We start from the raw sequence: 42471 nt of genomic DNA on the forward strand, positions 1-42471 counted from the left end.
GCGCCTCGGGGCATCCGGTGTTCGAGGACGGTGAGGTGGTCCGCCTGATCGGGGCCTTCCAGGACATCGACGATTTCAAGCGGCGCGAGATCGAGCTGCAGGAGAAGCTCGCGATCATCGAGGAGCAGCGCACGGCCATTCACGCGATGTCCGCGCCGATCATCCAGGTATGGGACGGCGTGCTCGCGCTGCCCGTGGTGGGGACGCTCGACGAGGCGCGCGCGTCGGAGATCACCGGGCGGATGCTCTCGGCCGTGGTGGCGCACGCGGCCAAGTACGCGATCCTCGACCTCACCGGCGTGGAGAGCGTCGACGAGGCGACGGCCGATCACGTGGTGCGGATCATTCGCTCGATCCAGCTCCTCGGCGCGCAGAGCATCGTGACGGGCATCCGGCCGGCCGTGGCGCAGACGTTGATCGCGCTCGGAGCCGGATTCGCCGGCGCGCGGACGGTCAGTAACCTCCGCGAGGCCATCAAGATCTGCATGCGCGGGACGTGAATCAAACCTCGGTGCGAAGGAGCCACGCCTCGTAGGCCGGTACGCCGAGGGACGCGAGCGACGGGAGGATCAGCGTATCGATCCGGCGGTGGAAGGCCTCGCTGCGGGCGCGCGCGGGCGCGAGGCCGAGGTCGCCGGAGAGCGCGGCGTCCTCCGTCTCGGAATCGGACGCGCCGTGCGCGCGATCGTAATGGGCGAACGTCTGCGCGAGGTCGGCCGCCAGCCATTCCTGCTCGTCGTGCGTGAGCCGCGGCAACACGAGGCGCGCGAGCGCCCAGCCGAAGCGGTCGTGCAGGATCTCGTCGCGCAAGAGGATCCGGAGCACCGCCTCGATACAGGGGTTTTTCGCGTGGGCCAAGAGGACCCGCAGAATGGCGACCGAGGCCGACTCGCCCACGCAGAACATCGACGTCGTCCAGCGCGCCACGAAGAGGTGAGCGGGCAGGTTGTTCTGCTGGAGGCGCAGATCGTTTGGCTTCAAAGTGATGCCCGCGTGCCCGCCGAGCGCATCGGCGACGCGCGCGCAGAGCTCGGTGTGGCGGGCCTCGTCGGAGAGCAGGCGCGACGCGGCGGTCGTCACTTCGAGGGGCAGGCCCACCTCGCAAAAGCGCGCGATGAGCTCGCCGAACACGATCATCGACCGGTACTCGGCGACCGTCCGCGCCGCCCACGCGCTCCGGGCGATCTCCACGTCCGCGGCGTCGAGATCATCGGCCCTCAAACGATCCCACGGCGGCACCTCGTAGCCGCGATCCAGCATGCGACGGTGGAGCGTACCGAAGAGCCGCTCCGTCGTCCCGAGGGGAACCGGGGTTCGCATGGGGGCGCGTTTGTCTGGGCTAGTGCGGAGTGGGCGCCGTGTTGATCGTCTGGCCGGGGGGCGGCGGGGTGAGCTTGTTGCCGCCGTCCGAGGGCTTCGGCGTGTTGACGTGGTGGGTCGTCGGTTTGCTCGTGTCGGGCGCCGTCGTGTCGGGCGCCGCCTGCGTGGGCTCCGGCGCCGGGGTCGCGGGCGGCTCGTTCATGCGATCGTTGATCGGGTGTTGCTCCTCGCGGGGCGGCTCGTTGATCGTCTCCTCGGGCGGGGTGTGCCGATCGTTGATGATCGGCTTGGCGCACCCGGCGGCCGTCGTGGTGAGGGCCGCTGCGGCGAGGAGACGCGCGCGGATACGCGCGAGGCGGGCCGGATCGATGGGCATGATTCCCCGAGGCTACCCGCACGGAGCCCGGAGGAGCAAGCCCGTTCCGGGTCATTTCTTTTTCGACTCCGCGACGAGGCGCATCAACCCGAGGCCCCCGCTCGCCTTCTCGATACGCCGCTCGTACACGGTATCGGCCAGCCATTTTCTCGGATCCTCGGCGTTCGCGAGCCGCTCGAAGTCCGTGGCGACGTCCGGGCCCTCCACGGTGATTTCGAGCGTGTCGCCTTCGATCCGGACGTGCACGCGGAGCGGGCCTTTTCGATTGGCGTCGTGCTCCATCACCTCGGTGACCCTCTCGATGAGGGCTACGTTGGTCTTCGAGGCTACCTGCCGCGCGAAAAACATCCCGACGAGCTCGAAGACGAAATTCCCGACGAGCCCTGCCACGTCGCCCGCGATGTGTTCGAGCGGATCGATGGTCAGGGAGAAGGCGATGGCCGTCATCCGGGGGTTCACCACGGCCAAGGAGATCGTCCGCTCGTACATCGTCGTCCCCTCCCTGCGCGAGCCTCGCCCCGAACGTATCATGGCGAGAACCGCCCCGAGAAAAATCGACCGCGCCCTGTCACGCCCGCCGGGGGCTCGTGTTCTCTGCTCATGAAAGGACGGCGAAGACGCTGTCCGGAATGAAACGATAGGAGCGAGCCATGAGTGGTTTCAGCTTGGTTCAGTTCATGTGCGAGGGTGGATTCGGAATGTGGATGGTCCTCGCGGCCGGCTCAGCGTCCCTCGGCGCGGCCGTGCGATATGCGGCGGTGCCCGACCGCGACAAACTCGCGTTCACGGCGGCGCTCTCGGTGACGACGGTGATCGCCACGATCGTCGGGGTCTGGACGAACGTCGGCGCGGTGATGTCTTTCCTCGAAGATCCGGCGCGTGTGGCCGACGCGGACGTCACGCGGATTCTGTTCACGGGCCTCAAGGAGGCCGGGCGACCGGGGACGCTGGGCGGGCTGCTCTTGACCCTGGTCGCGATCGTGGTGTCGGTGGGCGTGCTCCGGAGCGCGCGGCTCGGCGCGAAGGGCCGCGAGGGCACGAAGAGCGCGGAGGGCCGCGCGGCGATCGCGTGACCGTCAGGCCGCCTTCTTGCGGAGCGGGCCTTCTTTCTTCCCCTTTTCGAGATCCCGTTTGGCTTGCCGCCGCGTCCGCTCTTTGGCTTTGCCCGGAGCGGGCGGCGGCACGTCCACGCCGGCGCGACGCGCCTTGGACAGGGCGATCGCAATGGCTTGCCTGGGGTTTTTCACCCCGTGCTTGCCCTCCTTGACGTGCTCGATTTCCTCGCGGACGAACTCGCCGGCCTGCGTGGTCGGCGCCTTGCCCTCGCGCTGGTCTTGCCGGGCTCGCTCGATGGTCTTTTTCTCGGGCATGCAAATCGACTGGGGCCCGGCGCTCGCCCTGGCAAGCCTGCTAGCTGGTTGCGCTCGGAAACTGCGTGAAGACCCGTGTCACGATCGGGTGCGCCTCGGCCCGCTCCGCAGCGGCGATGCAGCGTGGCGCGACTTCGCGGATCTTCTCGCGCCCGGGGCGCCAGCGGGAGATCATCGCCGCGTAGACATCGAGGATCGTCATGGATTCGCCCAGCAAATAGGTGCCCGGCGAGATCCCCTGCTCGATCACGCGCCAGCAATCGAGCGTCCGCTGCACGGTCGCTGCCTTGAGCTCCTTTTGCGCGCCCTCGTCCTTCACCCACCGCGCGGGGAAATCGCCGACGGTGTACATCGGATAGATGCTGGACACGAAATACACGAGCCAGCGCAAGAACACCGGCCGTTTCGGGTCGCCGGGCGGCGGGGCGAGGTGCGTTTGCGGGTGCCGTTCGAGCAGCCAGAGGAGGATGGCCGCGCTTTCGGTGAGGACCGTACCGTCGGGCAACACGACCGTGGGCACCTGCGCGAGGGGATTCAGCGCGCGCAGCGCATCGACCGCAGGACCCGGCGTCCAGGGCTCGACCTCGCGGCGCTCGTAGGTTTCTCCGAGGAGCTCACACGCGGCCTCGATCACGACCGAGCCGCATCCCTTGCAACCGTAGATCGTCAACATGGGCACGTTTGCGCGTGGATCCCGCTCGGCGTCAAGGGCTACACTTCCAGATCTCGTTCAGGTCCTTGGCGAGCGAATAGAGCGCGACGTTCGCGTGCTCGTAAAACCCGTTCGCGTACGGGTTCGGGCAGCCTGCCATTCGTTTCGCTTTGCTCACCTGCTCCGGCACCTCGCTGTGCCAGAAGTAGAGGTTGTAGATCGGAATGAAGATCTTCCACGGCTTGAAGTTGTCGTCCTGCGTGTAGGCCTGCAGCTCGCTCAGCATGGCCCACGCGACGTACACGCCGTAGAAGCAAAAGAAGCTGAAGATGAGGACCATCGTCGGGTCCCGCGTCGTGCCTTTTGGCCCGGCCATCCCGCTGTGCGCCGCCGGTACCATGCCGAACTGGGCGGGAGCCGCGTAGTTGCCGAACCCCCCCGGCGGCCCCCATGCCTGCTGCGGGGGCGCGCCCCAGCCGGGTTGCGGCGCGCCGGGATATCCTTGCGGCGGCGCGCCCCATCCTTGGGGAGCTGCTCCCTGCAGGCGATTGCCGCACTTCGTGCACGTGGGCGCGCCATCGACGTTCGGCGTACCACAGGTCGGACAGAACACGCACCAACCTCCTCGGGGGATTCGCGGAAAAGCGCGCAGGCACCGGCCTGCGTCGCCCTCCCCGCGCCACCCATGCGACGCGGAGCGCCGAAGAGCGTACCGAGGAAGCTCTCGCTTCACAAGCGGGAGATGGCCCCCACCGCCGAGGTCTGCTCCTCTGCTCGGAGGAGGTCGATCGTTCATGAGACGTACAAGCGAAACGCCGCGTTTCCTCGCGTTCGCCGCGCTCGTTGCGAGCCTCGCCGCGGGCGCGGGCTGCGCGGACGAGCCCACCCCGCGCTCCACGAGCGCCCCGGCGGCGGCCTACGAGGTCGTGCCCCAATGGTTGAAGCCGCCGGCCGGACAGACCCTCGGGGAGGCGGTCGGGGTCGGCGTCGACTCGCACAACCACGTCTTCGTGTTCCACCGCGCGGATCGGGGCTGGGGCAACGAAGAGATCATCGACAAACCCACGATCTGGATGGTCGAGGGGGATTCCGGCGAGGTGCTCGCCTCGTGGGGGGAAAACGTCTTCCTCGTCCCGCACGGGCTCGGGGTCGACAAGAACGACCACGTCTGGGTGACCGACGTCGGGCTCGATCAGATCTTCGAGTTCAGCCACGACGGCGCGCTCCTCCAGACCATCGGCAGGGGGCACGAATGAGGCCTTGGTTTTTCCTGGTCCTTCCGGCGCTCGTCGCGTGCGGCAGCCCGCCCGACGAGTTCGCGAAACCCACCGACGTGTTTCTCGCGCCGAACGGCGAGCTTTACGTCGCGGATGGGTACGAGAACACCCGCGTGGCGCGGTTCGATACGCGCGGCATGTTCCTCGACGCATGGGGTGATCCGGGGAGCGAGCCGGGTCATTTCGACATTCCGCACGGCATCGCGTCCGACGGAAAGGATCGGATCTACGTCGCGGATCGTGGCAATGCGCGGCTGCAGATCTTCGACCTCGAAGGCACGCTCCTCGACGTCTGGAGCGGTCCCGAGATCGGGCGGCCCTGGGGGGTCGAGGTGGCCCCGAATGGGCACGTCTTCGTGATCGACGGCGGCGACCAGCTCGAAGACGCGCCGTCGGGGCGCGCGCTCGAGCTCGATCACGACGGCAAGGTGATCACGAGCTGGGGCAGCTTCGGCCGCGAGGAAGGGCAGTTCGACACGGGGCACGACATCACCGTCGGGCCGGACGGCCGCGTGTACGTGGTCGAGCAGGTGGGGCGACGCGTGCAGAAGTTTCGCCCCAAAATGATGCCCTGACGCTGGCGGGCGCCTCTTTCCCCGCGCGCGGAGGGTTGGTAGATTCGCCTTGTGACCCTGCGCATCCTGACCTTGCTCTCCGCATCTGCCTTGCTTGCCGGCTGTGGAGCGGCGCCGTCCGCGCCGTCCGCGCCTCCGCCCCCCGCGCCTCCGCCTCCCGCGCCCGATGTGACGCCGGAAAAGGGCCGCATGGTCTTCATCCACGGCGCGGGCAATGGCAAGAGCTCCGACGACATCACCAGGCACGAGGAAGGGTGCAATAAAAACGATCTCGCGAGCTGCCATGCGCTCGGGCTCGCGCTGATGACGCCGAAGGACAAGCAGGGGGACAACAACAAGCGCGCGTTCGCGGCCTTCGAGAAGGGATGCCAGGGCGGATATGCGCCGAGCTGCAATGGCCTCGGGGTGATGTACATCCACGGAATGGGCGTGGCCCGTGACGTCGCGCGGGCGATGGAGCTCTACAAAAAGGCCTGCGAAGGCGAGGCGAGCACGGCGTGCCTGCACGTGGCCATGGCCTACGAGAGCGGGCACGATGTCGCGGCCGATTGGCCGATGGCCGTTCGTTATTACGAGAGCGCCTGCGCCCTCGGCGACTTCCAGGGCTGCCAGACGGCGGCGAAGGCGTTCGCCGAGGGCGACCGCGTCCCGCGGGATCCGGAGAAGGCGCGCAAGCTGTACGACCGCGGCTGCCAGGAAGGTGACGAGGAGGCCTGCAAGGCGCGCGACGCGCTCAAGTGAAGGCGAACGATGCGAGGATCTCCCGCGCCAGCCGCTCGTAATTGGCGAGCGTCCCCCTGGCGCGTGGATTCTGCTTGAGCACGCATAAAAATACGATCACGTTCGCGAAGCGGCGTCCATCCTCGGAGACATACACCCCATCGAAGGACAAACCATCGATGTTGCGGTTCTCCAGGACGCCGAGAAACCCCTTCGCATCGCCCGGGAGCTTCATGGTTTCCCGCGGCGACACGCGGCCCATCGAGCCGTCGATCGGAGCGCTCACCCTCGCCACGACCGCATCGCGCTCCCGGGCGATTTCGTCGACGGAACCCTCCTGCACCTTCACCGACAGCGTGAGCGAGCACGAAATCCCGCCGGTCATGGCGAAGTAGGACTTCACCTGCTTGCTCTCGGTCTCCCGCTCCCGCAGAAACCACGTCGCCGGATAGGTCAACTCGAATCCATCGTGATCGACGCGCTTCGGGTACGAGAGGTCGACGAAATCGTCGTACGAGGTGGCACCATCGGCCTCGGGGTCGTTCAGTCCGAACGAGGTCACGGTCATCGGATTGCGATGTCCATCGATCGACAAGCAGGCGACGCCGGTGAGCATCACGCGGGGGTGAATGTCGTGATGTTTCTTGTAGCCTGGCCCGTCGGTGACGAGGAGGTGCGCTTGCTCGATTTCACACGGATAGCTCACGGACCGCGGTTCGGTCCGCAGGCTCTCCAAGGCGGCGGGCCAGCGTCGAACCAGGAGGAGGTTCATCGCCAGGGTGACCATCACCAAGGGATCGTCGGCCATGCGGTCCTTGATGTCGGCTTTGACCTGGGAAGAGCGGACCAACGTTTGCTTTACGGGTATGGGATCCGGCTCGTTCTCGGGGGCGGACGGCTCCGAGCGGAACCAGACGGTGCTCTCCCCCGCGCGCGTCTTGAAATCCCCCTGGATGATCCAGGCTCCGTCCTTGGTTTGTCCGAGGAGCCGGAGCACGAACGCGGCCCAGACGCCGTCCCCGCGCTCCATGTAATACGTCACGTATTGCCCTGCTCTCCAGGGCGGGTGAATGAGTTCGGGCGTCGAACCACCACGCTTGCGGAACAAGTCGAACATGGATCACCTTCCGTCGGGCTCCGGATGACGGGTGCACCAGCAGCGCGCACATCGTCGAGGCTCGGGCCGTAGGCATCGGCACGAAGATAGTCGACCTCACAGCAAAAGGCTACCCATGATCTTTGCGGGTCTTGTCTTCCAAACCCTGCCTTCGGTAAAGTGGACGCGCTGCGCGCGGGAGTGGGACGATTCGCATGAAAAAGACCGGAACGACGAAGACGGCGACCAAAACGACGGCGGCAAAGAAGACGGCGGCAAAGACGACCCCCGCGGGGGACGCGCCCATTGTGGCCTTCGACGGCCCGCGCGCGTGGTCGACGTGGCTCGCCGCGAACCACGCCTCGTCGCGCGGCGTTTGGCTCAAGCTCGCGAAAAAGGCCTCGGGCGTCGCATCCGTGACCTATCCGGAGGCGGTCGACGTGGCGCTCGTATGGGGCTGGATCGACGGGCAGAAGCGGAGCTTCGACGAGACGGCGTGGCTCCAGAAATTCACGCCGCGCAGCGCGAAGAGCATCTGGTCGAAGATCAATCGGGAGAAGGCGCTGGCCCTCATCGCGTCCGGAGAGATGCAGCCTCCGGGCCTCGCGGAGGTCGAGCGCGCGAAGCGGGACGGCCGCTGGGACCAGGCCTACGACTCTCCGAGCCGCGCCACCGTGCCCCCCGATCTATCGGACGCCCTCGCGAAAAATACCCGCGCCGCCGCTTTCTTCGCGACGCTCGACGCGACGAACCGTTACGCCATGTTGTTCCGTATCCAGACCGCGAAGAAACCCGAGACGCGTCAGAAGCGCATCACGCAATTCGTCGAGATGCTGGCGAAACACGAAAAGCTTCATCCTTGAGCCTTCCTCACCGAGCCCGCTTCCGGCGGGATCGCATCGCCAGGAGCGCAGGCGCTGCGAGGAGGAGCCAGGCACCCTGCGTGGCGCCATTTCCCATCGAGAACGAGCATCCCGAGTCGTTCGTCGGGTGAATGTTCACCGGATCGCCGCCGCTGCCGCCATTGCCGCCGCTGCCGCTCCCGCCTGCGCCCGTGGACGAGCCCGCGCCCGCGTCCTCGGGGACGCCCGCGTCCATCTCCGCCGGCGCGGGCGGCACGTACGTGCTCCCCTCGGAGACGATCGTCACGACGAACCGGATCTTCGTGGGCATGTACAGCGCAGCCGTCTCGGCGCCGACGTTGTCCGCCGAGGGTTTTCCGTTCTGCGTGTCCTTCAGAATGAGCGCAATTTTACCCGATCCGAGGCTCCAGTCGACGGCGGTGCCGGGCGGCGACCAGAAATCCGAGAATTTTGTCGCCCAATCATAAACGCCCACGGTCGTATAAGCCGGCGCCTGGCCGACGCACGCATACGTCGGCTGCGCCTCGAAGCAGGCCTGGAAACGCGTGGGCGTGTCGGTCGGCTTCGTGTAGACTTCGAGGTGCATGTACGCCGTGCCCGTCGTGTAATCGATCGGGCTCTTCCAGTTCGAGGGCGTCCCGGCGCGCGGCTCGACGCGGTAATGCGAGTCCGGCATGTCGGGCGTGTGCTCGTACGTCTCGTCGACCACGACGAACTGCTCGGCCGCCGCGAAGGAGCTCCAGCACGACACGAGCGCCGCGGCCGCGAGGAAAACGCCTGCGCGTCGAGGCGCGCGCGAAATCGAACCAACGGTTCTGTCTTGCATCATTCGAGGCTATCGGATTTCCCGGCGGGCGTCGAGCAGGGCGAGGGCGCATTTCACCGCGCGGCGAGGACACGGCCGAGCGTGATCCTGGTGGAACTCACGGCTCCGGCGCGAGCGCGCGCGTCAAGGTGGCGGCATCGACCTCGGCGATCGCGCTCGTATTCTCGCCGGCCCAGAGCGGCGAGAAATCTCCGCTGCCATTGCGCTCGGCGCGGGCCCGCAAGGGCGCGACGGCGGCGACTGCCCACGGGAATGGGGGCGCGGCGGGGTTCATGGGACCGAGCTCGCGCATGAGCCGATTCACGATGCCACGTGCGGGTCGCCCCGAAAACAGGTTCGTGAGGGCGGTGTGATGGCGCGCGGGGCTCTTCAGCGCGGCGCGATGCACGGCGCTCGTGTCGGCCTCGGGGCAGAGGAGATAGGCGGTCCCGACCTGCACGCCCGCCGCGCCGAGCGCCATCGCCGCGCGGACGCTGCGGGCATCGGCGATGCCGCCGGCCGCGATCACCGGGACCCTCACCGCGTCGACGATCTGTGGCAGGAGCGCGAACGTGCCCATCTGCTCGGTGAGATCGTCGCTCAGGAAATGGCCGCGGTGCCCGCCCGCTTCGAGGCCCTGGGCGATGATCACGTCCGCGCCGTGGGCTTCGAGCCAGCGCGCTTCGGAGGTGGTCGTGGCCGAGGAGAGAACCTTGGAGCCCCAACCTTTGACCCGCGCGAGGAGCTCGGCGGAGGGCAATCCGAAATGGAAGCTCACGACGGGCGGCGCGAATTCGGCGATGATGTCGGCCACGTCGTGCGTGAAGGGCGCGCGTCCGGCGCCCGCGGGGGCGAGGTTCGGGTCGATGCCGAGCTCTTTGTAGTAAGGCTCCAGCATGCCCCGAAAGCGAGCTTCCACCGCGGGGTCCGGCGTGATCGGCGTGTGGCAGAAGAAGTTGACGTTGAAAGGCCGGCTCGTCCCCGCGCGGAGCGCCTGGAGCTCGCGGCGCAGCGCATCCGGGCCGAGCATGGCGCAGGGCAGGGAACCGAGCCCGCCTGCATTCGAAACAGCGATGGCGAGCCGGCTCCCCTGGACACCGGCCATGGGCGCCTGGATGATGTCGAGCTCGATTCCCAAGAGTTCGCGGATCCGCATCGTCCCCTCCGTTTTTTCTCTCAGCCTTTGGGCTCGTCGGGTGAGCAAACCTTTTGCGCTTCGAGCGGCTTCGGCTCGGGTTTTTTTCTGGGCACGTCCCCGCGCTCGCAATCGTCGGGCGTATAGCCGAACGCGCCCAGACAAACCACGTACCGGGCGTCGCACTGCGGCTCCCCGGAGAGAAAACAGCCGAGGTGCATCCGCGCGCAGTAGCTGCAAGAATATCGCAGCGCGAGGGCGCGGCGCTCGGCCTCGTAGCGCTCCCGTTGCGCTTCGAGCGCCTCCTCGGTGATCGGCGCGCTGAAGAGCTGGGCGCGCCACGTCCCGCGTGTCGTGTTCCGGGGGGTCACGCGGAGGACGATGCGCCCGTCTTCCTGGGGGCAAAATGGCGTGATCGCCGAGGTTTCGCGATAAACGGGGACCCAGAGTCCGCCATCATCGAAAAACTTCGCCTCCACAGCGGCCTCGGCGTCGATCGAGCCGTCGACGTCGTAGCTGCCTCGAAAGACGAGCCCATAACAGCGTCCGCGATGCACGGGGATTCGCAGGACCGCGGGGCTCTCGGCCTTGCGGTCGAGCGGCATGCCCTCGGGCGAGAGCGTGCCGACGAGCTTTCCGAGGCGCTCGCGGATGTTCGTCTCCTCCGCGGTAAGATAAAGCGACATCGGGCAATCCGACGGCGAAAAGCCGGACGCGCAGGTGCCCGGGTAGGGTCCGTTGCGGTCTTTAGGGACGCATTGGTTCGTCGACAGGCAGAACCCGCAGTATCCCCAGTTGTTGCAGACGCCGCAGTCCTTGATCGCCCTGCATGCGGCCGTGGCCCGCGCCGTGCTTTCCGGCGTCGGATCCGTGCCCGGCGGGCGCGGGGGCGTCGGCGTGAGCGCGGGCGGAGGCCCCGAGGGCGGCGCCTCGAACGGGCTCGCGCCCCGGAACGCGCCTTTCGGAGTATCGCTCGCAAGCGGCGCGCTCGGCGGGTTTGCGGCGACGCCGGGGCCCGTGGAGGATTCGGGCGCGCTGCGTTGCGCCATACGCGATGGCGAGGCCTTCGCGCTCGCGGCCTCTGGCCCTTCGGGATGCGGCGCGCTCGCACAGGCGGCGACGAAGGCCGACAGGAGGAGGGAGCCGAAGAGGGGCGTGGTGGTATTGGCGTGCATGGCGCGATGGCGTGCGCGCCGATGTTAGGCCGAGGTTGGCTGGTCGGGAAGCCTTCCCGGCGTGGCGGAATCGTTCGAGGCGGCGGCCCTACATCGATCCCTCTAGGCGCCCGCGCGCCGAGCAGGTACCGTATCCGCGACCTCGATCTCCGAGGTCGATCCACTCGCTCGATCTCGCTCCCGACATGACCTCCAAGCAACCCCAAGGCGGCACATCGCAGGCGGACCGGGCAGCGCAAGACCGCGCACGCGGCATGATCGACCGGGTGATCTCGGATCGGTACCGCATCCGCGAGCTCATCGCGATGGGCGGGATGGGCGCGGTCTACCGCGGCGAACACCTGCTGCTGAAGAAGCGCATCGCGATCAAGATCCTTCACCCGGAGACGGAAAACCTCCCGGAGCTCGTCAAGCGTTTCGAGCGGGAGGCGATCGCCGGCGCGCACATCCAGCACCCGAACGTCGCGAGCGCGACCGATTTCGGCAAGCTGCCCGATGGGAGCTACTTCCTCGTCATCGAGTACGTCAAGGGCAAGACGCTCCATCAGCTCTTGCAAGACGGCCCGCTCCCGCCGCGCCGCGCCGCGCGCTTGACGCGGCAGCTCGCCTCGGCCCTCGACGCGATCCACCGCCTCGACATCGTCCATCGCGACCTCAAGCCCCGCAACATCATGGTCGTCGACGGCCCGGCCGAGACCGTGAAGATCATCGACCTCGGCCTCGCGAAGGTGAAGGTCAACGAGCTCTCCGCGGGCGAGCGAGAGCGGCAGGACTCGCGCGCCTCGATCGGCGACGACGACGACTACGGCAACCTCACCGTCGCCGGCACGATCTTCGGCACGATCGCGTATCTCTCGCCCGAGGCGGCCGACGGCATGGACGCGGTGGACGCGCGCAGCGATCTGTATGCGGTCGGCCTGATGTTCTACGAGATGCTCTCGGGCAAACACCCGTTCACCGCGGTGAACCCCGTCGAGCTCTTCATGCAGCACCGGTTCCAGCCGCCGCCGCCGATCTCCGAGCGCTGCCCAGGCGTGACGGCGCCCGCGCCGCTCGAGGCGATCGCGCGGAAGCTACTCGAAAAGGTCCCGGCGAATCGATATCAGACCGGGCAGGAGCTCGCCGCGGCGATCGACGAAGCATTGTGGGAGATGGGCCCTCCGGCCGAGGGCGAAGACGATGCGCCCCCGATGAGCGAGGGATACGACGGCGAGGCGAGCATGCGCACGTCGGTCCCCTCGATGCGGCCGCCCTCGCTGTCGCAAAGGCCGCCCCCGGTGACGCCGTCGCAAAAACCGCCGGTGCCGTCGCAAAGGCCGGCCGCGCCGACGTTGCCCTCGGAAGGCACGGAGGCGCCCGTCTCGAAGCCGGTGGCGTCCGCGGCGAAGCCCATTTTGCCATTGGCAATGCCGCTGTCCGCCGAACCGGCGGAGAAAGCGGCCGAGGCGCCGGTGGCCGACGAAATCGAGCTGACGGAGGCGCCGACGCCGTCCGTTCCAAAAAAGAAGAAATCGTCGACGTCCGCCGTGCTCACCGTGATCGTCGGCGTGGCGCTCGGTTGCGGCGCTGCGTATGCGGCCCTCGTGATGCAGAAGCGGAATGCGACGACGACGTCGGTCGCGCCGCAAACGACGGTGACGGCGACAGCGACGGCGACGGCCGCGCCGAAGCCCCCCGCGCCCGCGGCCACGCCGACCGAGGTCGCGCCCGCGGCGTCGGCCGCGCCCGAGCCGGCGGTGTCCGCTGCCGCTGCTCCTGCGTCCACGATGTCGGCGGAGGCCATCGACGCGGCGAAGAAAAAATTCAAGGACGCATTCCGGTTCCAGGACTGGAGAGGCGCGAGCCGTGTCGTGGTCGACCTCGGCAAAGGCGCGCCGGAGGCGTTCAAGGATCGCGAATTCTCGCAGCTCGTGCAGGGCCTCGCCATTCAGCTCTCGCGGGAAAACGCGGACGCGGAGCTGCTCCAGCTCTTCGCCGACGACCTCGGCAGCGACGGGCTCGACATGCTCTATGCGTTCGTCGAGGGGCAAGGAAAGGCGCCGATCGCGGTGGCCGCGTCGAAGCTCCTGCAGGATGAAAAGAGGCTCGCCAAGGCGTCGCCGGCGATGCGCATCGCGCTCGACCTCCGCAATGCCCAGTGCGTGGACAAACTCGGCCTGCTCGACCGCGCGCAGAAGGACGGCGACTTCCGCGCGCGCCTCGTGCTGGAGACGCTCGGGCGCGCGTGTTTTCCTCAGAACCCGAACGTCGAGAAGGTCATCTACGACCTCCGCACGCGTTTTCCCAAGCGGTGACGGTCACTTCTCGCTGACCAGAAGCTCGGGGTCGATCCGGACCTCGAAAAAGTTCATGCGCCAATCGAGGTGCGCCCCATTCGTGCGGCCCGTCATCCCGACGCGCGCGACGGTTTGACCCTGCTTGACCTCGTCCCCCACCTTGGCAGCGAAGCCGTTCAGGTGGATGAAGGTCGACGTCAAACCCTGCCCGTGATCGATGATGAGCGTATCCCCGCTCAGAGGCAGGTTTTTCTCGGCGAACACCACCGTGCCGCAGGCCGGCGCGCGCACGGGCGTCCCCGTGGGCACCGCGATATCGACGCCCCAGTGGATCCCGCCGTCCGTGCCATTGAGCAAGCGCGGCTGCCCGTACCGCGAGGTCACCTTGCCCTTCGAGGGCCAGATGAAGCTCTCCTTGAAGCAGGTCTTTTTCGTGTACTTCTTCCGGATCGCGTCGAGCTTTTGCTCGGCCTGCGTGAGCTTGACCCGCGTGGGCATGTCGAGCTCGACCATGTCCTTCGGCAGGTTGTCGATCTTGTCGGTCTCGAACGTGCGTTGCTCCACGTCGAAGACACGTTCGAGCACCTGGCCGTCCTCGAACGTGATCGTCATCTTCTCCTGCTTCGGCGCGTTGCGCCCGAAGGCGATCAAGAAATCACCCTCGTCGCTCACGATGGCGCGATGCCCGGGGAAGGCCATTTTGCGCAATTTCCCGTCGAGCTTCGCGCGGAGGAGCCCGCCCTGGGTGGCGCGTCCGTCGAGCGTGAGGCGGCTCGGATCCGCGAGCGGGGCAGCATCCTGCGCGCCCGCATCCGGCGGTTCGGCGCTCGCCGCGGCGGGGGCTGCGGCGGAAGGGGCCGCGCTCGCGCTCGGCGTGGGAGCCGCGGCGGCGGGCTCGGTCGAGGCGGAGGGGGCCGTCCACACGACCGGCGGGGCCGAGCTGGGGGGCGGCGCGGCCGTGGAACCTGCGGGCGATCCCGAAGGACCACCGCGCTCGCATGCCGTGAGGAGAAGGGCGCAGGCGAGGAGAGCGGTGATTCGCATGAGGGCATCGTGCCAGAGCACGTGCGCCGGCACGAGACGAGAGCACGACGCCTGCGCCCTCATGTCCGGGGCGTAATGCCGAAACAGGAAAAATACTCAATCGCGTTGGAATCGCTGCCGCGAGCGCTCCTTCGCTTTCTCTGCCTCGATGTCGCGATCCCGTGGCTCCGCCGTCGTCGTGAGGGATTGCATGAGCACGCGCGCCACGGCCGCGACGTCTTCCACGGCTTTGTCGAACGCGGCTTCGTTGGCCCGTGACGGCTTGTTGAAGCCGCTCAGCTTGCGGACGAACTGCAGCGACGCGGCGCGGATCTCCTCCTCGGTGGCGGGGGGCTCGAAGTTGAACAGGGTCTTGATGTTCCGGCACATGGGCGTCTCCTGGGTCAATCCGTGCGAGCCGAGGCGCGCGCGCAGGCGGCGGCGCGTTCGAGCAGAAGGGCGCGCTCGCGGGTGTTTCGCGCGAGGGACGCGGCGCGCTCGAACTCCACGCGTGCCTCGGCATCGCGGCCGAGCTTCGCGAGCAGGTCGCCGCGTACGCTCGGCAAGAGGTGGTAACTCGCGAGCGAGGGCTCCGAGACCAACGTGTCGACGAGCATGAGCCCCGCGGCCGGGCCGAACGCCATCGAGAACGCGACGGCGCGGTTCAGCTCGACCACGGGCGAGCCCGTGATCTCCGCGAGCGCCGTGTACAGCGCCGCGATGCGGATCCAGTCCGTCTCCTCCGCAGCGCGCGCGCGCGCGTGGCAAGCGGCGATCGCGGCTTGCAGCGCGTACGGCCCCTGCGCGCCCCCGAGCGCCTCCGCGCGCGAGAGCGCCGTGAGGCCGCGGCGGATGAGCAATTGGTCCCAGCGCGCGCGGTTCTGATCGAGCAAGAGGATCGGCTCGCCCGAAGGCCCGACCCTCGCCCGCGCGCGTGACGCCTGGATCTCCATGAGCGCGACGAGCCCGTGGACCTCCGGCTCCTTCGGGAGCAGCTCGGCCAGGATGCGGCCGAGGCGCAGCGCGTCCTCGCAGAGCGCGGGCCGCATCACGTCGTCGCCGGCCGTCGCCGAATACCCCTCGTTGAAGACCAGGTAAATCACCTGGAGCACCGACGACAAACGGGCCGCGAGCTCCTCGCCGCGCGGGACTTCGAACGGGACCTTCGCTTCGGCGAGCGTGCGTTTGGCGCGGACGATGCGCTGGGCCACGGTCGGCTCCGGGACCAGGTACGCGCGCGCGATCTCCTCGGTCGTGAGGCCGCCGAGGAGGCGCAGCGTGAGCGCGACGCGCGCCTCGGTCGACAGCACGGGATGACAGGCGGTGAACACGAGGCGGAGGAGATCGTCGCCCACGTCCTCGTCGATCGCGGCTTCGAGGTCGGGCGCGGCGGCTTGTTGATCGGCCTCGATCGCGTGGCCGATCTCCTCGTGCTTGCGCTCGATCCGCTTGCTCCGGCGCATGACGTCGATCGCGCGGTGCTTCGCGGTGGCCATGAGCCAGGCGCCCGGGTTTTCCGGGATGCCCGACGCGGGCCACCGCTCGAGCGCGGCGACGAGCGCGTCCTGCGCGAGCTCCTCGGCGAGGCCGACGTCTCGCACGATCCGAGCGAGCCCGGCGATGAGCTTCGCCGACTCGATCCGGAAGACTGCGTCGATCGCCCGGTGCGTCGCTGTGGCCGTCACGGAGGCGGATCAGAGCATCTTCCTCCGCCCGCGCAAGGTCGGCGAACGCTTGGGGCTCAAACCCCTGGGTTTGCCCCCGTCACTTCTTGCCGGCGCGTTGCTCCTCCGCGGCGCGGAGCTCCGCCTCCTTCGCGCGCCACTCGCCCGTGGGATCAACCGGCGCGAAGTCCTCCGGCGAGAACACCTGCCGGATCTCGACCTCGCTGTCCGTGTACATGGGGTTCGGCATCCGCTTGACCCACTCGATCGCCTCTTCCTTCGACCGCACCTGCCAGATCCAGAAGCCCGAGACGAGCTCCTTGGTCTCGGTGAAGGGCCCGTCGATCACGGTCCGGTTCGCCCCCGAGAACTGCACGCGGGCGCCCTTCGAGCTCGGGTGCAGCCCCTCGCCCGCGAGCATCACGCCGGCCTTCACCAGCTCCTCGTTGTACTTCATCATCGCCGCGAGCAGCTCCTCGCTGGGAAGCGTGCCGGCTTCGCTGTCCTGGGTGGCCTTGACCAGAATCATGAACTTCATCGTCGTCTCTCCTTTTTGACTTCAGCTACACGTCGAACGAGCGCCGTTGGGATCGACAAGCTCCTCTACTTTTTTTTCCAGAACGTTCGAAGCCACGTCGGGGCCGCCTTCTCGACGATGGCCATCATCTCGGGCGGAATGTCCTCCGCGTTCGTCATCGGCAGGATGGTGAGGATGTCGTCGTGGCCGATCCCCGTAGGGCAGCGCAGGGCCCATTCGATGGCCTCTTCCCGACTGTTCACGTCGATCAGGTAAAACCCGCCGACGAGCTCCTTCGTCTCGACGAACGGCCCGTCGAGCACGACCCGCTTTCCGTCCTTGATGCCCAGGCGCGCGCCCTGCCTGCCCGGGTTCACGCCCTCGGACGTCACGAGCACGCCGGCCTTCGTCAGGTCCTCGTTGAACTTCATGTAGGCCGCGATGAGCTCGTCGCTCGGCGGAGCTCCCTCGGTCTTCGGGGCGTTCGGATCGGGGGCGGCGCAAATCATGAATCGCATGGTCGTCTCTCCTTCTCTCCGCTTGCTCGGGCTGGGCTCCCCGGCTGGGCTTCATCGTGACGACGACCGAAGGGAGCCCAGATCGACACGCCCCCAAAATTTTTTTGTCTGTCCGGCAGAACACTTAACCGTTTGCCAAACTATTTCTTGACAACCCCGGGTCGGCGGCGATACTTAGGCACGTGCTTAACCAAAGCGCGTCCCTCGATCGTATGTTCCAGGCGCTCGCGGATCCGACCCGTCGGATCATGATCGAGCGGTTGAGCCGTGGGCCGGCCTCGGTGAGTGAGCTCGCCGAGCCGCTTTCCATGTCGCTGCCGGCGGTGATGCAGCACCTTTCGGTGCTGGAGACGAGTGGCCTCGTGCGCTCGGAGAAAGCCGGGCGGGTGCGGACCTGCCGGCTCGAGCCCGCGGCGCTGCGGACGGCCGAGCGATGGATCGCCGAAAGGCGAGCGAGCTGGGAGCGCTGCTTCGATCGGCTCGGCGAATACCTCGCCGCGCACCCCGACGAACCCGACCCGAAGGAATGAACCATGACCGAACGATCCGTCACGCATACGACCTTCGTCATCGAGCGGCTTTACCCGGCCTCCCCGGCGCGCGTGTTCGCGGCCTTCTCGACGGCGGCGGAGAAGCAAAAGTGGTTCGGCTGCCACGAAGGCGCCACGCACGAGCTCGATTTCCGCGTCGGAGGCCGCGAGATGTATCGAGGGGGGCCCAAAGGGGGGCCGATTTATACGAATGAGACCCGTTATCAGGACATCGTCCCGAACCAGCGAATCGTCTACACGTACGAGATGCACCGCGACGAGACGCGGATCTCGGTCTCGCTGGTGACGATCGAGCTGAAAGCCGAGGGCAAAGGGACGCGGTTCGTGTTCACCGAGCAGGGCGCGTTCCTCGACGGGCACGACGCGCCGGAGGGGCGCGAGCACGGGACGAAGGTCGGGCTCGACAAACTCGGCGAAGGGCTCGCGCGCGAAGCCGCCGCCGCTTGACCTCGGTCAGCCCTGTCCTTCGTCGGGATCCTTGATCGAGGGGATCGGTCGACCGCTGTCGCGCCACGTGACCGCGGCCTTCCAGCCTTGCTCCTCGCTCATCTTCTTGAACCACATCCCCTCCGGTGAATGCCGGGTGATGCCGTCGAAGAGCGTGGCGATCATCTGCGTATTGGCGAGGCCCATGTTCTCGTAGGCCTGGTTGATCAAGAGCTTCTGCATCATGAGCTGGTTTCTCGGCACGCCGCTCATGCGCTCGGCGAGCGCCTCGACACGCGCGTCGAGCCCCGAGGCCGGCACCGCGTCGAGCACGAGCCCCATGGCCTTCGCCTCGACGCCGTTCACGAGATCGCCGGTGAGCAGCATTCGTTTGGCGCCCTCGACCCCGAGGCGATACACCCACATCGCCGTCGTGGGACAGCCCCACACGCGGGCCGGCGGATAGCCGATCAACGCGTCCTCGGCCATCACCACGAGGTCGCAGCAGAGCGCGATGTCGCTGCCGCCGGCGACCGCATGACCGTGCACCTTGCAGATCGTGGGTTTGTAGCTCCGCCACAGGCTCATGAAGTCGTCCGTGAAGCGCTTCATGAGCCGATAATCGAGCATGGGATCCCAGGGCATTTTCTGGATGCCGATGGTGCGACCCTCGCCCTCCGCGAAGAGGGCGAGGTCGTAGCCGGCGCAAAACGATGCGCCCGCGCCGTCGAGCACGAGGACGTGGACGCCGTCGTCGTCGTTCGCCCGCTCGACGGCCGCGCGGATCTCCCCGGGCATTTCGTCGGTGATGGCATTGCGACGATCGGGGCGGTTCAGCGTGATCCGCGCGATGCGGCCCTCGGTGCGGTAGAGGAGAGTTTTGTAGGACATGCTCAGAGTTTGTCCGCGACGAGGATCTCGATCGCCGTGCAGGTGAGCTCGTCGCGCCGGGACTGGACGAGGTCGGTGTCGCACTCCTCGTTCATGCTCAGCATGACGTCGGCGGAGTGGGTGCGGCTCTCCAGGCGCAAGCCCGTCTCGGTCTCGACGAGCGGGCCCTCGATCAGCGTGAGCGCGCAGATGTCGGTGGTGCCCGACGCGGTCTCGATGTGGCGGACCCAGCCGTTCCCCTCGTTGATGAAGCTCTCGAAGAGATTGGCGCTCTCCTCGCACGTGGTCGCGTCGGTGCACGCGCGATAGGCGAGGAAGGGCGTGCCGAACAGAAGCTCTTCGGTCAGGCGGAAGAACGTGTCGCCACCCGTCACGTCGGTTCCGGGCCCCGTGCAGCCCATCTCGTCCCTCGTGTGGCTCGTGACCTTGTACGTGCCCTCGAAGGGGTTTGCCTCGTCCGGCTCCGGATCGGCGCTGTCGCCGCAGCCAGTGGCGAACGCGAGAAAGCACGAAAGCAACGTGATGGAGAGTGCGCGTGTCATGGAACCTCCCTGGAGAACGGACAGGTCGATACTGTAAACCACGTCGTTTGGACCTCACAACATCTGCCGTGCCACGAAGTGGCTGCCCCGCCGCGTTTTCGTCGTAGAATGAAGGCGTGAGGTCCGTGCCCCCGCGCGCCCTGGGCTCCGCGATCGTGATCGTCGCTGCGGCGTCGATCGCGATCGGCGCCGCGCAGCGCGGGGCGCGTTCGAGCACGAACGAAGGGGCGTCCGCCGCGCCGGTGACGTCCGCGCTCCGGATCGGATCGCTGCCGGGCGTCGCGTCCGTGCTCGCTCCCGCGCCGAGCGACGCGCCCGCGGCCGCGAGCCCGCCGGAGGCGCCGCCCGTGCCTGCGCGTTGCGCGCCGGAGCCTGCGATCGAGGTGCGCGTGGTCGAGCCTCCGCCCGCGACGGAGCTCTTTCGCCTCGCCAAGGAAAAACCCGAGGCGCTCGGCTCGGCATCGGTAGGTTCACCCACGCGGGGATTGTTGTTCGGCGGTGTGGAACTCAAGGATTCCGAGGGCATTCTGCGCGCAGGCGGCTATGGTTGGGGCACGGAGCTCGTCATTCGTTCGATCGAGCGCGCGGTGCGGGAGGTGCGGCGGTGTTTTCCGGATTCACCCCGGCTCTACGTCGGCGACATCGCCCGCGAGCGCGGCGGCTGGCTCAAGCCCCACCGCAGCCATCAATCGGGGCTCGATGCGGACATCGGATATTACTACAAATCGCAGGCGACCTGGTACCAGCGCGCCACGGCGCAGAACCTCGACGCGGCGCGGACCTGGGCGCTCGTGCGGGCGCTGATCGAGGGAGGCAACGTCGAGATGATCTTCATCGACGTCTCGATTCAGCGCCTCTTGCATGCGCACGTCGCGACCCTGCCCGAAGGCGAGCGGCCGCCCGAGGACGTTTTTCCGACCCCCACGAAGCGCGACACGATCATTCGCCACGCCTGGGGGCACGCGACGCATTTTCACGTCCGCTTCCGGGATCCGGCGGCGGTGGCGCTCGGGCAGCGGCTCGCGGACATCCTGCCGCGGCTCCGCGGGGCGCGGCGGGCGCCCCGTTGATCATTGCGTGACGTAGAACCAGCCGAGGCACATCTCGTCGTTCGTGCCCTCGCCCCATTCGAGGTCCTCGGGGGGCATCTTGACGCCGTTCACGAGAGGCTGGTTCGCCGCCGAGTTGTCATAGTGGCACTCGATCCGGAGCTTGTCGCCGGGCTGGATGCGGAGCGGTTCGAGCAAGGTGTACGGCGATTGCCAGTGGAAATCCCATTTCGGGATGTCGACGAGGCACGCCTCGGCGCCCCCGGACGGAGTGTGCGACATGGAGATGCTCTTTCCGCGCAGATGCTGGTGCAGACCGACGGTGTGCAACGTGAAAGGTTTGTCCGCGGGCAGCGCGCCCTTCGTGAAGAGCGCGACGGCGGTCGCCGCGTCCTGTTCGAACGTGTGGACCACGTCGGGCTCGCCGGCGGGAATGACCATGCCGCCCGGATTGCGCCACGCGGGGTTGAGCCAGGGCATCGAAAAGGCGGGTATCTCCACGGTATCGTCGAGCCGCAAGGCGACGTTCGTCCGGTCCGGCTCCGGCGTGCCATGCGAGGTGTTGTAATGCATCTGCAGGATGACCTTACCCCCGGGCGGGACCTCGATGCCCGTCCCCGCGGGGGTATCGCGCCCGAACGACCCCGGCGCCCATCCGCCGAGGATCCCGTATCCCGAGGGCCCGTCGATGGAAGCGTTGTCTCCTTTCGGCCCACCGAAGCAGGTATACCCGGGGCCCGGATCCGCCGCGTCGTAGGCGTCGTACGTCGGCACGGCATTTTCTTTCACGTAAAACACGACCACGTGGTGGACGATGGAATCATTGCCCGGCGTGATGCCGAGGCCCGTGACGAATTTCGTCGTGTCGTACGGCCAGTCGATCACGAAGCAACGATAATCGTCCGGCCCCTTCGTGGGCGTGTAGGGCTCGGGCATCGGGAGCTCGAGGTCCGTGCGGGAAAGCGTGCCCGTATCCCCCGGCAGCGGGGCGAAATCGTTCGGATCCCCGAGCGGCGCGCCCGCGTTCGCCCAGCGCGCGAGGGTGTCGATCTGCGAATCCGTGAGCGACGGGTCGTGTGCGAGCTCGGCGCAATCCGGCGAGGGCGGCCAGGGAGGCATGCGCCGGCTTTGCACCGCGGCCACGATCGCGTCCTTGCGCATGGCCGCGTCCTCCGCCGTCGTGAGGGCGAAGGGCCCGATGCCGCCCGCGAGGTGGCAGCCGCCGCATTTCGCGTCGAGGACGGGTTTGACGTCCCGGTAATAGGTCGGAGGAGCGCCGGGAGACGAAGAAGAGCTCTCTGCATCCGCGTTCGAGCAGCCGACCGCCCCCGCGCTCATCAGGGCGAGCAGCGCCGCGCGTGCGCCGTGATATCGATCCATGCGGACATCGTGCCTGCGAGATGTTGAGGGGTGGTGGAGGCGCGCGAGATTGTCTCCCGCGCGCGCGCGGCGGGTGGTACCCCTCGGGCATGACGACGCGCGTGCTCGTGGTCGAGGATGATCCCGGCGTCGCTGCCGGGCTCGTGCGTGGGCTCGTCGCCGCGGGGTTTTTGGTGGAGCTCGCGACGAACGGTCGCGCCGGGCTCGAATCGGCGATCCGCGGCGCTTTCGACCTCGTGGTGCTCGACCTCATGTTGCCCGAACGCTCCGGTCTCGAAATCCTGGAAGACCTCGGGCGGAGGCGGCGAATCCCCGTGATCGTTTTGACGGCGCGCACGGATCTGCCCGACCGGCTGCGCTCGTTCGAGCTCGGGGCGATCGATTACCTGCCGAAGCCATTTTTCCTGGAGGAGCTCGTGGCGCGGATTCGCCTGCACCTCGGCCTGCGGGCGGAGGCGCCGCGGCGGCGTGTACGGTTTTCCGGGGTGACGGTGGACCTCGACGCCCGCGTGGCGCGGCAAGGCGAGGCGACGCTGCCGCTCACGCGCGCCGAGCTCGACGTGCTCGCGTATCTGGTCGAGCGCCCGGGCCGGGCCATTCCGCGCGAGCAGCTCGCCGAGGGGGCACAGTCCTCGCTCGAACCTTGCGACGCGCGCACGATCGACTCGCACGTCGCGCGGATCCGCAAGAAGCTCGGCGAGGGCGCGGCCGCGGCGATCGTGACCGTGTGGGGGATCGGGTATCGATTCGAGCCGCCGGAGGCCGAGACATGAAGCTTTTGCGCAATCTCTCCCTGCGGATCCTGATCGTGTCGGTCCTGAGCGGCGGCGTGGGCCTTTTCAGCGCGGCGCTGGCCGCCCGGTATGCGACGCAGCGGATGGCGGCCGAGGTGATGGGAAAATGGCTCGAACGATCCTCGGCCCGGCGCAAGGTGCGCTGCGAGGAGCGGCCGGAGGAATGGTCGGCGGGGCTGCCTGATGGGCCTCGGATTTATGCGTATGATGCCCGGACGCTCGTATCGGAAAACCCAGACGCTCCGCCGCTCGACCGAGCGCTTTATGCGCGGCTCGGCCCGGTGGGTGGGGCCGTCGAAGGGGAGCTCGTGGCCCCGTGGACGGGAGGCGGCGGGCTCGCGCAGTTTCGCGCGGCAAACGAGGGGCCGTGCGCGGTGCTGCAAGCGGTATGGCCGGCGCGACCGCCCGAGCCGCGCGTGCTCCTCGCCGGCATCGTCGGGGTGCTCGGGGCCACGGCGGCCGCGGCGGCGCTCGGGTTTTTCCTGGTCGTGCGGCCGCTGTCGTGGCGGGTGCGTCGCCTGTATGGTGCGGCCACGCGGGTCGGGGATCCGAGTGGATACGCGCCGGCGCGGCGCGCGGGGGACGACGAGCTCGACCGCGTGGCCGCCGCGCTCGATCGAGCTCACGCGCGTATTCGTGAAGATGCGGCGAGGCTCTTGCAGCGGCGGCAGGACCTCGAACGGCACCTCTCGGACGTCGCGCACGATTTACGGACGCCGCTGGCCTCGCTCCAGCTCGCGGTCGAGCAGGCGGCCGATGCAACGACGGATCCGGTGCAGGCCGAGGTGTTCGCGGGCGCCTTGCGGGATTGCGTGTACCTCGCGGGGCTCGTGACCAATCTGCGGCTCGCGGCCGAGCTCGAGCAGGGCGCGGATCCGGTGGCCAGCGAGGGCGGGGTGGATCTCGTGGACGCCACGGAGCGCGTGGTCGCCCGGCTTTCGGCGCTGGCCCGGCGGCGTGGCATTGCCCTCGGGCACGCGGTCCCGGACGAGGCCGTGCTCGTCCGATGTCATCCCGTGGCGTGCGAGCAGGCCATCGGCAATTTGGTGGAGAATGCGGTCTCGTATGGGGAGCGCGGCGGGCACGTGGCTGTCGTGCTGCGAATCGAGCCCGACGCCCGATTTTGCCTCACGGTCGTCGACGACGGGCCCGGTGTCTTGCCTTCGGAGATTCCGCGGCTCGGGGAACGGACGTTTCGATCCGACGAGGCGCGCCGGCGCGATCCACGCGGCTCGGGACTCGGGCTCGCGATCACGAGCGAGGTTTGTCGGCGCGCAGGGTTCGAGCTTCGATTCGAAGCGGAGGCGCCGCGCGGGCTGCGGGTGACGATCCGGGGCGGAAGGCTTGCCGCGGGCGCGGGGCGGCCCGAGATGCACGACGGGAGGGTGCATCCGATGGCAAATCAGAACCAGGGACCGAGCAAGCCGAAGGGCGAAACCTCCACGGAGCAGGGCGTCCGGCAGGACATCGAGACCGTCGAGAGCGAGCGTCTCGCCCAGGAGCACGTGCAGGAGACCGGATACGAGGGCGACAGGCCGGCGACGGGGCTCGTCGGCGATCGCGCGGACAAACCCGAGCACGGCGACGTGCCGAGCGAGGCCTGGCGACACGGCGTGCCCTTCGACCGAGCGCATCCGCGTGGACGTGGCGGGCGGGGATGAAGAAACGGAAGGCTCAGGGAAAACCGATACCCTTGCAGGCGGCGGGGTCGAAGTACCCGTGCACGGCCCCGCACAGGCCATCCCACGCGCTTCCTTTCTTGATGCAATACTTCCCCGCCGTATCACCGAGCCCGACGTAGGGGACGAGTTCCTTGCATTCGAATTCATCCGGGCAGTCGCAATAGTTCCCTTCGTCCGGGGCTCCTTCCGCGGGGCCGCAGCGGCAGGAGCAATACACGGCGCGCTCGGGAGGGCGCGATTCGCACTGGCCACACACGGCCGCCGAGACCGGCGCGTCCGCGTCGGGTACGCAGCAGCTCTTGCCCTCGTTTTCGAGCTCGCTCGCGTAGGCGCTCTGGCAGCTCCCGGGCACGTGGCAGACGTACTTCTTGCATTGCTTGGCGGCCGTGTCGCACGTCGTGCCCTGAGGGCAATGGTCGTCGGCGCTGCATTCGCACGAGCCGCGCTCCGCGTTGCATGCACCGCCGTAGTTCGCGCATTGCGAGGCGCCTCCGTCCGCCGCCTGGGGATCACAAGGGATCGGGACGACGCCCGACTCGACGCACGATTGGTCCGGGCCGCAGCTCGTGTCGAGGGGGCCCGTGCACGGGGTCGGCTCGGGTTGCCCGAGCGGGCAGCTCGTGCGGCCCTGGAAATTGTTGATCAGGCAGATCCCCGTCTCGCATTGCTGGAAGTCGTTCGTCACGATGTTGCGTTCCGTGATCTTCGAACCCGCGAATCGGGCGTCGAGCTCGACGAAGGGCATGCACGGATTCCCGACGTCGCTCGACGTCTGGATGGGCTCGGCGACGATCACGTTGCAGCCGGGCAGGAGCCCGGACGCGGCGGAAAAGAGACCTGCGAGGCCCATCGAAAGGACGAACGCACCTCTTCGCAAACCATTTCGTAGCGACATGAGCACCTCTCCCCCGAACAGTCTCCGGAGCCCGTCGGCACGGCTCACGTCGCCGATATTTTTATTTCAATCCCAGGAGAGTTCGGCGCCGAGGGAGGGAGCGACGAAGGGCAAACCCCAGGTCGCCGCGACGCGACCCGAGAATTTCACGACCGGCCGCTGGACCGTCACGCCGGTGAGCACGTCCGCTCGAAGCCGAAGGTGCGGCGTCACCGCGTAGCCGAGCCCCGCACGAAGGTACGGCGCGAAGGTGAAGAGCGTCTCGCTCGCACCCGCATACGGGCGCTCCGGGCGGCCCTCGAAATGGAGCAGGACCGCCGAGAGGCCGGCGCCCACGTTCACGTTCCACGCGGCGGCGTGCGGCGCGAAGGACCCGCGGAGCCCCGCGCCGAGCAGGCCAAAACGCGCGGTCGCCGTGCCCTCGGGGCCGAGGAGGTTCGCCGGGACAACCGGGATCGACACGAAGGCGCTCATCCCGAATCGCTCGCTCGGCCGCTGGATGTGCAGGGAGGTATGGAGGAGCCCCGAGGGGCCGATGCCTCCCGGGCTCATCAGCATGGAAGGCCCGAGCTCGAATGTGAGGAGAGGCCGTTTGTCGCGAGCGGCGGCGGCGCGCGGCGCCTCGGCGCGGCGTGGGGCGAGGATCTCCCGAATGACCGCAGGCGGCGCGACCTCGCCGGGTGGGGGCCGCGGCGCGTCGAGCTCCATGAGGCTCGCGCGGAGCAGCTCCACCACCCGGAGCGCGATCGTGGCGCTGCCGCCGTGAGGAGGCTCGTCTTCCGCGACGAGCTCGCGCAGCACGGTTTTTCCGGTCATTCGATCGACGATCCACACCTCGACGCCGGCGCTCGACGGAACGATACGCACGGCCGCGACCGCGTCGCTCTTGCGCGCGGCCTCCTCCAGCGGCTCGCGCGCCGGCGGCTCTGCCTCCATCTCCACGTCGAGGACCTCGAAATGGAGCGCCTCGAGCTCGGCCCGGATGCGCACCGCGATTCCCGCGTCCTTGGCGGGTGCGACGACGACGATCCGTGGCGCGCCGCTCGCGTGAGCAGCAGCGAGGGGGAAGCAAAACACGGCGAGGAACACGCAAAGCGCGGCCGCCTTCATTCGTCCCCCGCCGCCGCCCGAGCCACCTCGGCGTGAGGGCCACCTGGGAAATCACGCAGATAAGCGCGCGCTGCCTCGCGGGCGAGCGCCTTGTCGCCGGATCGCAGCCGCGCTTCGAGGAGCCGCCCCGCAGCCTCGCGGGCGAGCCTCCCGCGCGGGCGTTCGCGCAGGTACGTGGAAAACCAGCTCGCAGCCTCCGCGTGCGCGCCCTGTTTGTCGAAGGCGATGATTCCCAGGAGGAAAGCCGCCTCGGCGGCTTGCTCGTCGGCCGGGAAGCGCCGTCGCAGCGCGGAGAACGCTTCCACGGCGCGCGCCGCGTCCCCGGTCAGGCGCGCGGCGTCGCCGAGGTCGCGGAGATCGGCCGCGCTTCCTCCCTCGTAAATGGCGTCGAGCCCCTCGCGGTCCGCTGCTTCGAGCGCGTCCTTGTATTTGCCCGAGGCCGCGAGATCACGCCACGAGGGGCCCGGCGGCGCGGGCGGAAGCGTCGTTTTGCGTGGCGGCGCGGCGCGCGGGACATTCGGCGCAGGCGGCGGCAGCTCCGGGGGTTTTTCAGGGGGATCCGGCGGCTCTGCCGCATTCTGTGGGATGTCCGGCGCCTCGTGTGGCTCGTGGTTGTCCCGGTGAATGACGAAGCGCCCCTCTTTGCGGTTCACCTCCAGCGTATCGCCGGCGCGTACGGCGATTCCTTCGCCGAGGATGGGACCCGAGACGGAGACCGAGCCTTCGACGAGGCGCAACGTGAGCCGCTCGGCGGCGAGATCCCAGGCGACGTGAAAACGCGTGCCCGTGACCAGGATCTCGAAGGGGCCGCTGTCGACGAGCCAGCGCGTGCCGTCGTGGTGCACGACCGAAGCTTCGAGCGCGCCATTTTCGAGCACGACGCGCCCGCCCGCCCGGTGCACGGAAGCAATCCGGACACTCGAATCCGGTTGAATACGTAGGCTCGTCCCGTCCGAGAAGACCACGGGGACCATGCGCCCTCGCGGCGTTGCAATGAAGGCCCCGGCCTTCCCCGCATGAGCTTCTTCGCCAGCGCCGACGCGAAACGTGAGCGGGCGCGGACCGACGACGAAAAACACGAGCAGGCACGCCGCTGCTGCCACGCCGAGAGCAGCCCCAACAAACCGTCTACGGATCCGTCGGGGGGGAGGAGCCCGCCGTGCGGCGTCCGCGATCAAGAGGCGAGCGCGCGCCGCGGCATCGGGCGCCCGGCGGCGGAGGATCTCGTCCTGCTCCGCGGCGATCCTGCGGCCGAGCCGGATCAGCGCTTCTTCGGAGCTCCCCATCGTGCACTCCCTTCGATCCAGTCCGAGAGGGCCGGGTGCTCCCGCGCCTGCTCGGTGAAATGGGCCTCGGCGCGCGCGAGCCGCCGCTTGATCGTCGCGAGCGAGACGCCACACGCCTCCGCGATTTCCGTGAGCTCCATCCCTCCGATGAAACGCAACGCGAAGGCGATCCGTTCGTCGACGGGCAAACCATCGAGAATCGTGTACGCGGCTCGAAGGGCCTCCGTCACCTCGCTGCTCGGCAGCGGCGCCTCCACCTCGGGGACCTCGTACCACGGCAAGAGCCGGAGCCAGAATCGGCGCGAGCGGCGCAAAATGCAGGTCCGGGCGGTGAAAATGGCGATCGAGGTGAGCCAGGCGCGCAAGGCGCCCGGGTCGCGCAGCTCGTCGATCGAGTCGAGCGCGCGGACGAACACGTCTTGATGCAGATCGGCGAGATCGCGATCGGCGCCGAGCACACGGACGAGCGTCCGCATGACGTGGGCCTCGTACCTATCGTAAAGGGCTGCGATCGCCGCACGGTTCCCCGCGCGAACGGCCGCCACCAGGACGGCGTCGTCCCCGACGAAGGGCAGGGCCCGGACGACCACGCCGCCGCCGCTGGCGAGAGGAGGCTCGATCGTTCTGATGGAAAGCCGCGACGTACCCACGCTGATGACGCCACAGTATCCGCACCCCATCCAGACGGCTCACGGGTTGGTTGTCTCACGGTTTTCGCCGTCGCCCTCACGCGTCCTGAACGTGCGGCGTCCTTTACGCTACCCATGGGAACGGGTAGGGTCGAAGAATCGGGGGAATGTCATGAACGAGGGCGCCGGGAGGGCGAGCGGAATCGAGGCCGAGCGTGACGAGCTGCGCGCGGAGGTCGAGCGGCTACGTCGCAGGCTCGCCGAGGTGGAGGGGGCCGCGGCCCCTTTGACCGAGCCGAAGCGGATGGAGCAGGACCCTTGGACGCAGCAAGCCGTGTTGCGGGCGTTTCTCGACAACACGCCCGCCCTGATGTTGGTCAAGGATCTCGGGGGGCGGTTTGTCCTGGTGAACGAGGAATACGCGAAGTTCACGGGCCGCTCGTCGGCCGAATTGCTGGGGCGTCTCGGGACGAGCGTGCTTTCGGCGGCGGATGCGCCGATGATGGATGCGGCGGATCGGCGCGCGGTCACGGAGGGGCGGCTGCATTTCGTCGCCACGCTGACCCTAGCCGACGGGTCGAGAAAGACGTTCGTGACGGTGAAGTTTCCGATCCGGGACGAGCAGGGCGAGGTCTTCGGCGTCGGCACCGTGGCCGTCGACATGTCGCGCGAGCAGGAGGCGGAGGAGGCACGCGCGGCATTGCAGGAGAAAATCATCGTCGCGCAGGAAGCGACGATTCGTGAGCTGACGACGCCGCTCCTGCCCATCGCCGACCACGTCGTCGCCATGCCCCTGGTCGGCACGATCGACGAGCGGCGCGCGCAGCAGATCCTCGATGCATTGCTCGATGGCATCACGCGGCACCAGGCGACCGTCGCGATCCTGGACGTGACGGGCATCCGTGTCGTCGATACGCACGTCGCGCACGCGCTCGTTCACGCGGCGCAGGCCGCGAAGTTGCTCGGCGCGAGTGTCGTGCTCACGGGAATGAGCCCGGCCATCGCGCAGACGCTCGTGGAGCTCGGCGCGGACCTTCAGGGGATCGTCACCCTCGGCACGCTCCAGAGCGGCATTGCGTGGGCGATCAGGGGCCGGCGTTGAGGAGCACGAGCACGTCGCGATCCTGGTAATCGGCGACGGCGATGTCGGGGCGGCCGTTCTTGTCGAAATCGTCGATCACGAGGCCATTCGGGCTCAGGCCGAGCGGGATCTTCTGGAGGGGCTGGAAGGTGCCGTCGCCCTTGCCGAAGAAAAGCGACAGGTCGGAGGTCGTGAAATTCTCGACGGCCACGTCGGCGTGCCCGTCGCCGTCGAAGTCCGCGACGCCGACGGCCATCGGGGCGCCGCCGGAGGGGTGGTGCACGGCCGGCTGGAAGCTCCCGTTGCCATTGCCGAGCAGCAAGGACATGTCATTGCTCTCCGCGTTTGCCGTGACGATATCGGCGTGGCCATCGCCATTGAAGTCCCCTGTCGCCACGGCGCGTGTTCCTTTCCCGGCGGGGTAGCCCGTCGCGGCGACGAACGTCCCGTCGTTCAGACTGAGGAGGATCCTCACGTCATCCCAGGCGGCGACCGCGAGGTCGGGCGAGCCGCTACCATCGAAATCGGCCGTCGCGATGGCAATGGGCGCCGTGCCGGCGGGATAGGTGACGGCGGGCGCGAGCGTCCCGTCGGATTTGCCGAGGAGCACGTGCACGCCGCTGCCCGATTGATTGGGCACGATGAGATCGCCGAGGCCGTCCGCATTCAGGTCCCGCACGACGAGGTGCATCCCCTGGCCGAGGGCCTCGTAGCTCGCACTCATGGACTGCGGTGGGAATGTGCCGTCGCCCTTGTTGACGAGAACCGAGACCGTGCTGAGATGCGCAAGCGCGATGTCCGCCTTGCCGTCCCCCGAGAGGTCGCCGATGGCCACGGATTGGAGCCCGATCGTCTGCATGTCCACGGGCAGCGTCTCCGGGCCGCCGAAGGTGCCGTCGCCCTTGCCGCGGAGAATCGTGTAGGTCTTGTCTCCCAACGAATTGGCAGTGACGATGTCCGTCGCGCCGTCCCCGTCCAGGTCGCCGGCGGCGAGCCAAACGGGCGGAGAGAGGGCCGCGCCGACGACGTACGAGGCGGGGGCTTTGAAAAGCGGTTCCGCGCCGCCGGATCCGCCTGCGCCGCCCGTGCCGCCCGACCCACCTGCGCCGCCCGCGCCGCCCGCGCCGCCCGTGCCCGAGCTGCTCGACGAGGAGCTGCTGCCCGAGGACGATGTGCCGTTCGTATCGGGATCGTTCGAAGCGCAGGCGCTGAACGCCGCCGCGCCGAGGAGGAAAAGAGTCGCACCGAGGATGGATCGAAGCAAAGGGAAGCTCCTTTCTGTGTCCGCGTCGCGTTTTACTTCCAGCTCACCTCGTACCGGCAACGCGGCGCTCGTGTTTTTCGACAAACTGTGGGCTCGAGATGCGTGAGGAGAGCGGTGCGTTCGAATCGACGCGCCCAGGCCTGGATGATTCCGCGGTCCAGATCGCAGTTGTAGGGCGAATCCACCTCCAGGACGGCCCGGTGCCGGGAGACGCGCGCCGATCACGCATTCACGAGGCGCATGCTCATCTCCGGGTAACGCGCCCCGACGGCGGCGCCGCGGGGCATGACCGCGTCGATGCGCGCAAGGTCGTCCGCCGAAAGCTGGATGGCCTCGGCCGCGACGTTCTCTTCGAGGTAGCTCCGGCGCTTCGTGCCCGGAATCGGCACGATGAAATCGCCCTGCGCGAGCACCCACGCGAGCGCGAGCTGCGACGCTTTTACGCCTTTTTCGGCGGCGATCGCCTCCACCTTGGCCACGAGGTCGAGGTTCTTCTGGAAGTTTTCTCCCTGGAAGCGCGGCGAGCTGCGGCGGAAATCGTCGGGCGCGAGGTCCTCGAAGCGCTTGATTTGCCCGGTGAGGAAGCCACGGCCGAGGGGGCTGTACGCGAGGAAGCCGATGCCGAGCTCGCGGCAGACGGCGAGAATGTCGTCCTCCGGATCCCGCGTCCAGAGCGAGTATTCCGTCTGCACCGAGGCCAGCGGATGGACCGCGTGCCCGCGCCGGAGCGTCGCGGCGCTCGCCTCCGACAGGCCAATCGCCCGCACCTTGCCGGCTTTCACGAGGTCCGCCATCGCGCCCACGCTATCCTCGATCGGCGTCTTCGGATCGACGCGGTGGAGCTGATAGAGATCGATCACGTCGACGCGGAGGCGCCTGAGGCTCGCGTCACACGCATTCCGGATGTACGTGGGCGTGCCGTTGATGCCGCGCACGCTCCGGTCGTTCGGATCCCGTACGATTCCGCACTTCGTCGCGAGGACGACCTCGCTTCTCCGGCCCGCGATGGCGCGGCCGACGAGCTCTTCATTCGTGAACGGGCCATACATGTCCGCGGTGTCGAGCAGCGTCACGCCGAGATCGAGCGCGCGGTGGATCGTGGCAATCGACTCGGCCTCGTCGCGGGGGCCGTAGAAATCGCTCATGCCCATGCAGCCGAGGCCGAGGGCAGAGACCGTGAGGGGACCGAGCTTACGCGTGTGCATGAGGGGCTCCTTCTTCTCGCGCCGCATGGTAGCGCCGGCGCCGCATGCACACCATCCCTCGCAGCGCCGTGGGCCTGGCTGCTTTCGTGCTCCTCGGATGCGCCACGCAAAACCAGCCGCGCGGCTTTATCTCCAGCTCACCTCGTAACGGCAACGCGAGGAACCGTGTTTCCGGCAGACCGAGGGCTCGAGGTGCGTGACGAGCGCCGTGCGCTCGAACCGCCGCGCCCAGGCTTGCATGATTCCGCGATCGAAATCGCAGGGGTAAGGCACGTCCACTTCCATGACGGCGCGGTGCCGCGAGGTGGAGAGGCACCGGTAATGACCGATGCCGTCGCGCATCGTACCCGTCTCTGGATCGAACATGGGGACGCCGTCCTCCATGTGATTGAGATGATATACGGCATCGAACATCTGCATCGCCGTGACGATGTCGGTCACGCCGGGCGGGCTCACGGCGTACTTCATGCCCGCGACGCCCATCTCGAAGGCTTTTTGCGGACCGATGAGCGCACACAGCTCGTTCTCCGCCATGGCGAGCTTGTCGACGGCGCACGTCTCGTGAAACTCGAACTCCCCGCTCGGGCCCACGCGGCCGAGTCCGTACTTCGTGTAGATGGTGCGCGGAGCGTCGACCGCTTTGAACGCGTCGAGATGGCCCCGCAGGGTGAGCCCGGTAATGGTGAATTTCGAGAGCATACCGCCGAGCATAAAGGGAGGGCCCACGGAAAACCAGGGCGGGCCCAACAATGAGGCCGCGGCGCTCGCTCTTCGGCCGGATCAGATCCGCGAGGCCCGCGCGGGCGGCGGGCCCGCGTCGAGCAGCTCCTGCAGCTTGTGCACCTCGACCGGTTTGACGAGGTGCACGTCGAACCCGGCCGCCAGCGCCGTCGTTCGTTGCTCGGGCGAGCCATACCCCGTGAGCGCCACGAGCCAGAGGCCCTTGCCGCGCGGATCGGCCCGCAATCGCCGCACCACCTCGAATCCGTCGATCCCCGGCAGGCCGATGTCGATGAGCGTCACGTCCGGCAGGAGCTCGAGCACTTTGCCAACGCCGGCGATCCCGTCCGAGGCGGCATGGACCTCGTGTCCCCACATCTCGCAGAGATCGCCGAGCGCCTGCTGCGCGTCGACGTTGTCCTCCACGATGCAGATGCGCCGCCGCCGCAGCTCCACGAGCCCCCGCTGCGACGCACGCTCGCCCGTCTCCGCGAGGTCGAGCAGCGGCAAGCGTACCTCGAACTCGGCGCCGTAGCCGATGCCGTCGCTCCGCGCCTCCACCTCGCCGTCGTGGAGCTCCACCAGCGTGCGCACGAGCGTGAGCCCGATCCCGAGGCCCCCGCGCGAGCGGGCGAGCGTCACGCTGGCCTGCGCGAAGAGGCCGAAGATCATGGGGAGCGCGTCGGCCGCGATGCCGATGCCGTCGTCGCGCACTTTGATCCGCGCGAACGGGACGCCGTCGACGAAGGCAGGCTCGAGGCTCACGCGGATGTGCCCGCCGACGTCGGTGTACTTGCTCGCGTTGTCGAGCAGGTTCGTGAAGACCTGTTCGAGGCGCGTGACGTCGCCGCGGACCTGGATGGGCGTGTCCGGCAGCGCGAGCGCGAGCGTCTGGCCGCGCGGGTTCGTGCCGCGCTCGCGCGTCGTGAGCACGACACGCGCGAGCAAGCTCTTGAGATCGACCGGCTCGAGGCGCAGCTCGATCTTGCCCTGCGTGACGCGCGAGACGTCGAGCAGATCGTCGACGAGCCGCGCGAGGTGTACGGTCTGGCGGCGCAGCACCTCGCGCGCGCGGCGCTCGCCCTGGTTCACGGCGTCTCGCTGCTCGAGCATGGGCAGCGAGGCGGTGATGGCGGCGAGCGGGTTGCGCAGCTCGTGCGCGAGCATGGCGAGGAACTCGTCCTTGCGGCGATCGGCCTCGGCCAGGCGATCGGCGCGCGCGCGGAGCTCACGCTCGGCCTGGGCGAGGCGGAGGAGCGAGCGTACGGTGGCCACGAGCTCGGTCGCCTCGAAGGGCTGCGTCAAATATCCGTCGGCCCCGATGTCGAGCCCCTGCACCTTCTTGTCGAGCGAGACGAACGTCGCCGACGTGTGAAGGATCTTCACGCCTGCGGTGCGTGGGCTCGCCTTGATGCGCCGGCAGACCTCGAAGCCGTCGATGTCGGGCAGCTTGACGTCGAGCACCACCACGTCGGGTAGCTCGCGGTGGACCATCTCGAGCGCGCCCATGCCGCTCGACGCTTCGATGACCTCGAGGCCGACCCTGCGGAGCATGGTGGTGCCCAGATAACGGGCGGCCTCGTTGTCGTTGACGTTGAGGATCTTGCCCACATGCTCCCGCGCCCTGCCGATGTTCCCTTGCATGCGTCCCGTCACTCCGTGCTCGATGAGGTGCTGACGCCGGCCTTCCGCAAGGCGTCGCGAATGCGGTGAATGGCGAGCTCGCGCGAGAGGCTGTCCTTCGAGACGATCGCCTCGGTCTCGGCCACGAGCCGCTCGCGGTCGGAGGGCTCGAGCACGTGCGAGGTGACGATCACGACGGGGATGCCCCGCGTGCGCGGGTCAGCCTTGAGGTCGTCGAGGACGTCGAACGCGGTGACGTCCTTGAGCAGGAAGTCGAGGAAGATGACCTCGGGACGGAGCTTCTGGGCGAACTCCACGCCCTCGGGCCCGGTGCGCGCTTCGACGAGCTCGTAGGGCGTCTTTTCGAGCAGCTTGCGCATGAGGTACCGGGCCCGCTCGTCGTCGTCGATGACGAGCAGCCGCGTGGGCGTGCCGGGCCGCGCCACGCTCTTCAGCTTGCGGAGCAGGTGATCCTGATCGACCGGCTTGAGCCAGAACTCGTCGGCGCCGAGCGCGCGCGCGCGTTGCTCCTTGTTGGTGACGGTCACGACGAGGACGGGGATCTCGCGTGTCTCGGGGCTCTGCTTCACCTCGGCGAGGAAGTCCCAGGTGGCCTCGCCTTCGAGCATGATGTCGAGCACGATCGCCGCGGGGCGGAACGTGCCGAGTTGCCTGCGCGCGTCGTCGACGGTGCGCGCAGGCACGACCTGGAAGCCGGCGAGCGAGAGGAACTTCTCGTAGATGAACATCGTCTTGCGGTCGTCCTCGACGATGAGCACCGGCGAGCGGGACGGATCGAGCGGGCGCGCCGCGAGCGTCGCGAGCTCGCGCACCTCGGGGTGCGTGGCGGGGATTCGGAGGGTGAACGTCGAGCCTTTGCCGAGCGCGCTCTCGACCGTGAGCGTCCCGCCGAGCAGCTCGCCGAGGCGCCGCGAGAGCGCCAGGCCGAGCCCCGTGCCCTTGTGCTTGCGCTGGAGCGGCCCGTCGATCTGCCCGAACTCCTCGAAGATGCGGCCCTCGTGCTCGGGCGCGATGCCGATGCCCGTGTCCTCCACGCGGAAGACCACGTCGTCGCCGCGCCGCACGGCGCTCGCGACGACGCGGCCATGTTCGGTGAACTTGAGCGCGTTCGTGACGAGGTTGCGGATGACCTGGGCGACCTTGCCCTGATCGGTCTCGAGCGTGACGCCGCCTTCGGGCAGCTCGAAGAAGAGATCGACGCCGGGGTGCGAGGGCAGGAGCGGCCGGAGCATGCCGCGCATGGCGGCGAAGAACTCCGAGACCGCGAAGCTCTCGGCGCGCAGCGTGAGCTTGCCGGACTCCGCCTTGGAGAGATCGAGCACGTCGTTGACGAGCTGCGAGAGCTCCTCGGCCGAGGTGCGGATGAAGCGGATCTGCTTCTGTTGTTCGTCCGTCAACGGGCCGTCGGTGCCGTCGAGCAGGAGCTGGGACAAACCCAGGATCGAGTGCAGCGGCGTGCGGAACTCGTGGCTCACGTTGGCGAGGACGCGGGTGCGGACCTCGGACGTGCGGCGGAGCGCGTCGACCTTGTCTTCGAGCTCGGCGTGTAGCGTGACGACGCCGCGGTTCGACTCGTCGAGCTCGCGGTGCGTGCGGGTGAGCTCCGTCTGCTGGTGCTCGATCTCGCGCTTTTGCCGGACGATCTCGCGGTTCAGGTTGACGATCTCGGTGAGGGCGCGGCTGAGCTGCTCGATCGCGCCGCCGTAGCCCTCGGGGTACACGAAGCCGAAGAGCTCGGTGCCGCCCTCGCCGTCGGGGTACGCGCTGAACGACACCGTGGCGGGCTTGCCGTTGCAGAGGAGCGAGAGCTCCCAGTTGCGGATCTCGTTCCTCGCCGCGCGCGTGAGCAGCGCCTGGGTTTTTTCTTCCGTGCCGGGCACGGAGAGCGTGGTCAGCGCGGTGCCGGGCTGCGCGGAGAGGAGGGTCCGCGCTCGCACGTCGGCCCACCGGATGATCCCTCGCGCGTCACACGCGAGCACGAGCTCTCGGCTCGCGGAGAGCCAGCGCGCGTCCATTCGTTCGGTCAAGGGTGCCCTCCGAGGGCCTGCTGCCGCGCTCGAAGGGATGGGCGGGAGACCAGCCGGCCCACGATTCCGATGAGGTCGCGCGTGTCGCGAGCGAATCCGTCGGCGCCGAGCTCCGCGCCGGGATCCACGAGCGTGTCGCAGGCCGCGCCGCCGACGAGGATGGGCAGCGCCTCGCCGAAGTCGGACCGGAGCCGCGCCACGGTCATGCGCAGCGAGCGCAGGTTGAAGCTCATGGTGGCCGAGAGGGCGACGAGGTCGGGGCACTCTCGGCGGATCATGGACATGAGCGATTCGGTGGGAACGTCGGCGCCGAGGAAGCGTACGTCGTAGCCTGCGAGGTCGAGGGCGTCGGCGGCGAGGCGGGCGGGAAAGTCGTGGTGCTCGCCTTCGACGCAGCCGAAGACGACGAGTTTGTCGATGAGCGGCGAGGCGGGCGACAGACGGTAGAGATGCGAGAGGACGACCTGCGCGATCGCGGTGGCGAGATGCTCGTCCGCGACGCCGATCCGGTTGTCCTGCCAGAGCTCTCCGATCCTGCGCTGCGCTGCCCGCAGGACATGCAAACCGATCTCCGAGGCCGGCGCGCCGCGCCCGACGCCCTCCTCCATCACGAGGCGAAGCGCCTCACGCCGATCGCCAGCCAGTTGCGCATTTACGAAACGCGCACATAGATCGTCGAGGTCCATGGGACCCCCGAGGTGGTGCACGATGGACGCCCGCGGCAGGGTCGAACGAAAACCCTGACCGCTGTTTTGCATCACCTCGCGTTCGTGCGCTGAACCCTCGGAAACCATGGACTCGCGTCTTCCTGGAGCATCGTCACCATGGGGAGAGGAAAAACGATCCACGAATGGGCCTCCGGGAGCCGGGCGATCGCGGGTTCGTCCGGCTCGTCGGAGCCGTGACCGGGACGGGACGAGAATGATTCTTTGCATCCCGAGCCCGCCCGTGTGGCATTGATTTCTGCGTCAGGTCGCTCCGTAGGGACACGCCTGAACTTGATGAGTTGTTTGGGACAGCAAGCACTCGAACCGGCTCTGCCTGCATAACGAGCGGTCGTACCGTGCACTCACGCTGCAATGGTGCAGGGCGGCGCTGAGCGACGCTGCTGGGGCGTCGTCGGGCAGGCCTCGAATTTGCCGGCGAGGGAGCTCCATGAACCAAGCTGCATTGCTCGACGTGGACGGGACGCTGATCGATACGAACCTCCTGCACGTGCTCGCCTGGCGGCGGGCCTTCGAGCGGCTGGGGAGGGAAATCGAGTCGAACCGGATCTTGCACGCGATCGGAATGGGCGGAGATCGGCTCGTGCCTGCCATTCTGGGAGAGGTCCCGGACGACGTGGCCGAGCAGGCGAGCGCCTTTCACGCGGAGGAATACGTCGAGACGGGCCTCATCGAGCACGCGCGCGCTCTCCCCGGCGCGATGCGGCTTCTCGAAGCGCTGCGCGAGCGAGGCGTGCGTATCGCGCTGGCGAGCTCGGCGCGCCGCGAGGAGCTCGATCGGCTCCTCGAAAAGCTCGGCCCGGCCGCGAAGCACGTGGACGTGATCATCTCGAAGGACGACGTCTCCACGACGAAACCCGCGCCCGATATCTTCGCGGAGGCGCTCTCCGCGCTCGGCCGGCCGGCCGAGGCGCTCGTCGTGGGCGATACGGTGTACGACATCGTCGCGGCGAAGAAGATCGACCTGCCTTGTTTGTGCGTGCTCACCGGCGGAATCGAGCGCGGAGTGCTCGAACAGGCGGGCGCGGCCGCGATTTATTCGACCGCGCAGGCCCTCGCCGACGATCTCGATCAGGCGCTCCGATCGAGCCGTCGCGCGGCGTGAGGCGCGGGGTCAGCCGTAAAATGCCCGGATCGTCACCGAGATCCTTCGCCCGCGTGAGCCCTTCGGCGCGGGGACCTCGTGGGTCCAGGTGCGATTCGTATCCCACGGAATCACGATGACCCCCGCATGCACCGCGGGGACGTCGACGAACCCCTTTTCTCGCCACGGCCGCATGCGGAACACCCGCTCCTCGCCGAACGAGAACGTGACGATCGGCGACCCCTCGACGCGGTTGATGTCGCTGTCGCGGTGTTTTCCGATGTAATGCCCCTCCGCGCCGTCGTACCAGTTGAAGAGCAGGCCGTTCAGCCGCGGATCGAAGGCCTCGCGTGCCCAGCCGAGCCACGCCTCCATCTCCGGCGTCAGCGGGAGCGCGCGATTCGTGTTGCCCGTGTAGCGGTAGTCCGCGCCGTACGCCTGTTGCCATCGCGGCGTGCGCACGAGGCGGCCGTGCATCTTGATCTGGTGAAACTCGTCCGGGTGCAGCGCCCAGAGCGCCTCGAAGCCGGCCGCGTCCGGGACCAGGGCCTCGGGCAGGGCGCCGACCTGCACGTGGTGCGTCTCGTCGAGCGCGATCGTGCGAAGCGGGATCATGGACTGGTCATACGTTCAGACGGCGCGGAGCACAAGCAGGTCGTCGTCGTGGCGGGCGGTTGACCGTGCCCTTTCGAGGGGTTTTACTCCGGGCCCGGCCGCGCTCGGCTGAAGGAGGCTTCGATGTCGCTCACGTTCTACTACGGCTCCGGATCGCCGTACGCCTGGAAGGTATGGCTCGCCCTCGAGCACAAGAAGCTCGACTACGAGTGGAAGCTTTTGACGTTCGACCGCGGCGAGACGCGTACCCCCGAATATCTCGCGATCAACCCGCGCGGCAAGGTGCCCGTCCTCGTGCACGACGGCCTCGTGATCGCCGAATCGAACGCGATCGTCGAGTACCTCGAAGAACGATTTCCCGATTCCCCGCTCCTGCCGCGCGACATTTCCGCGCGCGCAAAGGTTCGCCAGCTCGCCGCCGAGGCCGACGGCTACATCGCCCCGGTGCAACGCAAGTTGTTCCAGGAAACTTTGTTCACCAAAGAAGAGGCGCGGGACGCGACCAAGATCGCCGAGGCGCACGCGGCCATCCTCGAAGAGCTCGCGCGATGGGAGGCCCGGCTCACGGGGGATTGGCTCGCAGGCGACCTCTCGCTCGCCGATTTCGCGACCTATCCGCACGTTCGCGCCATCCGTCGCGTCGACGACCGCCTGCCCGCGCACGGCCTCGGCGACCTCTGGCCCGCTCGCATCACCGCCTGGATGAAGCGCATCGAGGCCTTGCCCTATTACGAAAAGACGATTCCCCCGCACTGGAAGGGCTGACCTTCGAAGCGTGACCCGGCCGCCCGGCAGGCGCAGGTTCTGCACGGTCAACGCAAGCCGTGCAGGGCGACGTCCGCGACCATGAGAAGCGCAGGCGTCGCGCGCCGGCCGAGCGGCCTTTCCGCGTGGGTCTGGCATGGCGCTCGCTGGAGGCGCCACGAATGCCGCCGGATGTCCAGGAAAACGAAAGCCGTGATATCGAGGCGCTCGAGGCGCGCGCGCTCGGGGATCGTCATCGACGCGCGTCCGGGATCTCGGATGTCGTGCTCGGAGGGCAAGACGGGCTCGTGAACGTGCTCGGCGTGGTCCTCGGCGTCGCGGCCGCGACGAGCGCCTCGGCCGTGGTGCTCGTCGCGGGCCTCGCGGCCGCATTCGCCGAATCGCTCTCGATGGCCGCGGTCGCTTACACCTCGACGATGGCCGAGGCCGACGTCTACGAGAGCGAGCGCGCGCGGGAGATGCGCCACGTCCGCGACATCCCGGCGCTCGAGCGGGAGGAGATCCGCGACATTTACCGGAGCAAGGGATTCGAGGGGGAAATGCTCGACAAGGTGGTCGAGACGATCACGGCGAACCGCGAGGTATGGGTCGCGGTCATGATGGCCGAGGAGCACAAGCTCGCGCCCGTCGAGCGAAGGCAAGCCCTGCGCGGCGCGCTCGTCGTCGGCGTGTCGTCGATCCTCGGCTCGCTCGTGCCGCTCGTGCCGTTTTTTCTCCTGCCCGTTCGCGCGGGGATGGTCGCCTCCGTGGCTCTGGCCGCGCTCTCGCTTTTCGCGGTGGGCGCCTACAAGGGGCACGTCACGACGGGGCGGCGCTCGAAGAGCGGCCTCGAGCTTGCGGCCATCGGCATTGCGACCGCACTCGTCGGTTACGCCGTGGGAGCATTGCTCGAAGTCCGTCCTTGAGACGGAGCTGCGCGTGCCGGCTCGCCAGCTCGGCTGGGGCCTGCTATCGTGGAGCCGCCTTCGGGTCGTGACGAGCAGGTGCGAGAGATGTCCGAACATTTCGACGTGATCATCGTGGGTGCAGGGTTGTCGGGGATCGGGGCGGCCCATCACCTCACGACCAAGTGCCCCGGCAAGACGTTCGCGATCCTCGAGGGGCGCGAGGCCATCGGCGGGACCTGGGACCTCTTTCGTTATCCGGGCATTCGGTCCGACTCCGACATGTACACGCTCGGCTATTCGTTCAAGCCGTGGAAGGAGCGGAAGGCCATCGCGGATGGCTCGTCGATCCTCGCCTACATCCGCGAGACGGCGAAGGAGATCGGCATCGAATCGAAGATCCGGTTCGGCTGCCGGGTCGTGCGCGCCACGTGGTCGAGCGAGCGCGCGGTGTGGACCGTGGAGGTCGAGCGCGGCCCGTCGAAGGAGATCGTCCGCTTCACGTGCAATTTTCTCCTCATGTGCAGCGGCTATTACGATTACGAGAAGGGGCATGCGCCCGAGTTCGCGGGCACCGAGCGCTTCAAGGGGCGCATCGTGCATCCGCAATTTTGGACGGAGGACGTCGCGTATCGCGGGAAACGCGTGGTCGTGATCGGCAGCGGCGCGACGGCCGTTACGCTCGTGCCGGAACTCGCCAAGGAGGCCGCGCATGTGGTGATGCTCCAGCGCTCGCCGACGTACGTGGTATCGCTCCCGTCCCAGGACGTGATCGCGCGCTGGCTCCAGAAGCGGGTCCCCATGCACGTCGCGTACGAGGTCACGCGCTGGAAGAACGTGCTCGTGGGCATGTTCTTTTATCAGCTCGCGCGGCGGAGGCCGACGAGCGTGAAGAAGCGGATGGTCGATCTCGTGCGGGAGAGCCTCGGGCCCGACTTCGACGTCGACAAACATTTCACGCCTCGATACAACCCCTGGGATCAGCGCCTGTGTGTCGTGCCGGACGGTGATCTTTTCAAGGCCGTGAAGTCGGGCAAGGCGTCGGTCGTCACCGACCATATCGATACGTTCACCGAAAAGGGAATCCGGCTCGTGTCGGGGCAGGAGCTCGAAGCGGATCTCGTGGTGATGGCGACGGGGTTACGGCTCCTCTTCCTCGGCGGCGTGGAGCTTCTGGTGGACGGTCGCCGCGTCGAGCCGTCGAAGCTCCTCAGTTACAAGGGTGTGATGTTCAGCGACGTGCCGAACCTGGCGTGCGCGTTCGGGTACACGAATGCGTCGTGGACCCTGAAAGCCGACCTCGTCTCCGAATACGTTTGTCGCCTGCTGAACCACATGGACGTGATCGGCGCGCGTCGGTGCACGCCGTGCCGCGGGGATTCCGACGTGGAGGAGCTGCCGTTGCTCGATTTCTCGTCGGGGTATGTCCAGCGCGCGGTCCACGCGTTTCCGAGGCAAGGCTCGAAGAAACCGTGGAAGGTCAATCAGAATTATTTGCTCGACATCGCGGCCTTGCGTTTCGGGGAGGTCGACGACGGCACGATGGAGTTTGCTGGGACGAACCCCGCAGGCGCCGGGGCGCGTTCCCGTGCGGGGGCGACGTCCTAGCAGCCCGTGGACCTATCCCGAAGGACGATCGACAGGGACGGGAGGGGATGGTAGGTTTGTCCGCGTCATGTCGATGGGTCGAAGACGGGAGAAGCAGGCGCCGCTCTGGGTGGCGGCGCCTTCGCTGCCGCGGTCGCCGGGGCACCGGTTCTACGAGAAGCTGAACGAGCTTCTGCGCGAGAACGGGTTTGACCGGGCCATGGAGGCGGCGTGCGTGAAGTATTTCGAGGCCGACGGGACGGCGGGCAGGCC

46 protein-coding genes and 1 pseudogene (1 of these 47 only partly in view) are annotated in these 42471 nt (G+C 68.1%); 18 read left to right on the plus strand and 29 right to left on the minus strand.

Going from position 1 to position 42471, the window contains the following annotated elements; translation table 11 throughout:
- On the plus strand, positions 1-500 hold the 3' end of the coding sequence (locus QHF84_RS23610) for a PAS domain S-box protein (protein ID WP_281315646.1). Its footprint begins 655 nt before the window's first position; only the last 500 of its 1155 coding nucleotides appear in the window; its start codon lies beyond the left edge, outside the window; it ends in the stop codon at positions 498-500.
- 1 nt (position 501) lies between these two features.
- Here QHF84_RS23610 and QHF84_RS23615 read toward each other — a convergent pair whose 3' ends face one another.
- Genes QHF84_RS23615 through QHF84_RS23625 form a run of 3 tightly spaced genes read right to left on the minus strand, consistent with a single transcriptional unit; the run spans position 502 to position 2185 of the window.
- Positions 502-1320, minus strand: a complete 819-nt coding sequence (locus tag QHF84_RS23615) for a hypothetical protein (protein ID WP_281315647.1) — start codon at positions 1318-1320, stop codon at positions 502-504.
- Positions 1321-1339: 19 nt separating this feature from the next.
- Positions 1340-1696 carry a hypothetical protein gene (locus QHF84_RS23620; RefSeq protein ID WP_281315648.1) on the minus strand — a complete coding sequence of 119 codons (357 nt, stop codon included), beginning with the start codon at positions 1694-1696 and terminating at the stop codon, positions 1340-1342.
- Between the two features lie 51 nt (positions 1697-1747).
- Positions 1748-2185 carry an ATP-binding protein gene (locus QHF84_RS23625; RefSeq protein WP_281315649.1) on the minus strand — a complete coding sequence of 146 codons (438 nt, stop codon included), beginning with the start codon at positions 2183-2185 and terminating at the stop codon, positions 1748-1750.
- A gap of 161 nt (positions 2186-2346) precedes the next feature.
- Here QHF84_RS23625 and QHF84_RS23630 point away from each other — a divergent pair, with 161 nt between their 5' ends.
- Positions 2347-2769 carry a hypothetical protein gene (locus QHF84_RS23630; RefSeq protein ID WP_281315650.1) on the plus strand — a complete coding sequence of 141 codons (423 nt, stop codon included), beginning with the start codon at positions 2347-2349 and terminating at the stop codon, positions 2767-2769.
- 3 nt (positions 2770-2772) lie between these two features.
- Here the strand turns inward: QHF84_RS23630 and QHF84_RS23635 are convergent, their stop codons facing one another.
- The 3 genes from QHF84_RS23635 to QHF84_RS23645 are packed head-to-tail and all read right to left on the minus strand — an operon-like array spanning position 2773 to position 4331.
- Positions 2773-3066 carry a DUF6496 domain-containing protein gene (locus QHF84_RS23635; RefSeq protein WP_281315651.1) on the minus strand — a complete coding sequence of 98 codons (294 nt, stop codon included), beginning with the start codon at positions 3064-3066 and terminating at the stop codon, positions 2773-2775.
- Positions 3067-3106: 40 nt separating this feature from the next.
- On the minus strand, positions 3107-3739 hold the full coding sequence (locus QHF84_RS23640; RefSeq protein ID WP_281315652.1) for a glutathione S-transferase family protein: 633 nt from the start codon (positions 3737-3739) through the stop codon (positions 3107-3109).
- A 31-nt stretch (positions 3740-3770) separates the two neighbouring features.
- Positions 3771-4331: a zinc ribbon domain-containing protein gene (locus QHF84_RS23645; protein ID WP_281315653.1), complete on the minus strand. Its 561-nt coding sequence runs from the start codon at positions 4329-4331 to the stop codon at positions 3771-3773.
- Between the two features lie 181 nt (positions 4332-4512).
- Here QHF84_RS23645 and QHF84_RS23650 point away from each other — a divergent pair, with 181 nt between their 5' ends.
- Genes QHF84_RS23650 through QHF84_RS23660 form a run of 3 tightly spaced genes read left to right on the plus strand, consistent with a single transcriptional unit; the run spans position 4513 to position 6311 of the window.
- Positions 4513-4974: a hypothetical protein gene (locus QHF84_RS23650; RefSeq protein ID WP_281315654.1), complete on the plus strand. Its 462-nt coding sequence runs from the start codon at positions 4513-4515 to the stop codon at positions 4972-4974.
- Positions 4971-5570: a hypothetical protein gene (locus QHF84_RS23655; protein WP_281315655.1), complete on the plus strand. Its 600-nt coding sequence runs from the start codon at positions 4971-4973 to the stop codon at positions 5568-5570. The genes QHF84_RS23650 and QHF84_RS23655 overlap by 4 nt, the downstream gene beginning before the upstream one ends.
- Before the next feature lie 51 nt (positions 5571-5621).
- Positions 5622-6311 (plus strand): tetratricopeptide repeat protein, encoded by a 690-nt coding sequence (locus QHF84_RS23660; RefSeq protein ID WP_281315656.1) that lies wholly within the window; start codon positions 5622-5624, stop codon positions 6309-6311.
- Here QHF84_RS23660 and QHF84_RS23665 read toward each other — a convergent pair.
- Complete coding sequence (locus tag QHF84_RS23665; protein WP_281315657.1) at positions 6304-7407, minus strand: hypothetical protein; 1104 nt, start codon at positions 7405-7407, stop codon at positions 6304-6306. The genes QHF84_RS23660 and QHF84_RS23665 overlap by 8 nt on opposite strands.
- A 194-nt stretch (positions 7408-7601) precedes the next feature.
- Between QHF84_RS23665 and QHF84_RS23670 the strand changes: the two genes are divergently transcribed.
- Complete coding sequence (locus tag QHF84_RS23670; RefSeq protein ID WP_281315658.1) at positions 7602-8249, plus strand: YdeI/OmpD-associated family protein; 648 nt, start codon at positions 7602-7604, stop codon at positions 8247-8249.
- Between the two features lie 7 nt (positions 8250-8256).
- Here QHF84_RS23670 and QHF84_RS23675 read toward each other — a convergent pair whose 3' ends face one another.
- The 3 genes from QHF84_RS23675 to QHF84_RS23685 all read right to left on the minus strand — a co-directional run bounded on the left by QHF84_RS23675 (position 8257) and on the right by QHF84_RS23685 (position 11364).
- The gene (locus QHF84_RS23675; protein ID WP_281315659.1) at positions 8257-9075 is read right to left on the minus strand and encodes a hypothetical protein; all 819 of its coding nucleotides are present in this window, start codon (positions 9073-9075) and stop codon (positions 8257-8259) included.
- Between the two features lie 97 nt (positions 9076-9172).
- Complete coding sequence (locus QHF84_RS23680) at positions 9173-10210, minus strand: nitronate monooxygenase (protein ID WP_281315660.1); 1038 nt, start codon at positions 10208-10210, stop codon at positions 9173-9175.
- A 20-nt stretch (positions 10211-10230) separates the two neighbouring features.
- Complete coding sequence (locus QHF84_RS23685; RefSeq protein ID WP_281315661.1) at positions 10231-11364, minus strand: hypothetical protein; 1134 nt, start codon at positions 11362-11364, stop codon at positions 10231-10233.
- A gap of 185 nt (positions 11365-11549) precedes the next feature.
- Between QHF84_RS23685 and QHF84_RS23690 the strand changes: the two genes are divergently transcribed.
- Positions 11550-13658 (plus strand): serine/threonine protein kinase, encoded by a 2109-nt coding sequence (locus QHF84_RS23690; RefSeq protein ID WP_281315662.1) that lies wholly within the window; start codon positions 11550-11552, stop codon positions 13656-13658.
- Positions 13659-13661: 3 nt separating this feature from the next.
- On the opposite strand, the gene QHF84_RS23695 is transcribed toward QHF84_RS23690, so the two are convergent.
- The 5 genes from QHF84_RS23695 to QHF84_RS23715 all read right to left on the minus strand — a co-directional run bounded on the left by QHF84_RS23695 (position 13662) and on the right by QHF84_RS23715 (position 17362).
- Positions 13662-14684, minus strand: a complete 1023-nt coding sequence (locus QHF84_RS23695) for a M23 family metallopeptidase (protein ID WP_281315663.1) — start codon at positions 14682-14684, stop codon at positions 13662-13664.
- Between the two features lie 96 nt (positions 14685-14780).
- On the minus strand, positions 14781-15053 hold the full coding sequence (locus tag QHF84_RS23700) for a DUF2277 domain-containing protein (RefSeq protein WP_281315664.1): 273 nt from the start codon (positions 15051-15053) through the stop codon (positions 14781-14783).
- 14 nt (positions 15054-15067) lie between these two features.
- Positions 15068-16348, minus strand: coding sequence for an RNA polymerase sigma factor (locus tag QHF84_RS23705; RefSeq protein ID WP_281315665.1), 1281 nt, complete (start codon positions 16346-16348; stop codon positions 15068-15070).
- Positions 16349-16427: 79 nt separating this feature from the next.
- Positions 16428-16865: a YciI family protein gene (locus tag QHF84_RS23710; protein ID WP_281315666.1), complete on the minus strand. Its 438-nt coding sequence runs from the start codon at positions 16863-16865 to the stop codon at positions 16428-16430.
- Between the two features lie 65 nt (positions 16866-16930).
- Complete coding sequence (locus tag QHF84_RS23715; protein WP_281315667.1) at positions 16931-17362, minus strand: YciI family protein; 432 nt, start codon at positions 17360-17362, stop codon at positions 16931-16933.
- Between the two features lie 182 nt (positions 17363-17544).
- On the opposite strand from QHF84_RS23715, the gene QHF84_RS23720 reads away from it, so the two are divergent.
- Complete coding sequence (locus QHF84_RS23720) at positions 17545-17892, plus strand: metalloregulator ArsR/SmtB family transcription factor (protein WP_281315668.1); 348 nt, start codon at positions 17545-17547, stop codon at positions 17890-17892.
- Positions 17893-17895: 3 nt separating this feature from the next.
- Complete coding sequence (locus tag QHF84_RS23725) at positions 17896-18360, plus strand: SRPBCC family protein (protein WP_281315669.1); 465 nt, start codon at positions 17896-17898, stop codon at positions 18358-18360.
- 6 nt (positions 18361-18366) lie between these two features.
- Here QHF84_RS23725 and QHF84_RS23730 read toward each other — a convergent pair whose 3' ends face one another.
- Together QHF84_RS23730 and QHF84_RS23735 are read right to left on the minus strand one after the other, a co-directional pair.
- Positions 18367-19230, minus strand: a complete 864-nt coding sequence (locus tag QHF84_RS23730) for a crotonase/enoyl-CoA hydratase family protein (RefSeq protein WP_281315670.1) — start codon at positions 19228-19230, stop codon at positions 18367-18369.
- A gap of 2 nt (positions 19231-19232) precedes the next feature.
- Complete coding sequence (locus QHF84_RS23735; protein WP_281315671.1) at positions 19233-19772, minus strand: hypothetical protein; 540 nt, start codon at positions 19770-19772, stop codon at positions 19233-19235.
- Positions 19773-19888: 116 nt separating this feature from the next.
- Between QHF84_RS23735 and QHF84_RS23740 the strand changes: the two genes are divergently transcribed.
- On the plus strand, positions 19889-20842 hold the full coding sequence (locus tag QHF84_RS23740) for a penicillin-insensitive murein endopeptidase (protein ID WP_281315672.1): 954 nt from the start codon (positions 19889-19891) through the stop codon (positions 20840-20842).
- Here the strand turns inward: QHF84_RS23740 and QHF84_RS23745 are convergent, their stop codons facing one another.
- A complete protein-coding gene (locus tag QHF84_RS23745; protein ID WP_281315673.1) occupies positions 20843-22201 on the minus strand; it encodes a monooxygenase in 1359 nt (452 codons plus the stop codon).
- 89 nt (positions 22202-22290) lie between these two features.
- Between QHF84_RS23745 and QHF84_RS23750 the strand changes: the two genes are divergently transcribed.
- Both QHF84_RS23750 and QHF84_RS23755 read left to right on the plus strand, forming a co-directional pair.
- Complete coding sequence (locus QHF84_RS23750) at positions 22291-22974, plus strand: response regulator transcription factor (RefSeq protein WP_281315674.1); 684 nt, start codon at positions 22291-22293, stop codon at positions 22972-22974.
- Positions 22971-24656: a HAMP domain-containing sensor histidine kinase gene (locus QHF84_RS23755; protein ID WP_281315675.1), complete on the plus strand. Its 1686-nt coding sequence runs from the start codon at positions 22971-22973 to the stop codon at positions 24654-24656. The genes QHF84_RS23750 and QHF84_RS23755 overlap by 4 nt, the downstream gene beginning before the upstream one ends.
- Positions 24657-24669: 13 nt before the next feature.
- Here QHF84_RS23755 and QHF84_RS23760 read toward each other — a convergent pair whose 3' ends face one another.
- The 4 genes from QHF84_RS23760 to QHF84_RS23775 form a co-directional block, all read right to left on the minus strand.
- Positions 24670-25572: a hypothetical protein gene (locus QHF84_RS23760; protein ID WP_281315676.1), complete on the minus strand. Its 903-nt coding sequence runs from the start codon at positions 25570-25572 to the stop codon at positions 24670-24672.
- A 66-nt stretch (positions 25573-25638) separates the two neighbouring features.
- Positions 25639-26682 carry a hypothetical protein gene (locus QHF84_RS23765; RefSeq protein ID WP_281315677.1) on the minus strand — a complete coding sequence of 348 codons (1044 nt, stop codon included), beginning with the start codon at positions 26680-26682 and terminating at the stop codon, positions 25639-25641.
- The gene (locus QHF84_RS23770; protein WP_281315678.1) at positions 26679-27968 is read right to left on the minus strand and encodes a FecR domain-containing protein; all 1290 of its coding nucleotides are present in this window, start codon (positions 27966-27968) and stop codon (positions 26679-26681) included. The genes QHF84_RS23765 and QHF84_RS23770 overlap by 4 nt, the downstream gene beginning before the upstream one ends.
- Positions 27944-28618, minus strand: coding sequence for an RNA polymerase sigma factor (locus QHF84_RS23775; protein WP_348652874.1), 675 nt, complete (start codon positions 28616-28618; stop codon positions 27944-27946). The genes QHF84_RS23770 and QHF84_RS23775 overlap by 25 nt, the downstream gene beginning before the upstream one ends.
- A gap of 151 nt (positions 28619-28769) precedes the next feature.
- On the opposite strand from QHF84_RS23775, the gene QHF84_RS23780 reads away from it, so the two are divergent.
- Positions 28770-29699: a PAS domain-containing protein gene (locus QHF84_RS23780; RefSeq protein WP_281315679.1), complete on the plus strand. Its 930-nt coding sequence runs from the start codon at positions 28770-28772 to the stop codon at positions 29697-29699.
- On the opposite strand, the gene QHF84_RS23785 is transcribed toward QHF84_RS23780, so the two are convergent.
- The 6 genes from QHF84_RS23785 to QHF84_RS23810 all read right to left on the minus strand — a co-directional run bounded on the left by QHF84_RS23785 (position 29683) and on the right by QHF84_RS23810 (position 37146).
- Positions 29683-30942 (minus strand): VCBS repeat-containing protein, encoded by a 1260-nt coding sequence (locus tag QHF84_RS23785; RefSeq protein WP_281315680.1) that lies wholly within the window; start codon positions 30940-30942, stop codon positions 29683-29685. The two genes, QHF84_RS23780 and QHF84_RS23785, sit on opposite strands and share 17 nt — an antisense overlap.
- Before the next feature lie 221 nt (positions 30943-31163).
- On the minus strand, positions 31164-32147 hold the full coding sequence (locus QHF84_RS23790; protein WP_281315681.1) for an aldo/keto reductase: 984 nt from the start codon (positions 32145-32147) through the stop codon (positions 31164-31166).
- Positions 32148-32273: 126 nt separating this feature from the next.
- On the minus strand, positions 32274-32873 hold the full coding sequence (locus QHF84_RS23795; protein ID WP_281315682.1) for a hypothetical protein: 600 nt from the start codon (positions 32871-32873) through the stop codon (positions 32274-32276).
- A 54-nt stretch (positions 32874-32927) separates the two neighbouring features.
- Positions 32928-34511 carry a response regulator gene (locus QHF84_RS23800; RefSeq protein ID WP_281315683.1) on the minus strand — a complete coding sequence of 528 codons (1584 nt, stop codon included), beginning with the start codon at positions 34509-34511 and terminating at the stop codon, positions 32928-32930.
- Between the two features lie 8 nt (positions 34512-34519).
- Positions 34520-36538 carry a response regulator gene (locus QHF84_RS23805; protein ID WP_281315684.1) on the minus strand — a complete coding sequence of 673 codons (2019 nt, stop codon included), beginning with the start codon at positions 36536-36538 and terminating at the stop codon, positions 34520-34522.
- On the minus strand, positions 36535-37146 hold the full coding sequence (locus QHF84_RS23810; RefSeq protein WP_348652876.1) for a cobalamin-dependent protein: 612 nt from the start codon (positions 37144-37146) through the stop codon (positions 36535-36537). Before QHF84_RS23810 ends, QHF84_RS23805 begins: the two co-directional genes overlap by 4 nt.
- A 547-nt stretch (positions 37147-37693) precedes the next feature.
- Between QHF84_RS23810 and QHF84_RS23815 the strand changes: the two genes are divergently transcribed.
- Complete coding sequence (locus tag QHF84_RS23815; protein WP_281315685.1) at positions 37694-38368, plus strand: HAD family hydrolase; 675 nt, start codon at positions 37694-37696, stop codon at positions 38366-38368.
- Positions 38369-38377: 9 nt separating this feature from the next.
- On the opposite strand, the gene QHF84_RS23820 is transcribed toward QHF84_RS23815, so the two are convergent.
- On the minus strand, positions 38378-38962 hold the full coding sequence (locus tag QHF84_RS23820) for an alpha-ketoglutarate-dependent dioxygenase AlkB (RefSeq protein ID WP_281315686.1): 585 nt from the start codon (positions 38960-38962) through the stop codon (positions 38378-38380).
- A 123-nt stretch (positions 38963-39085) separates the two neighbouring features.
- On the opposite strand from QHF84_RS23820, the gene QHF84_RS23825 reads away from it, so the two are divergent.
- The 4 genes and pseudogenes from QHF84_RS23825 to QHF84_RS23840 form a co-directional block, all read left to right on the plus strand.
- Positions 39086-39727, plus strand: coding sequence for a glutathione S-transferase family protein (locus QHF84_RS23825; RefSeq protein ID WP_281315687.1), 642 nt, complete (start codon positions 39086-39088; stop codon positions 39725-39727).
- Between the two features lie 161 nt (positions 39728-39888).
- Entirely contained in the window at positions 39889-40632 is a 744-nt protein-coding gene (locus QHF84_RS23830; RefSeq protein WP_281315688.1) for a VIT1/CCC1 transporter family protein, read from the plus strand.
- A gap of 87 nt (positions 40633-40719) precedes the next feature.
- Positions 40720-42219, plus strand: a complete 1500-nt coding sequence (locus tag QHF84_RS23835) for an NAD(P)/FAD-dependent oxidoreductase (RefSeq protein WP_281315689.1) — start codon at positions 40720-40722, stop codon at positions 42217-42219.
- Between the two features lie 67 nt (positions 42220-42286).
- Positions 42287-42471: pseudogene (locus tag QHF84_RS23840) on the plus strand (DDE transposase); the annotation flags it as partial.

Source organism: Polyangium sp. y55x31 (assembly GCF_029946505.1).
Classification (GTDB): Bacteria; Myxococcota_A; Polyangia; order Polyangiales; family Polyangiaceae; genus Polyangium.

Coding starts and splice junctions, on each gene's coding strand:
- QHF84_RS23615 (WP_281315647.1), bottom strand. CDS start 1,320: ATGCGAACCCCGGTTCCCCTCGGGACGACGGAGCGGCTCTTCGGTACG.
- QHF84_RS23620 (WP_281315648.1), bottom strand. CDS start 1,696: ATGCCCATCGATCCGGCCCGCCTCGCGCGTATCCGCGCGCGTCTCCTC.
- QHF84_RS23625 (WP_281315649.1), bottom strand. CDS start 2,185: ATGTACGAGCGGACGATCTCCTTGGCCGTGGTGAACCCCCGGATGACG.
- QHF84_RS23630 (WP_281315650.1), top strand. CDS start 2,347: ATGAGTGGTTTCAGCTTGGTTCAGTTCATGTGCGAGGGTGGATTCGGA.
- QHF84_RS23635 (WP_281315651.1), bottom strand. CDS start 3,066: ATGCCCGAGAAAAAGACCATCGAGCGAGCCCGGCAAGACCAGCGCGAG.
- QHF84_RS23640 (WP_281315652.1), bottom strand. CDS start 3,739: ATGTTGACGATCTACGGTTGCAAGGGATGCGGCTCGGTCGTGATCGAG.
- QHF84_RS23650 (WP_281315654.1), top strand. CDS start 4,513: ATGAGACGTACAAGCGAAACGCCGCGTTTCCTCGCGTTCGCCGCGCTC.
- QHF84_RS23655 (WP_281315655.1), top strand. CDS start 4,971: ATGAGGCCTTGGTTTTTCCTGGTCCTTCCGGCGCTCGTCGCGTGCGGC.
- QHF84_RS23665 (WP_281315657.1), bottom strand. CDS start 7,407: ATGTTCGACTTGTTCCGCAAGCGTGGTGGTTCGACGCCCGAACTCATT.
- QHF84_RS23670 (WP_281315658.1), top strand. CDS start 7,602: ATGAAAAAGACCGGAACGACGAAGACGGCGACCAAAACGACGGCGGCA.
- QHF84_RS23675 (WP_281315659.1), bottom strand. CDS start 9,075: ATGCAAGACAGAACCGTTGGTTCGATTTCGCGCGCGCCTCGACGCGCA.
- QHF84_RS23680 (WP_281315660.1), bottom strand. CDS start 10,210: ATGCGGATCCGCGAACTCTTGGGAATCGAGCTCGACATCATCCAGGCG.
- QHF84_RS23685 (WP_281315661.1), bottom strand. CDS start 11,364: ATGCACGCCAATACCACCACGCCCCTCTTCGGCTCCCTCCTCCTGTCG.
- QHF84_RS23690 (WP_281315662.1), top strand. CDS start 11,550: ATGACCTCCAAGCAACCCCAAGGCGGCACATCGCAGGCGGACCGGGCA.
- QHF84_RS23695 (WP_281315663.1), bottom strand. CDS start 14,684: ATGCGAATCACCGCTCTCCTCGCCTGCGCCCTTCTCCTCACGGCATGC.
- QHF84_RS23700 (WP_281315664.1), bottom strand. CDS start 15,053: ATGTGCCGGAACATCAAGACCCTGTTCAACTTCGAGCCCCCCGCCACC.
- QHF84_RS23710 (WP_281315666.1), bottom strand. CDS start 16,865: ATGAAGTTCATGATTCTGGTCAAGGCCACCCAGGACAGCGAAGCCGGC.
- QHF84_RS23715 (WP_281315667.1), bottom strand. CDS start 17,362: ATGCGATTCATGATTTGCGCCGCCCCCGATCCGAACGCCCCGAAGACC.
- QHF84_RS23725 (WP_281315669.1), top strand. CDS start 17,896: ATGACCGAACGATCCGTCACGCATACGACCTTCGTCATCGAGCGGCTT.
- QHF84_RS23730 (WP_281315670.1), bottom strand. CDS start 19,230: ATGTCCTACAAAACTCTCCTCTACCGCACCGAGGGCCGCATCGCGCGG.
- QHF84_RS23735 (WP_281315671.1), bottom strand. CDS start 19,772: ATGACACGCGCACTCTCCATCACGTTGCTTTCGTGCTTTCTCGCGTTC.
- QHF84_RS23745 (WP_281315673.1), bottom strand. CDS start 22,201: ATGGATCGATATCACGGCGCACGCGCGGCGCTGCTCGCCCTGATGAGC.
- QHF84_RS23750 (WP_281315674.1), top strand. CDS start 22,291: ATGACGACGCGCGTGCTCGTGGTCGAGGATGATCCCGGCGTCGCTGCC.
- QHF84_RS23755 (WP_281315675.1), top strand. CDS start 22,971: ATGAAGCTTTTGCGCAATCTCTCCCTGCGGATCCTGATCGTGTCGGTC.
- QHF84_RS23760 (WP_281315676.1), bottom strand. CDS start 25,572: ATGTCGCTACGAAATGGTTTGCGAAGAGGTGCGTTCGTCCTTTCGATG.
- QHF84_RS23765 (WP_281315677.1), bottom strand. CDS start 26,682: ATGAAGGCGGCCGCGCTTTGCGTGTTCCTCGCCGTGTTTTGCTTCCCC.
- QHF84_RS23770 (WP_281315678.1), bottom strand. CDS start 27,968: ATGGGGAGCTCCGAAGAAGCGCTGATCCGGCTCGGCCGCAGGATCGCC.
- QHF84_RS23780 (WP_281315679.1), top strand. CDS start 28,770: ATGAACGAGGGCGCCGGGAGGGCGAGCGGAATCGAGGCCGAGCGTGAC.
- QHF84_RS23790 (WP_281315681.1), bottom strand. CDS start 32,147: ATGCACACGCGTAAGCTCGGTCCCCTCACGGTCTCTGCCCTCGGCCTC.
- QHF84_RS23800 (WP_281315683.1), bottom strand. CDS start 34,511: ATGCAAGGGAACATCGGCAGGGCGCGGGAGCATGTGGGCAAGATCCTC.
- QHF84_RS23810 (WP_348652876.1), bottom strand. CDS start 37,146: ATGGAGGAGGGCGTCGGGCGCGGCGCGCCGGCCTCGGAGATCGGTTTG.
- QHF84_RS23815 (WP_281315685.1), top strand. CDS start 37,694: ATGAACCAAGCTGCATTGCTCGACGTGGACGGGACGCTGATCGATACG.
- QHF84_RS23820 (WP_281315686.1), bottom strand. CDS start 38,962: ATGATCCCGCTTCGCACGATCGCGCTCGACGAGACGCACCACGTGCAG.
- QHF84_RS23825 (WP_281315687.1), top strand. CDS start 39,086: ATGTCGCTCACGTTCTACTACGGCTCCGGATCGCCGTACGCCTGGAAG.
- QHF84_RS23830 (WP_281315688.1), top strand. CDS start 39,889: ATGCCGCCGGATGTCCAGGAAAACGAAAGCCGTGATATCGAGGCGCTC.
- QHF84_RS23835 (WP_281315689.1), top strand. CDS start 40,720: ATGTCCGAACATTTCGACGTGATCATCGTGGGTGCAGGGTTGTCGGGG.